Annotated in this window: 29 protein-coding genes and 2 tRNA genes (1 of these 31 running past the window's edge); 7 read left to right on the top strand and 24 right to left on the bottom strand. The window is 61.3% G+C overall.

Features of this window, described 5'->3' with window-relative positions; all coding sequences use genetic code 11:
• The 7 genes from ABEA58_RS06460 to ABEA58_RS06430 all read left to right on the top strand — a co-directional run.
• Positions 1-2381, top strand: partial view of an ATP-binding protein gene (locus tag ABEA58_RS06460; protein ID WP_345549904.1) — the 3' portion only. The gene continues 583 nt to the left of window position 1, outside the view; only the last 2381 of its 2964 coding nucleotides appear in the window; the start codon falls outside the window, past its left edge; it ends in the stop codon at positions 2379-2381.
• 135 nt (positions 2382-2516) lie between these two features.
• Positions 2517-3905 (top strand): sigma-54-dependent transcriptional regulator, encoded by a 1389-nt coding sequence (locus tag ABEA58_RS06455; RefSeq protein WP_345549902.1) that lies wholly within the window; start codon positions 2517-2519, stop codon positions 3903-3905.
• Positions 3906-4831: 926 nt separating this feature from the next.
• Entirely contained in the window at positions 4832-6178 is a 1347-nt protein-coding gene (gene pcnB, locus ABEA58_RS06450; RefSeq protein ID WP_345549900.1) for a polynucleotide adenylyltransferase PcnB, read from the top strand.
• A 5-nt stretch (positions 6179-6183) separates the two neighbouring features.
• Entirely contained in the window at positions 6184-6666 is a 483-nt protein-coding gene (folK, locus tag ABEA58_RS06445; protein ID WP_345549898.1) for a 2-amino-4-hydroxy-6-hydroxymethyldihydropteridine diphosphokinase, read from the top strand.
• A 112-nt stretch (positions 6667-6778) separates the two neighbouring features.
• Positions 6779-7465, top strand: coding sequence for a deoxynucleoside kinase (locus ABEA58_RS06440; RefSeq protein WP_345549896.1), 687 nt, complete (start codon positions 6779-6781; stop codon positions 7463-7465).
• Between the two features lie 5 nt (positions 7466-7470).
• On the top strand, positions 7471-8286 hold the full coding sequence (panB, locus tag ABEA58_RS06435) for a 3-methyl-2-oxobutanoate hydroxymethyltransferase (RefSeq protein WP_345549895.1): 816 nt from the start codon (positions 7471-7473) through the stop codon (positions 8284-8286).
• A gap of 76 nt (positions 8287-8362) precedes the next feature.
• Positions 8363-9157, top strand: a complete 795-nt coding sequence (locus tag ABEA58_RS06430) for an acyl-CoA thioesterase (RefSeq protein ID WP_345549894.1) — start codon at positions 8363-8365, stop codon at positions 9155-9157.
• Positions 9158-9533: 376 nt separating this feature from the next.
• Here the strand turns inward: ABEA58_RS06430 and ABEA58_RS06425 are convergent, their stop codons facing one another.
• The 24 genes from ABEA58_RS06425 to ABEA58_RS06310 all read right to left on the bottom strand — a co-directional run bounded on the left by ABEA58_RS06425 (position 9534) and on the right by ABEA58_RS06310 (position 56179).
• Positions 9534-10415 (bottom strand): D-hexose-6-phosphate mutarotase, encoded by an 882-nt coding sequence (locus ABEA58_RS06425; RefSeq protein WP_345549892.1) that lies wholly within the window; start codon positions 10413-10415, stop codon positions 9534-9536.
• Positions 10402-10824 (bottom strand): GFA family protein, encoded by a 423-nt coding sequence (locus ABEA58_RS06420; protein ID WP_345549890.1) that lies wholly within the window; start codon positions 10822-10824, stop codon positions 10402-10404. The genes ABEA58_RS06425 and ABEA58_RS06420 overlap by 14 nt, the downstream gene beginning before the upstream one ends.
• A complete protein-coding gene (locus tag ABEA58_RS06415) occupies positions 10811-11551 on the bottom strand; it encodes a hypothetical protein (RefSeq protein ID WP_345549889.1) in 741 nt (246 codons plus the stop codon). The genes ABEA58_RS06420 and ABEA58_RS06415 overlap by 14 nt, the downstream gene beginning before the upstream one ends.
• Before the next feature lie 219 nt (positions 11552-11770).
• Positions 11771-14758, bottom strand: a complete 2988-nt coding sequence (locus tag ABEA58_RS06410) for an outer membrane beta-barrel protein (protein WP_345549888.1) — start codon at positions 14756-14758, stop codon at positions 11771-11773.
• A gap of 1043 nt (positions 14759-15801) precedes the next feature.
• A complete protein-coding gene (pnp, locus tag ABEA58_RS06405) occupies positions 15802-17922 on the bottom strand; it encodes a polyribonucleotide nucleotidyltransferase (protein ID WP_345549886.1) in 2121 nt (706 codons plus the stop codon).
• A 263-nt stretch (positions 17923-18185) separates the two neighbouring features.
• Positions 18186-18455, bottom strand: a complete 270-nt coding sequence (rpsO, locus tag ABEA58_RS06400) for a 30S ribosomal protein S15 (RefSeq protein WP_345549884.1) — start codon at positions 18453-18455, stop codon at positions 18186-18188.
• A gap of 156 nt (positions 18456-18611) precedes the next feature.
• Positions 18612-19553 (bottom strand): tRNA pseudouridine(55) synthase TruB, encoded by a 942-nt coding sequence (gene truB, locus ABEA58_RS06395; protein WP_345549883.1) that lies wholly within the window; start codon positions 19551-19553, stop codon positions 18612-18614.
• Between the two features lie 2 nt (positions 19554-19555).
• Complete coding sequence (gene rbfA, locus ABEA58_RS06390; protein WP_345549881.1) at positions 19556-19981, bottom strand: 30S ribosome-binding factor RbfA; 426 nt, start codon at positions 19979-19981, stop codon at positions 19556-19558.
• A gap of 75 nt (positions 19982-20056) precedes the next feature.
• Positions 20057-22813 (bottom strand): translation initiation factor IF-2, encoded by a 2757-nt coding sequence (infB, locus tag ABEA58_RS06385; protein WP_345549879.1) that lies wholly within the window; start codon positions 22811-22813, stop codon positions 20057-20059.
• Positions 22814-22876: 63 nt separating this feature from the next.
• On the bottom strand, positions 22877-24379 hold the full coding sequence (gene nusA / locus ABEA58_RS06380) for a transcription termination factor NusA (protein WP_345549877.1): 1503 nt from the start codon (positions 24377-24379) through the stop codon (positions 22877-22879).
• A 59-nt stretch (positions 24380-24438) separates the two neighbouring features.
• Positions 24439-24900, bottom strand: a complete 462-nt coding sequence (gene rimP / locus ABEA58_RS06375; protein ID WP_345549876.1) for a ribosome maturation factor RimP — start codon at positions 24898-24900, stop codon at positions 24439-24441.
• 167 nt (positions 24901-25067) lie between these two features.
• Positions 25068-25144: transfer RNA gene (locus ABEA58_RS06370), tRNA-Met, on the bottom strand.
• A gap of 1242 nt (positions 25145-26386) precedes the next feature.
• Positions 26387-26463, bottom strand: a tRNA-Met gene (locus ABEA58_RS06365).
• Positions 26464-26808: 345 nt separating this feature from the next.
• A complete protein-coding gene (locus tag ABEA58_RS06360) occupies positions 26809-31965 on the bottom strand; it encodes a flagellar motor protein MotB (protein ID WP_345549874.1) in 5157 nt (1718 codons plus the stop codon).
• Between the two features lie 164 nt (positions 31966-32129).
• On the bottom strand, positions 32130-45368 hold the full coding sequence (locus ABEA58_RS06355) for a hypothetical protein (protein ID WP_345549873.1): 13239 nt from the start codon (positions 45366-45368) through the stop codon (positions 32130-32132).
• Between the two features lie 347 nt (positions 45369-45715).
• Positions 45716-47095, bottom strand: a complete 1380-nt coding sequence (locus tag ABEA58_RS06350; RefSeq protein WP_345549872.1) for an AgmX/PglI C-terminal domain-containing protein — start codon at positions 47093-47095, stop codon at positions 45716-45718.
• Positions 47096-47104: 9 nt separating this feature from the next.
• Positions 47105-47638 carry an ExbD/TolR family protein gene (locus tag ABEA58_RS06345; protein WP_345549871.1) on the bottom strand — a complete coding sequence of 178 codons (534 nt, stop codon included), beginning with the start codon at positions 47636-47638 and terminating at the stop codon, positions 47105-47107.
• Positions 47635-48234: an ExbD/TolR family protein gene (locus ABEA58_RS06340; protein ID WP_345550031.1), complete on the bottom strand. Its 600-nt coding sequence runs from the start codon at positions 48232-48234 to the stop codon at positions 47635-47637. Before ABEA58_RS06340 ends, ABEA58_RS06345 begins: the two co-directional genes overlap by 4 nt.
• Positions 48234-49022 carry a MotA/TolQ/ExbB proton channel family protein gene (locus ABEA58_RS06335; protein WP_345549870.1) on the bottom strand — a complete coding sequence of 263 codons (789 nt, stop codon included), beginning with the start codon at positions 49020-49022 and terminating at the stop codon, positions 48234-48236. The genes ABEA58_RS06340 and ABEA58_RS06335 overlap by 1 nt, the downstream gene beginning before the upstream one ends.
• Positions 49023-49128: 106 nt before the next feature.
• On the bottom strand, positions 49129-49467 hold the full coding sequence (locus ABEA58_RS06330) for a hypothetical protein (RefSeq protein WP_345549868.1): 339 nt from the start codon (positions 49465-49467) through the stop codon (positions 49129-49131).
• The gene (locus ABEA58_RS06325; protein ID WP_345549867.1) at positions 49464-50060 is read right to left on the bottom strand and encodes a tetratricopeptide repeat protein; all 597 of its coding nucleotides are present in this window, start codon (positions 50058-50060) and stop codon (positions 49464-49466) included. Before ABEA58_RS06325 ends, ABEA58_RS06330 begins: the two co-directional genes overlap by 4 nt.
• Positions 50061-50136: 76 nt before the next feature.
• Positions 50137-53397: a tetratricopeptide repeat protein gene (locus tag ABEA58_RS06320; RefSeq protein WP_345549866.1), complete on the bottom strand. Its 3261-nt coding sequence runs from the start codon at positions 53395-53397 to the stop codon at positions 50137-50139.
• 8 nt (positions 53398-53405) lie between these two features.
• Complete coding sequence (locus ABEA58_RS06315; RefSeq protein ID WP_345549865.1) at positions 53406-55667, bottom strand: tetratricopeptide repeat protein; 2262 nt, start codon at positions 55665-55667, stop codon at positions 53406-53408.
• Between the two features lie 2 nt (positions 55668-55669).
• Positions 55670-56179: a hypothetical protein gene (locus ABEA58_RS06310; protein ID WP_345549864.1), complete on the bottom strand. Its 510-nt coding sequence runs from the start codon at positions 56177-56179 to the stop codon at positions 55670-55672.
• Positions 56180-57671: the final 1492 nt, after the last annotated feature.

Genomic DNA, 57671 nt, shown 5'->3' with positions numbered 1-57671 from the left:
TGGCCCTGGAATCGGTGGTTAAGCTGGTGGCTCTGCTGGCGGTGGGCGGCTATGCGATTTACGGGGTGTTTGGCGGCTTCGACGGTCTCGACCAGTGGCTGGGCGAAAACCCCGAGATGCAGCAGCTGCTGTACGCTCCGATCCAGCAGGGCTCTTCACACACGCTGCTGCTGGTATTTATCGCCACCGCGGTGGCGATGCCGCATATTTTCTACCTGAGCATCGCCGACCAGCCCGCGTCCAGCAATCTGCGGGTCGCCAGCTGGGGGTTTCCCCTGTTCCTGCTGCTGATGGCGCTACCCATCTTCCCGATCATGTGGGCCGGCTTTGCGCTGGATGTGGCCGAGCCGGTGCAGTATTTTGCCCTGGCCGTGCCCCGCGCCAGCGGTTCCGCGCTGCTCACCACCATCGCCTTTGTCGGCGGCCTGTCCGCCGCTACCGGCGCACTGGTGATGATCACCCTGGCGCTGTCCACCATGGTGATGAACCACTGGCTGCTGCCCGGCACCCGCTTTCACTCGGAAGACAATATGTACCGGCAGCTGGTGTGGCTGCGCCGCGCATTGGTTGCGGCCCTGTTTATTGCCGGCTTCGCTTTTTACCTGCTGCTCAACAACCGTCTTTCCCTGTCCGACCTGGCGCTGCTGACGTTTATCGCCTCCCTGCAGTTCCTGCCCGGCATCTTCGCCGTTATCCACTGGCCGCAGGGCAACCAGCGCGGATTTATTGCCGGGCTGGTGGCCGGCATGCTGGTCTGGGCGGCCGGCCTGCTGCTGCCATCCATTTTTGGCTGGAGCGGAGTCAGCCTGCCCGGTACCAGCCTGCAGATACCGCTGGGAATGACCATCTGGACCCAGGTCACCACCCTGTCGCTCGCGGTCAATATCCTGCTATTCGTCGCCATATCCCTCTCCAGCAAGGCCAGCAGTCTCGAACAGTACGCGGCCGACCTCTGCAGCGACGACAGCCTCAGCCAGGCTTTGCGCCTGCAACTGGATGTCACCTCGGCGGCGGACTTCCGCCTGCGCCTGGCGGAAAGCCTCGGTGCGACCACCGCCAATCAGGAAGTGAGCCGGGCTCTGCGCCAGCTGAATCTGCCCGCGGACGAGCGGCGCCCGCTGGCCCTGCGGCGGCTGCGGGACAAGCTGGAGGCCAACCTGTCGGGGCTGCTCGGGCGCGTGCTGGCAGGCCAGATCATCGACCGCCACTTCCCCTTCAAGGACAGCGGCCAGCCGGCGCACAAGGATATCCACCTGATCGAGTCGCGCCTCAGCCGCTATAAGAACCAGCTCACCGGTCTGGCGGCGGAACTGAACAACCTGCGCCTCTACCACCGGCAGATGCTCGAAGAGCTGCCGATGGCCGCCTGCTCCCTCGGCCGCGACGGGGAAATCCTGCTGTGGAACTACGCCATGCAGGACCTCACCGACATCGCCGCCAGCGAGGTGATCGGCTCCAAGCTCGACTACCTGTCGGAACCCTGGCGCGGACTGCTGACGGAATTTGCCAACACCGAGGAAGACAGCCTGTTCAAACGTCAGGTGAACCTGGAAGGCGACAGCCACTGGCTGAACCTGCACAAGACGCGCATGAAGAGCACCCGCAGCGGTCTTGACCGGGGGCAGCGCGGCGATGGGCAGATGCTGCTGATCGAGGACATCACCGAGACCCAGATTCTCGAACAGGAGCTGATTCACAGCGAGCGCCTCGCTTCCGTCGGGCGGCTGGCAGCGGGGGTCGCACACGAGGTGGGCAACCCGGTCACCGGCATCGCCTGCCTGGCGCAGAACCTGCATTTTGAGTCCGACTCCGCCGAGGTGCATGAAACCGCAGACCAGATACTCAGCCAGACCCAGCGCATCAGTCGCATCGTGCACTCGCTGGTGAACTTCTCCCACAGCGGCAGCCAGGACAGCGAAAAAGCCCCGGTGGACCTGCACTCCTGTGTCGAGGAGGCGGTACAGCTGCTGTCCCTGCAGCGGGACAAGACCCAGGTCACCTTCACCAACGCCGTCCCGGCAGAGCTGATCGCCCCGGGAGACAGCCAGCGCCTGATCCAGGTGTTCATCAATCTGCTCAGCAACGCCCGCGATGCCAGCCCCGACGGCGGCGACATCCGCATCGAAGGCTACCGGCACGCCGGCTGTGCCTGTGTCGCGGTGACCGACGACGGCCCGGGCATACCGCCTAAAGACCGCGAGCGCATCCTCGAACCCTTTTTCACCACCAAGGAGCCCGGCGAGGGCACCGGCCTGGGTCTCGCCATGGTGTACAGCATTGTGGAAGAGCATGACGGCCAGTTGGAGCTGGTGAGCCCGGCCAACCCCGCGACCGGCCGCGGTGCCAGGTTCGTGGTGCAACTGCCACTGGGATTGGATTAGACAGCCGCCAAATGCGGACTTGCGAGAGTTTCGGTGACACTGGGCAGGCTTTGCCGCCAGCCTGACGGGTTGCATCGAAACGCCCAGCAGGTAAAACTAGGCGCTCGTTGAGCGTTTTGTAACCAGGCGTAACACATGAGCCACATCCTGATCGTCGAAGATGAAGCCATTATCCGCACAGCGCTGCGCAAGCTGCTCGAGCGGCACCGCTACCGGGTCAGCGAGGCTGGCTCTGTGCGCGAGGCGACCAGTAAATATCGCCTCAGCGAAGTCGACCTGATCATCTCCGACCTGCGCCTCCCCGGCGCGCCGGGCACCGACCTGCTGAAGCTGGCGGGAGACGTACCGGTATTGATCATGACCAGTTATGCCAGTCTGCGCTCGGCGGTGGACTCCATGCGCATGGGCGCCGCCGACTATATCGCCAAGCCGTTCGATCACGACGAGATGATCGCCACGGTGCGCCGTGTGATCGGCAAAGCCGAACAGAGCCGCGCGCAGGCACCCAGCCCGCGCAACCGCGGCAAGGCCATTACCGGCATGATAGGCAACAGCCCGGTCATGCAGGACCTGTTCGCCCGTATCAACAAAGTCGCCCCCACCGATGCCACAGTGCTGGTCCATGGCGAGACCGGCACCGGGAAAGAGCTGGTGGCCCGCGCCATACACGAGCAGAGCCGCCGCAACGGCAAACCGCTGATCTCGGTCAACTGCGCCGCCATTCCCGAAACCCTGATTGAAGCCGAACTGTTCGGACACGAAAAAGGCGCCTTCACCGGCGCCCAGACCGCCCGCGAAGGACTGGTCGCCGCCGCCGATGGCGGCACCTTGTTTCTCGATGAAATCGGCGAGCTGCCACTGGAAGCGCAGGCGCGCCTTCTCCGGGTACTGCAGGAAGGCGAAGTGCGCCCTATTGGGGCGGTGGAATCACGCAAGGTGGATGTGCGCCTGGTGGCGGCGACCCACCGCAACCTGCGCCAACTGGCCAGCGAGCACAAGTTTCGCGAGGACCTCTACTACCGCATCAATGTGGTGCAGATGACGCTGCCACCGCTGCGCGAACGCGGCAAGGACGTGCTGTCCATCGCCGAAAACCTGCTGGAAAAATTCTGTGCCCGCGTGGAGCGCCCGACCCTGAAGCTGTCGCCGGAAGCCATCCAGGCGGTGACCACCTATACCTGGCCCGGCAACGTGCGCGAACTGGAAAATGCCATCCAACGGGCGGTCATTCTCACCGAAGATGACTGCACCGAGATCGACCACGACACCCTGGATATCGATCTGGACCTGGTACCCATAGACGACAGCGAACCCCAGCGGCGCCCGCGCAGCCTGCACACCGACCCCGGTGAAGACCTCTCGCTGGAAGACTATTTCGCCCGCTTCGTGCTGGAGCACCAGGAAACCATGAGCGAGACCGAGCTGGCCAAGAAACTCGGTGTCAGCCGCAAATGCCTGTGGGAGCGCCGGCAGAAACTGGGCATTCCACGCAAGAAGAAGGGCCGCTCCGCAGCCGAGGCCTGACCTTGCGGCCATCAGCAATCACTGCTGGCGGCCGCCTCTCCTGGCAACACTCTTATTTTTCCCTGCCCACCTTGCTGCCGGCTGCCAGCAGCTGCCTCTTGCCCCCGAAAAGGGGTCCGCTCCAAGGCAGGGGCCTACTTAAGCAGAACAAGAACTTATAGAGAGTGAGCGCCCATAGCAGATGGCAAAAGAGAGCCTCGTTCAGCGAAAGCACGCCAACTTGCCCACATTGCCCGCCTTAACTGCCTTAACTGCCCAGACCTATCCACCCCTATGCACTCTCTGTTTGCGCCTGTTACCGCTTGTTACCTCCTGTCACCTGCCGAAGAGCAGCCAAAGTGTTACCCGAGGCTCTCCGCGAGTAACAACTAGCGCGCTATCCGTAACGCACAGGCCCCGCCGTTTGACGCCTTACAATTCTTGACTTTTATAACCGCTTGTTTTTAAAGGATTTTTAAAAGTTGGCACGCTAAGTGCTTTATCTCTAGTGCAAACAAGAAGAACAGCCAAGAATAAAAATAAATGGCAACCTAAGCCCTAATAACATTTAACAATAAGCGGGCGAATCACAATAAAAATAAAAATGACGGCGTGATCGAGAATAAAAGCAAACAGGGATCACGCCGAGAAAACCAATAACAATAAAAAATAACAATAAGAGCAAGAAGACAACAAGAACAACAAGCGCGTTACAAACTGACTGTTTTATACCTGGGAGAGGGTGTTTGCTCGAAGCAAATTGAGAGCGCAAGGAAGCCGCTGACTTCGTACAAATAACAATAATTCCCTCCCTTTCCTCTTTCTTTTCCTCTCGCCCCCCCTGATCGCTGTCTAAATCTGACTCCTTTCACAGCTGTGGTAGAATCCGCCCCTTACTGGGAACTCTACAATACCTCCCGCTGGCAGCAGCCAACACAGACAGCCGTATGCTTAACTCCCTGATCAGTACCATCAAACGCTGGCGCAAGCCGGCAGAAACCAACGGCCCAACCATTGTGCCGCGCGGTGACCACAACATATCCCGCAAGGAAATCAGCCGCGCCGCCCTCACGGTGATGAAGCGGCTGCAGGATGCGGGCTTCCAGGCCTATATCGTCGGCGGCGGTGTCCGCGACCTGATGCTCGGTGGGCACCCGAAAGACTTCGATGTCGCCACGGATGCCACCCCAGAAGAGGCCAAACAGCTCTTCCGCGGCGCCCGCATCGTCGGCCGCCGCTTCCGCATCCTCCACGCCCGCATCGGCCGGGAGATCATCGAAGTCACCACTTTTCGCGGACACCACAGTGATGGCGAAGAGCACGAGGCGCAGCAGTCCGAGCATGGCATGCTGCTGCGGGACAACGTCTATGGCGACCTGGCCAGTGACGCCGCCAGACGCGACTTCACTGTCAATGCCCTCTACTACACCACCAAAGGCTTCGAGGTTCACGACTACACCGGCGGGGTGCGGGATATCCGCGAGCGCCTGATCCGCATGATCGGCGACCCGGCCACCCGCTACAAAGAAGACCCGGTGCGCATGCTCAGGGCCGTGCGGTTTGCCGCCAAACTGGACTTCCAGATTGAAAAGAACACCGCCCAGCCGCTGCGGGAACTGGCCCCGCTGCTTCGCAACATCGCCCCGGCGCGGCTGTTCGACGAGATACTCAAACTGCTGATGTCCGGGTATGGCGAGCGCACCTTCGAGCTGCTCCGCCAGTACCACCTGTGGGAGCACCTGTTTCCAGACAATGCCGCAACCCTTGAGGCCCCGGCATCTGTTGAACTGACGCGGCTCGCCTTGCGTAATACCGATCTGCGTATCCGCGAAGACAAGCGCGTCACCCCCGCCTTCCTGTACGGAGCACTGCTGTGGCCCGCAGTGCGCGCAGAGCAGCAGGCACTGCAGGACAAGGGCATGCCGCCGGTACCCGCGCTGGCCCAGGCCGCCCAGAAGGTGGTGGGCGCGCAGCTTGCGCATACGGCCATTCCCAAGCGCTTCTCCATCCCCATGAGAGAAATCTGGGATCTGCAACTGCGGCTCCCGCAGCGCAGCGGCAACCGCGCGCAGCGCCTGAGCGAGCACCCCCGCTTCCGGGCCGCCTACGACTTCCTGCTGCTGCGCGAAGCCAGCGGTGAAGTGGAGCCGGGCCTGGGGCAGTGGTGGACCGATTTCCAGGAGGCCGACGAAGATGGCCGCGCGGAAATGGCGCGCAAGGTGCAGCGCAGTGGCGGCGGAAGACGCGGTCGCAGCTCGCGCGGGCGCCGGCGCCGTGGCCCCAAGCCGGAGTAACACGCTTGACCGGGGGAGTCTTTATCGGCCTGGGCAGCAATCTGCAACAACCGGAGCAGCAACTCCGCAGTGCCCTTGCCGAGATGGCAGCAATTCCGCAGACCCAACTGTTGCGATGCTCCGGTTTCTACCGCAGCGCACCGGTCGGCCCCGGCGAGCAGCCGGATTACATCAACGCAGTGGCCGAACTTGAGTCCGCACTGTCGGCAACGGCCCTGCTGGAAGCCCTGCAGGGGATTGAAGACCGGCACGGCAGGAAGCGCCTGATGCGCTGGGGGGCCCGTACTCTGGATCTGGACATTCTGCTGTTCGGCCGCGAAACCGTCGACTCTGACAGCTTACAGATCCCACACCCGCGTATCGGCGAGCGCAATTTTGTGCTGGTACCACTGGCCGAGCTGGCGCCGGATCTCAAGCTGCCCGGTGGCGAGCCGATCCGGGAACTGTTGCGGCGCTGTCCGCAAAGCCGCCTCGAGCGACTGAACTAAACCACGCGCATCGCCCGCGGGTATCATCAGTAATAAATACATATCTAGGCCCCAGCCATCTCAAACCGCCGGGGTCCACAGGGGTCACGATTACATCAAGGAGTAGTTGCCAGTGTCATCGGAACACCACGAAACACTGCTACAGGAACTGAATCTCAACGGCCGGGAACTGCCGCGTTTTATTGCCGTTGAAGGCAATATCGGCGTCGGCAAAACCACCCTGGCGAAAAAGCTTGCGGCCACGTTCAACTACGACACCCTACTGGAATTGCCGGAAGACAACCCTTTCCTGGAGCGGTTCTACCGCGACCCCAGAAGCGCCGCGCTGCCGACGCAGCTGCACTTTCTTCTGCAACGCTCCCAGCAGATCCAGGCATTGCGCCAGGATGACCTATTCAAACCGGTTCGGGTCTCAGACTTCCTGATCGAAAAAGATCAGCTGTTTGCCCAGGTCACACTGGATGCCGATGAACTGGCCCTCTACAAGCAGGTTTATCATCACCTGACCCTGCAGGCTCCCAAACCGGACCTGGTTATCTACCTGCAGGCACCGCTCAATGTCCTGCAGGAACGCATCCGCAACCGCGGCATTGCCGCCGAAAAAACCATCAGCAGCGAATACCTGGCATTGCTGAACGAAGCCTATACCAACTTCTTTCACTACTACGATCAGGCGCCCTTGCTGATCGTTAATAGCGAGGACATCGATATAGTCGAGCGTCCCGAGGATTACCGGCAGCTGGTGGAGTATATGCTCACCATCAACAGCGGCCGCCACTATTACAACCCCGGAAACTGATCGCCATGCCGTACACCCCAAGCGCACTCAGCAAGCCCATCACCGTGCAGACACTGCGCAAAATGAAAACCGATGGTGAGAAGTTCATTACCGTCGCACTCTATGACGCACCCATGGCCGCCATGGCGCAGCGCACCGGTGTAGAAGTGGTACTGGTGGGCGACTCCCTCGGCATGACCGTACTCGGCTACGACAGCACCATCCCGGTCACCATGGAGCAGATGATTTATCACGTGGAAGCGGTGGCCCGCGGTAACAAAAAGTCGCTGATTATGGGTGACATGCCGTTCATGACCTACGCCACGCCGGAGCAGGCGCTCACCAACGCCACTCGCATCATGCAGGCGGGCGCGCATATGGTGAAAATCGAGGGCGGCGCCTGGCTGGCGGAAACCGTCAAGATCCTCACCGACCGCGGCATCCCCGTCTGTGCCCACCTGGGCCTGACACCGCAGTCCGTGCACAAGCTGGGCGGCTTCCGTGTACAGGGGCGCGATGAGGACAGCGCAGGTCAGATCCTGAATGACGCAGCGGAACTGGACGAGGCCGGTGCCGATCTGCTGGTGCTGGAGTGTGTGCCGGCGGCGCTGGCCAAACGCATCACCGATACCGTCTCCATGCCCACCATCGGCATCGGCGCCGGGCGCGACACCGATGCCCAGGTGCTGGTAATCAACGACATTCTCGGCCTGACCGAAAAGCCGCCGAAGTTTTCCAAGAACTTCCTCGTGGAAGCGGGTGATATACCCGGCGCGCTGCACAAATACGCCGCCGATGTGAAAAACGGTGTGTTTCCGGAAGACAGCCACACTTTTTCCTGAGCCAGCGCTGCCGCATCCAAGCCTGATAGCAGAGCAGAAAGCGTGGCGGATAACGAGACCGAGACCGAGATAGCCCATGGAATTCGATCGACTCATAGCGGACTGGCGCACCGATGGCGTCCGCCATATCCCGCAAGGCTGGGCCCAGGGCCGCGCCACCTTCGGTGGACTGGTGGCGGCAATGCTGCACGAACCCATGGCTGGCCGTGTCGACAGTGAAGCGAGCCTGCGCTCCATCACCTTTTCGTTTATCGCCCCGGCGGAACCCGGCGACCTGGAAGCCCAAACCGCAGTGTTGCGCGCGGGGCGCTCGGTCACCCAGGTCGAGGGTCGCGCGCTGCAAAACGGCCAGCCCGTCCTCGCGGCCCTGGCCAGCTTTGGCAGAAGTCGTGAATCCTCCCTTCACCTGAGCACGGCAAAGGCCCCCACCTTTCCAGCGCCGAACCAGTGCGGCTGCATGCCGGAGGTTCCGGGGCTTGCTCCTGAATTTACCAGCCACTTTGACTATCGGATCGCCCGCGGCGCCATGCTGTTTAGCGGCAGCCAAAAGCGCGAGCTGGGCGGCTGGGTACGCTTCCGGCATCAAGAGGCCAGTCAAGCACCCGCGTGCGTGGGACACCTGCTGGCCCTCATCGATGCCTGGCCGCCGGCGCTGCTGCCCATGCTGACAAAGCCGGCACCGGCCAGCTCACTCACCTGGACTGTGGAATTGATCGAACCCCTGCCGGCAAAACCGGCCACCGACTGGTGGCAGTATCTGGCAGAGGTGGAGCAGACCGCAGACGGTTACGGCGTGATCGCCGCCAGACTGTGGGACAGTGACGGGCGCCTGTGCGCCTTTACCCGGCAGACGGTGACCGTATTCGGCTAATTGGCCTCTTCCAGCCACCACTGCGCAGACCCGCTTTTTTGCCTCCCGGCTGGTGCGATAAGCCATTTACGCCACCGCAACCACCCACCCGCAAGGTAAGCGCCTGTCAAGCCCACATCCCAGTCCCACATCCCAGTCCCACATCCCAGTCCCACATCCCAGTCCCACATCCCAGTCCCACATCCCTGGCCATCATTCGCCGGCGTCACAGCACCCACCATCCTGTAGGGTGCATTGCTCTTGAATGCTTTGCCGACGTGGTGGTGTGGGGCTAAGTGGCTATAGATGCGGATGTGGATGAGGATGAGGATGAGGATGTGGTGACGGATTTGGATGTGAGCTCAGCAGAGATCAACCCAGTCATTACCCACTCTTATCATTCGCGGCGCAATGTCAGGGTCGCCGAGCGAACCTCACCGGGAGCGAGCTGCCAGCGGTTGGCGAATGCCGCACCATGCTCGACACAGACAAACTCGCGATAGTGGGGGCCGATATCCGCTATGGTCGCAGCCAGTTCCGCCCCCGGGTTCCAGGTAATCACCGTGTCGCAACCTGCACTGCTGGCGCTGGTAATCAGACCCGGCACTTGGATTGACTGCCGGCTGGGCGCGCATTCAAAGGCGCGATCCACTTCACCCGCAAAGGTCAGGGTGCCCTCCTGGCTTGCCCGAGCCAGACTGCGGGTATTATCCAGATATTCGACCTGTTCCAGGCCACGCACCGCGACCGATGCCACGTCTTCGACGGCAAAATAGCTATGCCAGGCCCAACTGAAAGCCGTGGCAGAGGCGTCGAGATTCTCCAGCTCCAGCGCCAGCTTCAGCTCGCGGCCAAGGGTGATCTTGTAGCGGCAGGAAAAGTCCGCTCCGAAAAGGTTGTCCGCCTGGTGGCGGTAAACAAAGACCAGCTGCACCTGCCCCTGTGAAGACACCTGCGTGCCGGCAAGCTGCCAGGGCCTGTTGCGCACAAACCCATGCTTGGGCTTGCTCGCGTCGGGAGGAATACCGAACCACGGCAGGCACAGAGGAATACCGCCGCGAATGGCCTTGCCAGCGGTAAATTCGGCAAGGGGGCTGAGCCAGAGCAACGGGGCATCGCCACGGGCCTGAAACTCCAGCAACTGCGCGCCCTGCACCGCGATGACCGCGCGGCACAGTGGTGTTTCCACCAGATACAGCGGCAACCCGGGCTTGCCATAGAGTGCGCCACTGTCGAGGCGACGAATCGTATCTGCACTCACCGTTTCAGTCATCGCCATTCCCCACCTGGCTCAAGTGCGTCAAGCCACTCGCATGGGCCTCCCAGTGCTGGCCATCAAACGGCTCGATACGCGTGCCTTCAGGCACCTCGTCCAGACAGCGCAGATTGAGACTGTAACCATCGGGGTTGGAGCGGGGCACATAAAAGGACTTCACCCCGCAGTGGCGACAAAAAAGGTGCTTCGCCACACCGGTGTTAAAGGCATAGCGGCTCAAAGCATCGGCGCCTTTAACCAGCTCAAAATTTTGCGCCGCCACAATCAAATGCTGGAACCCCAGCATCCGGCAGATGGAGCAATTACATTCGTGAGCCACCGGCCCGTCGCCGGCACCGGTCACTATGCTGGCCTGAAAGCGCACTGCGCCGCAGTGGCACCCACCACTAACCGCCCACTTAGTCTGCCCCATGCTGCCGCTCCTGTGTTCCCGAACCGTCGTTTCCGGTACTGGGCTTTGCTTTGCTGGGCTTTCTTTTACTGGGTTTCCCTTTACAGGGCTTTGCTGTACTGAACAGAGGCCGCCCCCAGAGCAATGTCAACGCGCCCAGCGCCAGCAGCAGGTGAAACCAGTTCATGCGCGCAAGCCCGAGCAGCTTTGCCGGGCCGGTGCCAATCACCATGGAAGCGTTCACTATCAGTAGCGGCCCAAGCGCCAGCACCAAGGCTTCTGAGCGGCTGAGCCGGTGCCGGCGCACAAGCTCCACCAACGCCACCAACAGCCAGGCGGCAAGCCCGACACTGGACCATATCGTCCTCACCGCAGCCGCCGGCAATAACCCCGATGCCAATGCCGCCAGCGCGGAGCCTGTCAGCAGCACCAGTGCCACATAGGCCGGAGCACGACTCCCACCGCTGATACCGGGGAAAAAATACGACCACAACAGCGCCAGTCCGAAACACGCAAAAGTGAGGAAACCGGAAAGCTGCGATAGCGCCCGGTGCAAAACGGTGATGTGCGGATCAATCCCGTAGCGGTAAGCACCCACCAAAGCCGCCAGCGCCAGGCACAGGCAACCGGCCACGATCAACAGAGCCTGTGATTGAAAGCGCTCACGAGACACTCGCCAGTATTGATTGGCAACCAGCAGCGCCGCCAGTGCCAGCAACACCTCTGCCAGCCAGTAACTGCTGCCCAAACCAACCTCCCAGCGGCACTAATGATTATTTGAAGGGAGTTGATAATAACTGAAGTGGTGGTTAGGTCACAGCTGCGGGTTAGTGCTGAAAAGACTAAAGCGCACATAGCTAAACAGAGGAAAAAGAAATGCCCCGGGTGTGCCGGGGCATTTTTGTTGAAAGACAGATTCAACATCTGCCAGTCAAGAGGTGCCCCCCGGGTCGGGGGGCGCAGGACATCAGAAGTCCATACCAACAGACAACTGGATACGGCGCGGCTCGTAGTAGCTGCGCGGCTCACCGTATTCAGCATCGTCCTTGTACGGATTGATGTTATAGCCTGTCTGGTTGTCAAACAGGTTGAACAGGTCCGCACGGAACTTCAGATTGTAGTCCTGGTGTACGTTCCAGTTCTGAGAGTAGCTCAGGTCCAGCTGCCAGTGGGCATCGGAGCGACGGCTGCCCGCTTTCTCAGCATAACGGTTAGTAGAGGAAGAGTAACCGTAGATGGAACCATCCCAGGTTTCCCAAGGCTGACCAGACTGGTAAACCAGATAAGCACCTACGTTGGCGTTCCAGTCAAGGGTGTACTGGCCGAACACCTTGAGCAGATGCGGCTTATCACCGGCGAGGGTACCTTCCTTCATATCCCAGATCTGGCGCCCCTTACCATCGGCGATCAAAGAGGAGCCAATGAAGCTGTTGGCGTCGTTAGTGTAAGTAGTGTTGTCCTGGTCGAAGTTGCCGGTGTAACGGCTGCGGGTGTAGGACGCGTTCAGGTAGGTGCGCTCACCAGTCCAGGAGGCCTCCAGGCTGAACTCTAGATACTTGGTGTAGGCATCATCCAACTCAGCGATTACGTAGCTTGAGCCACTGCCAATCTGGTCGAGCTTCTCATCCAGATCTGGGATATAAAGCCCTTTTTCCGCGATGTCGCCGGGTACACAGTAATCACCTTCCCCATCTTCATTTGCGTCGATCCCGTAACAGCCATAAGTCCGGGAACCATTCCAGGTATCCTCCCAGAAGTGGGAGCCCTCACGGTAACGAATATGCGAGCGCAGGCTGATGCCATTGTCGAAGTCTTTTGTGGTGCCCACGGTCAGCTCATCGACACGACGCGGGTCCAGGTCATCCGCAAACAGCTTACCGGATGAGCCTTCCTTAGGGGAGGAACTGATAAAGTTACCGTTCTCATCCCAGAAAACTTCCAAAGTCGCCTGAGTATTCCGGTCCCAAGATGCGGCACGGGCCAAAGAGCTTGCTGCCGGATTGTACTGGGCAAAGTTGACGAAGACCGTATCCTGCCCGTTGTAAGCCCAAGAAACACCAAGGCGTGGCTGGATCATATCTTTCCAGTCCACCTTGTACATCTCGTACTTATTACCCGGTGCTTCTACATAGCCTGAGAGGGTATCGGCTTCGCGCAGGCCCTGACCGTATAACGTGTCCTGACTGATCAGGAAACCGACGTCAAAAATGAAGTCGCCCCAACTGATAGAGTCGTTGAACTCAAAGTTCTGCGTCTCAGTGTACGAGTTGATCGGCGGAACCTTAGTACCATCTGCCTGTAACAAGCTCATCTGCTCTGTGAAAGCAACAAAGTGGGCATTGTCTGGCGCATCTTCATCGGCTGCACCATCAATGGCGCTGATAGAGCCCCATCCATTAGAGAGGCGAGCCAACTCCTCCCTACCTTCAGACCACTGGTAGCCAATATGCAACTCATGAGTAGTTGAGCCCCACTCCAGCGTGTGGTCCAGCGCCATCTCTAAGCTTTTGCGATAGAAGTTCTGCAGGTTGGTCTGGAAGTATCCACCCACCGCGCCACTACCTACGCGCTCACCGGAGTCATTCACATAACCATACTTATCAATGTATGGCTGCACGAACCCATTCCAAGCTGCGTCACCGTCTTTCAGGTCCGGAACCTGGAAGTAACCCATCTGATCCAGGTTATCCAGATCCAGAGACTGGCCGTAGGCTGGTTGCACACCCAATTGGTTATCGGGGGTGCCCGCCGTCTCCAGTGCGTAATCGCTGTACTGGAAGGTGAAGGTGGTGTCATCGTTGATCAGCCAGGAACCGTCGATAGTCAGTATGTCCTGACCGGATTCTTCACCTACGGAAACAGAGTCCGCTTCAGTAAATGCGACTGACGCGCCCTCAGCAACGCGTTCAGAGGTACGGTAACCGAGATTCAACAGCACCTCATCGATGGGCGCCCAAGTCAGCTTGCCATAATATTCGTCGCGCTCACTCAGATAGTCCTTGGTAGCGCCATAAGCGGTTTCTTTGCTCTCCTGCTCTGCTCTTGGGCCATAATAGGAGCCATAGAAGAACAACTGATCTTCGATGATAGGGCCACCCACGTTGGCAGTCATCCAGCTCCGGTCCAGTTCGGAACGAACTCCCTCATCGGTTTCAGCACGCATCCCTTTATTCTGGAACTTGTACTCGACACTTCCGGTATATTCGTTGGTGCCAGATTTACTCTTGGAGTTAACCGTAATACCACCAGAGCGATTAAAACCAACCGCGCGGGAACCGCCACGCTCTACAGAAAACTGCTCAACATCCTGGCTGGAGGGTTCCGCAGACAGAGTACCGAACATCGGCAGGGTGACGTTTACCCCATCAAACTTATAAACATTATCCTGACCACTACCACCGGCACTGGGGCCACGCACGGAGTTCTGACTGTACTGAACACCGGGGGCCAGCTTGATCAAATCACGATAGTCTTGACCAATCGGCAAAGCTTTTATGATATCTGCACCAATGGCATCGGAGAGCGAGGAGTTACCGCCTACGGTGACCATTTGGCCGGTGACCACCACCTGCTCAAGCTCACCCTGAACCGCTGGAGACAGGTTGACGTCGACCATCGTCATCTGGTCTAGCAGCACTTCAGCTTTAACAGTGCGAGTAGTGCCATCTTCTGCGGTAAAGGTCAGCTCGTAGACACCGGGAATCAGTGCCGGAAGCTTAAACTCACCGTCTTCATCGGTAGTGGCAGTACGGGACCGCGGCATCACCTTACTGGTGGCCTTTACGGTAACGCCTGTTGCTTCAACACCTTCAGCCAGATATACCTGACCCTCAATGGTGCCGACCTGCTGTGCCATCACAGTGGCGGAGAAAAGTGTACCTGCGGCAACAACGGCAGCGCGGGTGAGTGAGCCCACTCCGGCAACCGATTTGCTCAGTTTCTTTTGTTGGAACATGAGAAAGTCTCCCAGACAGTTCTTGTATTTATGCTGCTGGAGCGAATACCTCTCGCTCCTTACCCTCGGTCCAGCTATGGTCTATGACTGTAGTCACCCGCACTGCCCTGAGCCCCTGAGGCTCCATTGCCAAAACCGGCCCCCTGTGCCAGTTTGTGGCAGCGCAAGCGAAATACTTTATCCGCTGGTTTATTTTGCCAAGGAATATCTTATTCCTCCCGTGCATTTTGCGAAAAAAATTCGCGCTCGACGAGGGGGAAATCATAAAAAATTGAATATAAATATCCCTCAATGTCACGATAGACATTTAAGACTGCGCGCAAATCAACCGAAAGGTTAATTTCGGACACTTTGAATGGCAGTTTATTGCTTCTTCCCTACAGAATTTTGCAGAAAATTTCCTATTACGGATAAGAGTAAGAATAATTTTCAGTATGAAACACGCCCATACAGGCTATTATTTAGCCCATCCGCACAGAGATTGACCGCCCCACTGCGAAACACTGCACTTTTCATGACGGTGCAAGCGCACCAGAGCGGTGCAACCCAGGATTGACCCCGTCTCCCCGCAGGCCAAGCTGCCCGAGCGCCAAATACACTTAAGACACCAGCGGCATCAAAACCTCCAATGGAGCTAAAAGCACCAAAGGCACTAAGCGCACCAAGCGCACTAAGCGCACTAAAGAGTGAAAAGGCATTTCGGTCGGCAACAAGACCAGGCCTGAGGGCTGGATGACAAAAAGCCAATCATGATGGTGTGATATTCGATGTGGCGCAGGCACCCAGTAAGGTGTGAAGGCTGCGAGAAAGATCCAACGGCAGCGAGGAAAAAAGGAAGGTAGGAAAAAAGAAAGGAAAGAAGGAATAGTGCACGGCTGAAAGGTAGCAAGGCAGGCAGGGACAGGCAGGAAGAAAACTATCCTCAAGGGAGGTACGGCTTCCCACGACCCGCAGGACACAGCAGCCAGCCACAAAAAAACCCGGCAATTGCCGGGTTTTTTATCGCGCGGCCAGGGCCGCGCATCAGGGCTTACAGGCGCCGATCACTCCTCGCCGGAGGACTGCTCTTCTGCCTGCTCGGCCTGATCCGCCTTGGCTTCCTTGATGGAGAGCTTGATGCGGCCGCGCTGGTCTACGTCCAGCACCTTGACGAACACCTTCTGGCCTTCGCTCAGGTAGTCGGTCACCGCGTTCACACGCTCTTCGGCGATCTGGGAGATATGCACCAGACCGTCCTTGCCCGGCAGGAAGTTCACAAAGGCGCCGAAGTCGACGATGCGCACCACGGTACCTTCGTAGATAGCACCGATCTCGGCTTCCGCGGTGATTTCCTCGATGCGGGTAACCGCCGCTTCCAGGCTCTCGCCGTCTTCACCGAAGACTTTGACGGTACCGTCGTCCTCGATATCGATAGAGGCACCAGTTTCTTCGGTGATGGAACGGATGGTCGCACCGCCCTTGCCGATCACGTCGCGGATCTTGTCCGGGTGGATCTTGAGGGTCGCGTAGCGCGGGGCATTCTCGTTCACTGTGGAACGGGATACGCCAATCACCTTGTTCATCTCCGCCAGGATGTGCAGACGCGCATGCAGCGCCTGCTCCAGGGCGGTTTCCATGATCTCTTCGGTGATACCTTCGATCTTGATATCCATCTGCAGCGCGGTGACACCGGAAGCGGTACCGGCCACTTTGAAGTCCATATCGCCGAGGTGGTCCTCGTCACCGAGGATATCGGTCAGGACTGCATAGCCTTCGTCTTCCTTCACCAGGCCCATGGCGATACCGGCCACCGGCGCCTTCAGGGGCACACCGGCATCCATCAGTGCCAGGCTGGAACCACATACGGAAGCCATGGAGCTGGAACCGTTGGACTCGGTAATTTCAGATACCACACGCAGGGTGTACGGGAAGCTCTCGGGGTCCGGCAGCACGGCGGCGATACCGCGACGCGCCAGGCGGCCATGGCCGATTTCGCGGCGACCAGTTGCGCCTACACGACCGGCCTCACCTACGGAGTAGGGGGGGAAGTTGTAGTGCAGCATAAAGTAGTCTTTACGCTCGCCTTCCAGGGCGTCAATGATCTGCGCATCGCGGGTCGCGCCGAGTGTGGCAACAACCAGCGCCTGAGTTTCACCGCGGGTGAACAGCGCGGAACCATGGCCTTTCGGCAGCACGCCGACTTCCACGCTGATGGGGCGCACGGTCTTGTTGTCGCGACCGTCGATACGCGGCTCGCCACGCACCACGGCGCCGCGCACGATTTTCTTCTCCAGTTTGCCGAAGTAGCTCTTAACGGTGCTATCGTCGACTTCCTCGGAGGCCAGGGCTGCCGCGGCTTCGCTGCGCAGCTCCGCCAGGCGGGTGGTACGGGCCTGCTTGTCGGTGATCTTGTAGGCCTCGGCCACTTTGTCACCAAACTGGCTTTCCAGCGCGCCTTTGAGAGCCTCGTTGACCGCTTCAGGCTGCCAGTCCCAGGTGGGCTTGCCCGCTTCGGCTTTCAGCTCTTCGCAGACTTTAACCACGGCCTGCATTTCCTGGTGGGCGAAGAGTACCGCACCCAGCATGATGTCTTCCGGCAGTTCTTTCGCCTCGGACTCCACCATCAGCACGGCGTCTTTGGTGCCGGCTACAACCATGTCCAGCTCGGAGCTTTTCAGCGCGCTGTAAGTCGGGTTCAGCAGGTAGCCGTCCTGTTCGGTGTAGCCAACGCGCGCGGCGCCGATCGGGCCACCGAAGGGGATACCGGAGACGGACAGGGCCGCGGAGGTGCCGATCATGCCGGCGATATCCGGATCGACATCCTTCTCAGCGGACAGAACGGTGATCATCACCTGCACTTCGTTCATAAAGCCCTTGGGGAACAGCGGGCGGATCGGGCGATCGATCAGACGGGAAGTCAGGGTTTCTTTTTCAGAAGGGCGGCCTTCACGCTTGAAGAAGCCACCGGGAATTTTGCCGGCCGCGTAGGCCTTTTCCTGATAGTGCACGGATAGCGGGAAGAAGCCCTGATCTGGCTTGGCTTCCTTGGCGCCGACAACGGTACACAGCACCACGGTTTCGCCCATGGTTACCAGCGCCGCACCGGTGGCCTGGCGCGCGATACGGCCAGTCTCGATGGTGACCTGCTGATTTCCGTACTGGAAAGTTTTGCTTACTGGATTCACTAGTATTTTCCTATTTCCTCACGGTTACTGGCCCATTCCAGTAACCCCTACAGTATTCCCCCGGGCGTGCAGGTACATCTTTGGATCACTGACCGGAGGGCGGCGCCGAAACGCCTTTACCGGCCGAAGCCGGTGATGCGGTTGGAAAGGTTCGATGACTGCGGCTGCCTGCCGGCTCTGTTGCCAGAGTCCTTGGCAGCGGACCCATCACTTTCCACACTGCAATTAGAAGAATGCCCGCCAGAGGCGGGCATTCAGGGGTCTTAGCGACGCAGGCCGAGCTTGGCGATCAGCTGTGCGTAACGGTTCAGATCCTTTTTCTTCAGGTAGTCCAGCAGCTTGCGGCGCTGGTTTACCATGCGGATCAGGCCACGACGGGAGTGGTGATCCTGTTTGTGCGCAGAGAAGTGACCCTGCAGCTTGTTGATGTTGGCAGTCAGCAGGGCTACCTGGACTTCCGGAGAACCGGTATCGCCTTCAGACTGGCCGTGCTCTTTCAGGATGGCTGCTTTTTCAGTTGCAGTCAGTGCCATAACGAATTACCTCGTCGTAATATGCTTTGAAGATTCGGCTGGCCCGTGCATATTTACAGACCAGCTAGTCGTTGTGCGGGAAGCCCGCTTGCGGCAACCGATAAGTTAAAGCCATCTCCATGTATTTCTGGCCCAAACCAGCATGCAGAGGCGCTATCAGCCGCCGCTTACCAGACGCCGGGGGGCAACCCGCCCGTCGTCAGTAATCTCTCCTACGCCCAGAAATTCACCGCTGTCCAGGAAGAGGCGCACCATATCACCTTCTTCGCCGATACGGTAGACCTGCAGGTCCATCACCGGCTGGCCCTGGCGCACATAGTAGCCGGAGTCGTCCGGCAGGATCAGTTTCGGCAGCGCGGACGCGGGCGCATCCGCCGGCAGCAGGTAATGATCGAGCAGTTCCGCCCTGCCCTCACCGCGCTCTTCGGCAAGCTGATCCAGGGTCACGGCATCCTCTTCCACAAACGGGCCCGCGGCGCTGCGATGCAGTTTCTCCACATAGGCTCCCACGCCAAGAGCGGCGCCGAGATCCTCGGCCAGGCTGCGCACATAGGTTCCCTTGCTGCAGTGGATCTCCACTTCGGCCCGCGGCTGGCGACCGGGGGTGAAGCTCAGCAACTCGTACTCGAAGATTTCCACCTCGCGTGCTTCGCGCTCCACCTCAAGACCCTGGCGCGCCAGCTTATACAGCGGCTGCCCCTTGTGCTTGAGCGCGGAGTACATCGACGGCACCTGACGGATTTTGCCGCGGAACTGCGCCATGGCCTCCAGCACCGCCTGCTCGGTCAGCAGCGAGGCATCGCTGGTGGCGATCACGTTGCCGTCGGCATCGCCACTGTCTGTGGCCATGCCGAAACAGAACGTGCTGCGGTAACGCTTGTCCGCATCCAGCAGGTACTGGGAAAACTTGGTCGCCTCACCAAAACAGATTGGCAGCACCCCGGTGGCCAGGGGGTCCAGCGCTCCGGTATGCCCGGCGCGATTGGCAAAGAACAGTCGCTTGGCTTTCTGCAGGGCGTCATTGGCGGTGATCCCGGTGGGTTTGTTCAACAACAGCACCCCGTTCACCGGCCGACCCCATTTTGGTCTGCGGCCCATGGTTACTCTTTGTCTTCGCGGTCGTCTTGGCTGGCGTCTTGGCTATCGACATCGCTGCCGTGGTGGGAACGGTCGGACTCCACCGCCTTGTCGATCAGCGCGGAAAGCTGCTGGCCGCGCACGGAAGTCTCGTCGTAGCGGAACTGCAGGCGGGGGATGCTGCGCATCTGGATTGCCTTGGCCATGTGGCTGCGCAGGAAACCGGCGGCGCGGCTGAGCACATCCATCGAGGCCTTGATCTTGGCCGGGTCATCTTCGCCGACAAAAGTCACAAACACCTTGGCGGAAGTGAGATCGCGGCTGACTTCCACGTCGTTGACATTGACCATGCAGAGACGCGGGTCGCGGATTTCTTTCTGGATTACCTGTGCCAGTTCCCGGCGCAGGGCATCTGCCACACGGTCGGCACGGTAGAATTCTCTTGCCATTTCTTACCTATTTCCAATGGCGATGGGCTGTCGCACAGCGGCCTTGGCCACTGTGCGACGCTTGCGGTATCGCGCTTAGAGCTCGCGGGCAACCTTGACGATATCGTAGACCTCGATCTGGTCGCCCGGCTTGACGTCGTTGTAGTCCTTAACGCCAATACCACACTCCATACCGTTGCGGACTTCCTGTACGTCATCTTTGAAGCGACGCAGGGACTCCAGCTCACCCTGATAAATCACCACGTTGTCACGCAGCACGCGGATCGGCTTGTTGCGGTAGACGGTACCCTCGATCACCATACAGCCGGCGATGGCGCCGAACTTGGGCGAGCGGAATACGTCGCGCACCTGAGCGATACCGACGATATCTTCGCGCACTTCCGGCTCCAGCATGCCCGACAGGGCCTGCTTCACTTCGTCGAGCAGGTTGTAGATCACGCTGTAGTAGCGGATTTCCACACTTTCGGTTTCCGCCAGCTTGCGCGCCGCCACATCGGCACGGGTGTTAAATCCGATAACGATCGCGCCGGAGGTCAGCGCCAGGTTGATGTCGTTTTCGGCAATACCACCGACACCACTGGACACCACGTTAACAGACACTTCCTCGTTACCGATTTCCGCCAGCGCGGACAGGATCGCCTCGAGGGAACCGCGCACGTCGGCCTTGATGACAACCGGCAGCACCTTGCGCTCGCCCGCTTCCATATCGGCAAACATGTTCTCCAGCTTGGCGGCCTGCTGGCGCTGCATACGCTCACGGCGCTCTTTGTCGGCGCGCTGCTCGGCCACTTCACGGGCCTTGCGTTCGTCGGCGACCACCATGAAGTCGTCACCGGCATCGGGGGTGGCATCCAGACCCAGCAATTCGACCGGGGTGGATGGACCGGCTTCCTTGACGCTCTGGCCAAGCTCGTTGGTCATGGCGCGCACGCGGCCATAGCTCTGACCCGCCAGCACGATATCGCCGCGCTTCAGTTCGCCGCTCTGCACCAGCAGGGTGGCAACCACACCGCGGCCCTTTTCCAGGCGGGATTCGATCACCACGCCCCGCGCAGGCACGCCCACTTCTGCATTCAGCTCGAGCATTTCGGCCTGCAGGGAGATCCCCTCCAGCAGTTCATCGATGCCCTGGCCGGTATGCGCAGACACTTCGATAAACTGGGTATCGCCGCCCCACGCTTCCGGGATCACGTCCTTCGCCGCCAGCTCGTTTTTCACCCGCTCCGGGTCGGCGCCTTCTTTGTCGCACTTGTTGATGGCGACAACCAGCGGCACTCCGGCCGCCTTGGCGTGCTGGATCGCCTCTTCAGTCTGCGGCATCACGCCATCGTCGGCCGCCACCACCAGGATTACCACGTCGGTGGCCTGGGCGCCGCGGGCGCGCATGGCGGTAAAGGCCGCGTGTCCGGGAGTGTCGAGGAAGGCGATTTCGCCCTGGCTGGTTTTCACCCGGTAGGCACCGATGTGCTGGGTGATACCGCCGGCCTCTCCCGAAGCCACTTTGGTCTTGCGGATGTAATCGAGCAGGGAGGTCTTACCGTGGTCAACATGACCCATCACAGTGACCACCGGCGCGCGCGGAACCTGCGTGCCTTCGACTTTGGACGCCTCGGCGACCAGCTCGTCTTCCAGCGCGGTTTCAGAACGCATGACCACTTTGTGGCCCAGTTCCTCAACGATCAGGGTGGCGGTATCACGATCCAGACTCTGATTGATGGTGACCATTTCACCCATCTTCATCAGGCGCTTGATCAGCTCACCAGCTTTGATATTCAGCTGCTTGGCCAGATCGCCAACGGTGATGGTTTCGCCAATCTGTACTTCGTACACCTGCTTTCCTGTCGGCTTCTTGAAACCGTGTGTGTTCTTGATTTTGAGCGTAGGACGAGACAGCGAACGAGTGCTGCGCTTTTCTGCCTCATCGCTCTCGAAGACCTCCAGGGCCTGCTCGTAGAGCGCGGTCTTGCTGGACTTCTTCGGGCCGCCCTTGGGACCGCGACGGCCGCGACGCTTGCGGGGCTCGTCGTCATCATCCTTGGGCGCCACCTCGGTGACGGACTCCATCTTGCGACGCAGGGACGGCTTCTCGGCAGCGGCTTTCTTGGCCTTGGCTTCACGCTCCTCTTCGACGCGCTTGCGCTCCTCCTCCACACGCGCCTTTTTCTCTTCCAGCTCCTTGGCTTCGACTTCGGCCTCCTTCTTGCGACGCTCCATGGCGGCGATGCGCATTGCCTCGATATCGTCGACGTAAGTGGAACGCACCGGAGCGGCAGGTTCCGCCGCCACCGCAGGCTCTGCCGGCTTCTCCTCGGCGGGAGCTGTCTGGGCTTCTGCAACAGTTGCCTCGGCGGCCTGCCTGGCGGCCTCGGCAGCGGCGGCTTCCGCCTCCTGCTGGGCCTTGGCTTCCGCTTCGGCGCGGGCACGCTCTGCCTCGGCCTGCTCGGCGCGGGCTTTTTCCAGCTCGGCCTGCTCGGCAAGGGCGCGATCCAGCTCGGCCTGAGTCGCCTGCGGCGCTTCAGCCTCCGCCTCGGAGTCCGGACGCTTCACGTAAGTACGCTTCTTGCGCACCTCCACGTTCACTGTCTTGCGACCGGTGCCAGAGCCGGTTTTCAGTGTGGTGGTGGTCTTGCGCTTCAGGGTGATCTTACGCGGCGCGGCGCTCTGCTCCCCGTGACTGCTTTTCAGGAAGTTGAGCAGGACCTGTTTCTCTTCATCCGACACCACCGCATCTGCGGAGGTATGAGGTAAACCCGCTTCTTTCATCTGCTTGAGCAGACGGTCTTCGGTGGCACCAACCGATTTGGCGAGTTCACTTACTGTTACTTCGGCCATTCTCTCTCCTAAAAGTCACTTGGTCGGAGGGTATTTGTCTATTTCATTCGCGCATCTCTGCGCTTACGCCTGTTCGCCGGCGTCGTCGGCAAACCAGGGCTCGCGCGCTTTCATAATCAGCGCTGCGGCTCTCTCCTGGTCCACACCCTCAATCTCCAGCAGGTCGTCCACCGCCTGTTCGGCGAGGTCTTCCATGGAGGCAATTCCACGACTGGCCAGCTGGTAGGCCAGCTGACGGTCCATGCCGTCCATGTTCAACAGGTCTTCCTGCGGTTCGGAAGCATCGAGCTGCTCCTCAGACGCCAGCGCCTGGGTCAGCAGTGCATCTTTAGCACGGGCGCGAAGCTCTTCGGCGATTTCCTCGTCGAAGCCTTCGATCCCCAGCATCTCTTCCAGCGGCACGTAGGCCACTTCTTCGAGGGTGGTAAAGCCCTCATCTACCAGTACGCCGGCAACGTCCTCGTCAATGTCGAGCCGCGCCATGAAAGTTTCCATGATGGTGCTGGACTCGGCTTCCTGCTTGGACTGCCATTCGTCAATGCTCATCACATTGATCTGCCACTGGGTCAGTTCGGACGCCAGACGGACGTTCTGCCCGCTGCGGCCGATGGCCATGGCGAGATTTTCCTCGGCCACGGCCACATCCATGGAGCCGGCATCTTCGTCCACGACGATAGATTCGATTTCGGCCGGCGCCATGGCATTAATCACAAACTGGGCCGGATTGTCGTCCCACAGCACGATATCGACGCGCTCACCGGAGAGCTCGTTGGATACCGCCTGTACGCGCGCACCGCGCATGCCGACACAGGCGCCAACCGGATCGATACGGCCGTCATTGGTGGTCACGGCGATCTTGGCGCGCAGACCTGGATCGCGGGCGGCGCCCCTGATCTCAATCACTTCTTCCGCGATTTCCGGCACTTCGATGCGGAACAGTTCAATCAGCATCTCCGGGCAGGAGCGGCTCAGCATCAGCTGCGGGCCGCGGGCTTCCGGCTGAATCTCCAGCAGAATGGCGCGAACCCGGTCACCCAGGCGGAAAATCTCGCGGCCAACCAGCTGGTCGCGGGGCAGGCGCGCCTCGGCGTTGTTGCCCAGGTCCACGGCGATAAAGTCGCGGGTCACCTTCTTGACGGTGCCGCTGAGCAGGTCACCGACACGGTCGCGGTACTCATCGACCACTTTGGCGCGCTCGGCTTCACGCACCTTCTGCACGATCACCTGCTTGGCGGTCTGTGCGGCGATACGGCCGAATTCGACGTTTTCCACCTGCTCACGGTACACATCACCGGCTTTCAGTTCCGGATCCTTCTCGTGCGCCTCCTCGAGGGTGAACTGGGTACCCAGCTCGGCAAGGGTGTCGTCATCGACGACTTCCCAGCTGCGGTAGGTCTCGTAGTCACCGGTGCGGCGATCGATGATCACCTCGATTGTGGAGTCCTCGTCGTAGCGCTTCTTGGTGGCTGTTGCCAAAGCCGCCTCGATTGCCTGGAAAATAATTTCCTGGTCAACGCCCTTCTCGTTGGAAACCGCCTCGGCTACCAGCAAGATCTCTTTGTTCATGCAGCTGCCTCTTTCAAAAACGCTACTAAAAGCTTGTTCAACCGCGCTTACGCCGGCTGTTACTTGAACTGGGGAATAATGTTGGCCCGCTCGATGCTGTCGATGGGCAACAGGTATTCGTTTTCGTCGTCAATCCGCAGGACCACTTCCTCGCCTTCCACGCCGGCGAGCAGGCCGCGCCACTTGCGCTGCCCTTCAAGCGGCATGCGCAGGCGCACTTCGACCTGATGACCGATATAGCGCTGGTACTGGTCCAGCCGGTAAAGGGGACGGTCCATACCCGGAGAGGAAACCTCCAGGGTGTACTTGCCGCTGATCGGGTCCTCAACGTCCAGCACCGCGCTGGACTGGCGACTGACCTTCTCGCAATCGTCAACCGTCACGCCCTCTTCGGCGTCGATATAGATGCGCAGCAACGCATTGCGGCCATGGGTCTGATACTCGATACCCCAAAGCTCACAGCCCAGCGAGGCCACTACCGGCGCCAGGAGTTCTTCCAGCTGTTCGCGCTTGCTCGTCATTTCCGTCACCACAAACAAAAAATGGGCTGGGAAGCCCGCACCACGGTCCGAATGACTAACCGCGGTGCCTACTTCCGGCCCATTCGGAAACCGTATCCTGCAGATACGAAAAAGCCCCTAACAGGGGCCTCTAACGCGCACCCGCGCCTGTACGCAGATGCAGAATTTGGTAGCGGGGGCAGGATTTGAACCTACGACCTTCGGGTTATGAGCCCGACGAGCTACCAGGCTGCTCCACCCCGCATCAACTCTCTGAAAAGCGAAGCCTGGTTGCCTTCGCTTCCCTGCAGCCAGTTGCCTAACCGCTCAAGAGGCTGCGCATTCTAGGGGGCCGCCCTGCCTGAGTCAAGCCATGTTTGGCATCTCATTACACACAGCCCCTGCAAGCCGTCCCCTATTATAGAAACAAACATCACAACCGGCCTGCCTCGCGCATCCCACACCCCGAATCCGGCAACAGCGAGCCCGAGCTGTCGGCCCCGCCGCGAGGACACAGGCCTTGAATTTTGCAGGGAAAACCGGAGCAGAAACGATGACTTCGAGCGGCTGCGCCGAACCGGGGAATAGCGAGCCCGACTTGTCGGGCCCCGCCTGCGAGAACACAGGCCTTGAATCTGGCAGCGACAGCTGGAGCAGAAACGATGCCTTCGAGCGGCTGCGCCGAACCGGGGAATAGCGAGCCCGAGCTATCGGGCCCCGCCTGCGAGGACGCAGGTCTTGAATTTGGTAGCGACAGCTGGAGTAGAAACGATGACTTCGAGCGGCTGCGCCGAACCGGGGAATAGCGAGCCCGACTTGCCGGGCCCCGCCTGCGAGAACACAGGTTTTGAATCTGGTAGCGACAGCTGGAGCTGAAACGATGACTTCGAGCGGCTGCGCCGAACCGGGGAATAGCGAGCCCGAGCTGCCGGCCCCCGCCTGCGAGCACACAGACCCTGAATTTGGCAGCGACAGCTGGAGTAGAAACGATGACTTCGAGCGGCTGCGCCGAACCGGGGAATAGCGAGCCCGACTTGCCGGGCCCCGCCTGCGAGGACGCAGCCCTGAATTTGGCAGCGACAGCCGGAGCAGAAACGATGCCTTCGAGCGGCTGCGCCGAACCTGGGAATAGCGAGCCCGACTTGTCGGCCCCCGCCTGCGAGCACACAGGCCCTGAATTTGGCAGCGACAGCTGGAGTAGAAACGATGACTTCGAGCGGCTGCGCCGAACCGGGGAATAGCGAGCCCGACTTGTCGGCCCCCGCCTGCGAGCACACAGACCCTGAATTTGGCAGCGACAGCTGGAGTAGAAACGATGACTTCGAGCGGCTGCACCTAACCGGGGAATAGCGAGCCCGACTTGTCGGGCCCCGCCTGCGAGAACACAGGCCTTGAATCTGGCAGCGACAGCTGGAGCAGAAACGATGCCTTCGAGCGGCTGCGCCGAACCGGGGAATAGCGAGCCCGATTTGTCGGACCCCGCCTGCGAGAACACAGGTCTTGAATTTGGTAGCGGGGGCCGGATTTGAACCGACGACCTTCGGGTTATGAGCCCGACGAGCTACCAGGCTGCTCCACCCCGCATCAACTCTGCCAACGAGCCCTGGTCAAGCTTCGCTGGTTGGCGCTGCATGTCTGAGCACCGAAGAGGCTGCGCATTCTAGTGACGCAATGGCGCCAAGTCCAGACAACATTACACTTTTTTCTGACTGGCTGTTTCCACCACCATTAACACTGCGCTCGCGTTTCTTTTCACGGCTTTTTCCTGCGCCTCTTTTCTTCTCGCACCTTCTCACAGATCACCGCCCAATTTATAGATCACTGCCCAATAGATCACCGCCCGACTAGCCCGGCTGGAACCGGAAACCGGGCTCAGGCGTCAGCCGCGGGTGGCCGCAACCCAGCGAGCCCGCACGCCCACAGCGGCCGCTACAGCTTGCCGATCACGTTCAGGAACACGCCCTGGCTGTCGTAATTCAGCTGGGTCAGGTCATCGGAGAAATCGGTGAAGTTATACCCCACGCCCACTTTCAGGTGCCGGCCCAGCTGGCGGTAGAGACCCAGCAGTGCGCCACTGCGCTGGTCCTGGGCATCGGGCAGGTCCAGCATGCGCCCCTCGATCAGCAAGTCCCACTGATTCACGATGTGCCAGTCGGCGCGCAGCACGTACAGGTTGGCGCGGCTGTCGAAAAATTGCGGGTCCTGTCGATCCTGGCTCAGCTGACCGAGACGGTAGGCGTACTTGGCGCCCAGGGTCCAGCGGCGGCTGATGTCGTAACTGCTGTCCACCGAGAAGATATGGCTCTTCTGGATAAACTCCGCCGCCGTATTTTCCACCGTCACCTGCCCCTGGGTCGGCACGTTGTAGAAATACGTGTATTTGAGCAGCGTGTTCCAGCGATCGTTGTCCACCGGCCGATAGGCATAGCCCAGTACCGATTCGGTAAACTTGCCGTCGTAGAACTGTCCCTGGGAGCTCTCACTGTCGGAATAGTTGAGCTTGCCCACCAGGCGCCAGTCGGGGTTGAGGTGGTAACTGAAGGTGTTTTTCAGCAGCCAGGTCTTGCGCTCGTTCTCCAGTACGCTGTCCTGGCCCTGCTGCGGGTTTTCCACGGTGTCGCTGCGGTACTCAATGGCGGAGGCGAGACGGAGATCGCCGTCGCTGAAACCCATGCTGAGGCCGATGGCGCTGCGCTCGGTCTTGGCGCCGGTGCGCGGATCCTCCAAGGTGCCGGCCTCGACGGAAGTGCCGTAATTCCAGCTTTCGCTCGGCGCCAGGTCCATGCCCAGGGCGTGCGTGAGGCCGGTGGCAACATCGCCGTGGCTGTAGCGCTCCTCGCCATAAATGCTCAGGCTGTCGGAATAACGGCTGCGGAAACCGCTGGCCAGGTTGCCCTTGCGCGCGCGCACACCGGTGTCGGTGCGCTCGTTGTCGAGGGTGTAATTTAAGTAGATATTGGTACGGTCCGAGATCAGGTAGTCAGTACCCACTCGCGCCGCGGTGCCGATATCTCCGCCGGACAGTTCACTGTCCAGGGTCAGGCGCTCGCTCACGCGATAGGCGCCACCAAAGCCGATGCGGTTGTTGTCGTCGCGGTTGCCGTCCACCTGCAGGGTGCGCTGCAGAAAACCGAACGCCCGCCAGTCGGCGCCGGAGTCATAGACCGCCTCCAGCGCCAGATCGGTGCGCTCGCCCTGGGTCTGAGTCGCGGGCACGACCACTGAGCGATCTGCACGGCTATCCATGCGCAGACCGCTGTTGATGCGCCAGAGATCATCCAGCTGATAGGCCACCGCCATATCCAGCGCGGAGGTTTGCAGGCCCTGCTGTTGCTCTTTGCTGTCGGTCTTGAGGCTGATCTCGGTGCGGTTATTGACCGGCACCGTCACGCTGGCACCAGTCTGGGTGGTATCGCCGGTGACCAGCTGCCCGGGTGCGGAGAAGCCGGCTTCGCGGGTTTGATGGTAGAAGGTAGCCGAGCCGCGGACGCCCTCGAAAAAGTCGCCGAACTGCACGCTGGCTTCCACTCGCGACGCGCCGGCACTGGCCTGGGGGTCGATCGGCTGCTCGGAATTAAAACTGAAGCCGCCATCCAAAGACGAGAGGCTGTCGAGGTTGCCGCCCTCGCTGGTGGCCGATTCCAGCTTCAGCCAGCTGCCGGCGCTTTTGCGCCACGTCAGGTCGAGGCCCTGCAGCGCGCTCTCGTTGCCCTCTTCGTCCTGCTGTGTTGCGCTCGCACCCAGCTTGATGTGATCACCAAACCAGTAGTGGACCCGCCCGCCGAGCGCCAGGGTATCCATATCCTCGAAGCCCGGGGTGTACTCATAGCGCGCCACCAGGAACTGTGGATTGCCGTTGTAGGCACCATCCTGCACCAGCAGGTTGTCATTGGCGATGGCGGACAGCGGCCGGTTCAGCAGAATGCGCCCCTGGATGTAGTCCACGTCGTAGTCGATCACCGGGGTCAGGTTCTTCACCCCGAGCACCAGGCCCGAGTCCTTATCCCGCACCTCCACCCGCAGCCGCTCGGAGCCGGCGAGAATATCCTGATGGCGCATGAAATACAGGGAGCCGCCGGTGCCGCGGAACTCGTCGCGGCCGGCGATAGTGCCCGGCTCGGCAGCGAAGCCATCAATGGCAAAGCGCTTTTCGCCGAAGCTCGTTAGCGTGTCGGCTTCATAGTGGCCGCTGGCGCCGTAGAGGGCGCGGTCGATATGCGCCAGCTCGTTATCGGTGTAGCTGGCCTTGAAGTTGCCCCACAGGCCGTAATCGTCGTAGCGGGACAGTTTGACGTAGAACTTGCCGGAGGTGGGCGCATCCTCCACCACCGTGGAATCGTCGCCAAACGTGGGGTAGTAGAGGTCACTGTCGAGACGGCGGAACAGCGCATCCGGTGTTTTCTCCAGGAAGTTGGAGAACAGCTCATCCACCGGGCCCTCCTGGGTATCCGCGCTGGCGGCCAGCCGCCAGCCCTCGCCGAAACCACCACTGGTATAGAAGGCGAGGCGACCGTCGTAACTGATGGCGTTGTCGTAGTGGCTGTCATCACCGGTGACCAGGGCGGCGGGGCCGTTGGTGTCGTTCACACCGATGGTGAGATCGGCAATACCGACGGTAAACCATTCATCACTGGCAAAGCGCAGGTCGCGCAGGAACAGCTCGCCATTGCCCTCCGCATCCAGCACCGCCACCTCGACGGTGTGCAGGCCGCGGCTGAATATCTGCTCGGCGATAAACTCCCCGCTTGCACTCACAGGCACCGGCTGGCCGGCGAGCCACACGCTGTGATCCGCGGGAATCTGCGCGCCGTTGACGCGCACGGTATTGCCGTCGAGGGGAATATTCTGGCTGGCGAGGCGGTTTTCACCATAACCCACCAGCAGTTCCCGCTCCGCCACCGCCTCGTCCACCGGCGCATCGAGACGGTCCACCAGCCACAGTGTCTGCGGGCGGGTCTCATCGTAGCGGCCGCTGGCGTCATACACCCGCAGCAGGTACTGCAGTTTTTTCAAAGGCGCCTGGAAATCCTCAAAATCCGCACTCCAGCTGCCGCTGCCGTTTTCATCCAGCGGCACCACCGCCACGGGGGTATCGCGCAGGGACTGGTTTTCCTCAAACAGGCGCACTTCTGCGCGCTGGATAAAACCCGGGTAATTGGCGTAGCTGCGAAAGCGCACCCGGCTGTCATCGACTTCCGTTTGCGGGTCGTCCTGATAGCGCAATGTGGTGGGCCAGGCACTGACATTGAGGCGCGGCGCCATGGTTTTATTATCAAAGCGGAACTGGATATTGGCCTGCTCCAGCGCCACGTCGGTACAGCGCTGCAGGTCGGCGGAGTTCCTGTAGGGATCGTATTCCGGGCTGCCATCCACGGTGATGCGCATCAGGTTCAGCGCATAGGGGTTGTTGGCCAGGGCCTCGCGGTCGATGCGCTCGATTTCCAGCCGATCCCGCTCGGTCAACACGGCCAGTTCGTCGTAGAGCACCTGCACTTCGACACGGGCGCCATCCAGCTGGACAAACCCGCTCGCCACCACATCGTCCGAGTGGACAAAGCCGCGCCCCTCGAATTCCACCTGCTCCTCGCTCAAGTCCAGCGCCTGCCGCACCTGCTGCATGGCGCGGCGCGCGCGCGCGCGGGAAAGCCCCACGTCATCGCCGTAAACCATGGCCTCACGGCGCTCCATGCGCGTGTTTTCGCTGTAACCGATAAAGGCCAGGCGCACGTTGGCCTTGCCCGCCACCTCATCCATGATGCTGCGCATACGGGCAAGCTCGGACGGTGCGATCACCGGGTCGCCCTCTGCAAAGCGGATCGGGGCCAGGGCACCCATGGGGGACTCGTGCACCACGGTGATCGTCTCCGCGCCGGCGGCCTCGGGGCAGGCCTGCACGCCATCGTGTGTGGTTTCGAGGGGATCGTCGTACCAGAACTCCACTTCCACGCGACGGTTCAGGGCGCGCCCCTTGGCGGTGTCATTGGCCACCATCGGCGCCGAGCTGCCCTTGCCGCTGTAGGTCACCATGGACTCCGGCAGGCCGAGGCTGTCGCGCACTGCCAGCGCCACGCGCCGGGCCTCGCCCAGGGACTGCTGCATATGATCGCTGTAGCGCGCCGCAGAATCCTGCGCCAGCGGCAGGCTGTCGGTGTGACCGACAAAGTGCACCACCAGGTTGCGCTTGTCCGCAAGCTGCGCGCGCACTTCGCGGATGCGGCGAATAAACGCCTGCGGCAGGTCCTGCTGGCCGGGCTGCCAGCGCAGCGGTGTCACCAGGTTTTTCAGCCGGGCGCGCGCTTCAGTACCGGCGACATAACGCAGGCGGCAGACGGTTTCCTGCCGGCACACTTTCACCCGGTTCAACTGCCGCGCCTGGGCGCGGGCCAACTCCGCCTGCGCCTCGCGGTCCAGCTCTTCGTAACTGACCCGCACCTGCACACGGCGATTCATGGCGCGGCCCTGGCCGGTGATATTCTCCACCAGCGGTTCTTTATCGCCGCGCCCCTCGAAAGCGACCGCCGCTTCCGGCAGGTCCAGCGCCTGGCGGAAAAACCCGGCCACATAGCGGGCGCGGGCCTCGGTAAACGCCTGCTTGTCGAAGTACTCCTGCAACAGCTCCGGCGTCATCGCTGCCGCATCGGTATGGCCGATAAAGGTCAGCTGCAGGTTGTGCTTGTCGGCAAGCTGCGCCAATTTTTCCCGCAGCAGCTCAACCCACGACTCGTCAATCTGGTCATCGACCGCGACGAAGGGCAGCGGGTCGATGAAATTTTCCTCCACCACCGGCGGCGCGCCCTCGGCAAACAGGGTGGCGTCCTGCAGCCATTGATTGCGCGGCTGGCCGAGCAGCATGGATTCGGTGTTGCTGCCGAGGGGCTGTTCCGCGTACTGCGGCGGCGGGGCGTCCACAGGCGCAGCAGCTTCGGGCGCTTCGCCCCACACCGCCGTCCAGACACCATTGCCAACACCACTCAACAGTTCCTTGCCGGCTTGCCACCAGCTGGTGGCGCCGGTCTGCGATTCCTGCTCCTGTGCAGCCGCCGAACCCTGTGCGACCGCCGATACTGGTGCGCAAAAGGCCAGCAACCCGATCGCCACGCAGAGGATTTGAAGCTGGGCATTAAGCTGCGTTTTGAGCTGCGTTTTGAGCCGAGTCCCTAACTGGTTGCTGCACGGGGTGCTGAACTGGGCACAGGGGCGCAAAGCGGGTCCCGCGCTGGCGCTGTGGCGCGCTCTCCGAGTCATTAACATCACTTCCACACCCCCCGCTCCGGTGGCGCGCCGCGCCGCCAGAACACTTCGGTCTCGATCTTCAGTTCATAGTCGCCGTAATCGCGCAGCCACTGTTGCGCGATCCGCGCCTTCATGGCCTGCAGCCGGCGTTCCACCAGCTCGGGATCTTCGATTTCCGCCAGGTAGGACAGCCGCAGCACCGAGGGTGCTTCCTGCAGTTTTTGCAGCAACAGCTCCGTGCGCGAGTTCCACTGCGGCCGCATGGCGGTGCTTTGCGGTTCGAACACGCCTTCGGCCATATCCAGGCGCACCACGCGGTGCAGGCTGGAACCGAAGTTCACTTTGATCATCTTGCCGCGGGTGGCGCGCACTACCCGCGGGTTTTCGCTGGTAAGGCGATAGCCGCTGGGCAGGCTGCGGTCGTCCAGTTTCAGTACGAAATTGGAGCCGCGATCCTGATTCGGCACCAGCGCACAGGTGATATGGAAACGGCCATGGGCGTCGGTGGTGGCGTTGAGGCCCGTCGCCGTCACCACCCGCGCGCCCGGCACGCCGCCTTCACCGGCATCCGGGTAGCCATTCATATTCTTATCGTCGTAGACCTTGCCGATCACATCGGTGCAGTCGAAGGTGGGGTCGGGGATGACACGCACGGTGGCTAAGGCCTGCCCGGAAACCACCTGCCCCGACAGGCTGTTGAACAGCTGCGCGCGGTTGACGTACTCGCCCTCGCCCACACCGGAGCCCACCACCAGCAGCAGTTTCACGCTGCGGGTCTGCTCAGGATCGACGCGCAATCCGGACCAGCGCAGCTGCAGGCCGTCGACCTCGGGCTCCATCGCCACGCCATCGACGCGGGCCGAGCCAGCCACGTATTTGAAGCCGGCGGGGAAGAAGTCCACCAGCTGCAGGTCCGTCAGCGGTGCCGACAAGGTGTTGCTGAAGGTGATGGTGTAGGGCACCAGCTGGGCGCGGGTGACATTCAGCATCGCCGCGGTTTTGGTGATCGACAGGGCGCCGTCCAGCTGCGGGTCCACGGCGATATGGTTGTTGAACAGCTGGCTTTCGCCCGGCAGGCGGTTGTCATCCAGGCGCAGGCGCAGGTAGTAGTCGGTGGCGGGGCTGCGCGCGGCGATATCGATCGAGGGTGCCGCCGGCGATGCCTGGGCCTCGCAGTGCTCGGCGGTGGCCGGCACCGCGTCGGCGCCACTGCCAAGGCAGGCCGCCACATCAAAGCCGGCTGTGTCGGCATGGGTCTGCGGCGGGATAATGGCCGACTCGCCGGCAACGTAGTCATCCGCTGGCAGCGTCACCTGCAGCAGGTAATCGCTGCCGGCGGGACAGCCGCCGCTGGTGAAATTCAGATCGAACTTGTAGAAGCCGCTGGCCTGGGTGACCTGCCCCTGCTGCTTCGGATCGTCGAAGCAGCTGTCCGGCAGCGCCACGCCGCTGGAGGCCCGCAGCATGGTGACGGTTGCCCCGGACACCGGCGCCCGCAATACCGAGTCATAGACGACGCCGTTGGGGGTCAGCGGCAGGTTGAGGTTTTGCGGGTTCATGCCGGAACCCAGGTAGATATCGCTGATCCGCTGCGGGCCGTTGGTAAAGTCGGAATCCGCCCTGCCCAGGGCGGCGGTGTTCGCCCCCGCGCCCGGGGCCACATATCTCAGCTCGTAGCTGGGACCGCCACTGGTTTGGCTGAGATTGGTGAGCAGGCCGGCGAACTGGAAGTAGCCGTTGTCATCACTCTGGGTGGTGTCGATCAGGTTGCCGTTGAAGTAGAGCTCTACGGTCCAGTTCTGCAGCAGCGGTTCATCGCTGTCTGCGGCGCTGTTGAAGTTCGCATCCTGCCAGAGGTAGCCGGCCAGGTTGGCGATTCCCGGGGTGCCGCCCACATCGATGGCGACGCTGGCCTGCGCGCTGGCGGGCGGGGTGTTCCATTCCACCATGGCGGTGTTCAGCACCGGGGTGCCAATCGCCAGCTCGGCGCCCAGCCGCGCCTGGAAGCGCAGGGTGGCGGCGTCCTGGGGTTGCAGGTCGCCGTAGGCGGCGGCGTAGTTGGCGGAGATCACGGAGCCGCTCACCGCCACGCCGGCGCTCAGGCCGTCGAGCCTGGCCGAGTCGCTGATATAGCTGAGGACGCCGTCGCCGGCGAGCAGCAGGTCGTCGGTGATGACCACGTCACTGGCGGGCACGGCACCGATATTGGTGACGGTAATCAGGTATTCGAGGATCGCCCCCGGCTCTGCGGCACCGCCGCCCACCACCGCCACCGCTTTGGTGATGGCGAGCTGCTGGACATCCCCCACCACCACATCGGTGGGCTGGGCGCCGTTGGCGGGATTGTCGTCGGCGTCGGTCAGCAGCGGCAGCAGTTCGGTGCTGGCAATGGAACCCTGGTTGCTGATCACGGTGCCGCTCGGTGTGCCCGCATCCACCGTCACCGCAAACTCCACGGTGGCACTGCGGCCGGGGCTGATCACACCCTGCAGGGCGCCCGGTAGCGGCGGGGTCAGGTCTTCGGAGCTGATCGGCAGGCCGCTGGCGAGCGGGCTTCCTCCGGCACTGTCGCTGAGTGGGAAATTGTTGAGGGTGGTGGAGCCGGCCACGTAGCTGGTGTTGGCCGGGATCAGGTCGGTCAGTTCCACTTCCGTCGCATCCACCGCACCGAGGTTTTCCACCACGATGGTGTAACGCAGGGTGTCGCCCGGATCGACGATGCCCGCGCTCAGGTTATCCACCTCGATGGCAACGCTCTTGCGCGCCAGCAGCAGCGGCATATCGCCGACGATATCCATGGTCGGGTCGTTGACGGTGTCAGTGGCCGGGTCGTCGGAGGGGGTTTCCGCAAAGGCGCCGCTGCCGGCGCCGGCGCCATTGAGGAAGCCCTGGTTGGAGATCAGGGTGCCGTCGCTGACGGCATTCACCGTCACCTCGAAGGTGATGACCGCCTCGCCGTTACCCGCGGAGGCGGTGGGATCTGCCAGCAGCACACCGCTGCCTGCGCCCGGGGAGCTGATGGCGAGGCCGCTGGACAGCGGGCTGGTGCCGTTCGCGTCGGCAACTGCTTGCCCATTCAAGGTTGTGGAGCCGGCAACGTAGCTGGTGTTGGCCGGTATCTGGTCGCGCAGCACGGCTTCGGCGGTGTTTTCATTGCCGCTGTTTTGCACCCGCAGCGTGTAGCGCAGGGTGTCGCCGGCCAGCAGCAGGTCGGGGGCACCGCTGAGATCCTGCGAGACTTTTTCCATCGACAGCAGCGGCGCCGAGGTGATCAATACCTGCGTGGGGTCTTCATCGCCGGGCACATCGGGATCGTCAGTGCCGTTGATCGTCGGGTCGTCACTCAATAGCGGTTGCTGGCCCGGCAGCTGCGCCTCGGCCTGATTCAGTACCGCGTAGCCGCTGTCGATCACCGGCGCCAGGGTTACCTGATAGACCACCTGCACCGTGTCGCCACTGGAGCCCTGAGGGGCCAGCTGAATGTCCTGCACATTCAACAGGCCGCTGCCATGGGCGCCGCCGGCCGCATCTGTCGCTGTCGCATCGGCGCCGGCGGGCAGGCTGATCAGCTGCAGGGTGCCGGACTGGTAAACCGGCGCGCTGTTCAGGCGCCCCAGTTCATCGGTGATACCAATGCCGCTGACATTGAGGTCGCTGAGGTTGGTCAGCGTCAGGGTGTACTGCAGCACATCGCCGGGACTGGCGGGACTGGCCCCGGTAGTGATATTGGCGACCTCTTTGTGGAAGCTGACGCTTGCCACCGCGGCCAGGGTCTCGAAGGCAGCCTCGTGATCGAGCACCGCGGGCGTGCCGTCGGTGGGCGCGGGCCGGTTGTATGCGCGCGCATCGGCAGCGCCGCTGTCCCAGCTGTGCCAGCGCTCAATGCCGGCGATATTGGTCAGCGCCGCGTCATTGCGGGTATCGGCATCCAGGGTGGCGTCATAATTAATTTGCAGGTGGTGATCCGCCGGCAGCATGGCGGCCGCACCCGTGGAGGTAAACGTCAGTGTGCAGCTGGCGGCGTCATAGGCGACGCTGAAGTCACTGCCGGCATTGAGAGTCGCCTGCGGGTTGCCACCACCATCGACAATCTGCGCGCTGAAGTTGTCCGGCGCTGTCTCACACATACCGCCCTCGGCGGTGTCCGGCAGCCTGTCGGTGAGGGTGATATCCCAGGCCGGGCCGCTGCCGGTATTGTGCGCGTCGAGCACAAAGGTGCCCGGCAGGCCCGCCTGCACACGGGCGGGGCCGGACTTGCTCAGGGTCAGCTGGGTCGGTTCCACCACGGTCATGTCCGCGGTGGTATTGCCGCCCCCAGCGCCCTGCCCGGAAGCGGCGTCGTCATTGATAAAGCCATAGCGGTAGCTGGCGCTGTTGTTGAACGCCAGGCCATCTACATTGGGCGGATTGGCATCCCGCAGGCGCACCATCACATCGATAACGACCTGCTCACCGGCGGGCACATCGATACCGCCGGCGCTGTCTTCAATCACCAGATTGGTCGCGGAACCGCTATTTACCGGCGTAAACGCCGCGCTGCCGGCAACCTTCACCGCTTCGACAAAAACCAGCTCCGCGGCGGAGCTGTCCAGATTCAGCAGCAGCTGCACGTCATTCAGCGCCGCGCTCTGCCCCCCGACCTGGGCTGTGCCCGGAATCGTCACCCGGTAGGCGAAGGGCTCGCCAATCGATGCCGTGGGCCGGGTATTTTCTATGCGCAGATCGGCCGCGCTCGGGGTGCTGAACTGCACCCCCACCGGCGCGGTGGGGCCGTAATCCTCGCGCATATCCGCACTCACCGAGCCGCCAGCCAGCGTTGGCAGGGCATCGTCATCCAGGGAGTAATAGACCTCGGCGAAGGCGGCGTTTTGCAGTGCCATGCCGGCGCCGATGCTGGCATCCGCCAGCACACGATAGGTCATCACCAGAGCCTGGCCCGGCTCGATGGCATAGGCGCTACCGGCGCCAAAGTTCCAGATGACCTCGCCGCTCGCCGGGTCATAGGCGGGCGCCAGGTTGGCAACAGCGGCGCCGTTCACGCTGGTGGCCTGCACACTGACCCCGCCCTGGCGCAGGCCGGCGGGAATAAGATCGCGGAATACCAGATCGTAGGCCGGTGCCGAGCCGCTGTTGCTGATGGTCGCGGTGAAATCCACCGTGTCGCCGGGCGTGAGCTGGGAGCCGCCGGCGGGGTTGGAGGTGGTGGCGGCGATGGCCACCGCCAGATTCGGCTGCAGCAGCTCCACAGACGCAAGGCCGCTCAGGCTCTCGATTCCGCTGGCGGTCTCGCGGGTGAATTTGGCACTGTTCTCCAGCGGGATACTGTTGGCCGGCCAGGGGTGCGCGTCCCGATTCAGAACCCGCGCCAGATAGCGGATAACAAACTCGTCGTTGGCTGCAGTGTTAGCGCTGAGGACGTTATCACCGGGGTTGACCAGGTCGGCGACCGCCCAGGCAATGGTTGTGGCTCCCGCCTGCGGGTCGCCGGACGCGACCGGCTCGGCGATATCCCCGTGGCTGAAGGGGGCCACGGCGGCAAAAGGCGCACTGGTGTCGCCGTTCACGGACAGCGTACGCTCAAACACCATGCCCTGGGGCAGGGTATCGGTCAGCACCGCGCTGGGATGGCGGCCCTCCGGCAGCGCGACGCGCAGCTCGTACTCCACCAGGTCGCCCACGCGGAGCTGGTTGTCGGCGCTGTTAAAGCTGTCGGTGAGGCGGTTTTTATTCAGGTTGGCGTCATTGGCCACCGCCAGCGGTGGTGTGGCGCCGACCACGAAGTAGTCATTGAGTGGCGGGCTTTCGCTGCCGCTGCGCTCAAGGGCTGCGCTGTTGTCGTCATTGAGGCTGGTCCACTGCACCCGGCTGTTGGCCCCCAGGCTGGCGGCCGCCAACACGGTATCCAATACCCGCACGTCATAGCTCAGCTGCGCGCTGGTGCCCCGGGGGATATCCAGGTCGCTGTTGCTCCGGTCCCACCTCAGGGTCTGGCCGGCGGCAATACCATCGCCGCTCTGCACCGGGTCGGCCAGCGGGCTGCCGGCAAAGGTCGCGCTGCCGGGCACAAATGCGAGCCCCAGTGACAGCTCTTCACGTACCAGCAGGTCGAGGGCATCGGCACTGTTGGCCGCGCCGGCCTCGCTCAGCTGCAGCGTCAGGCGCAGGGTATCGCCGGCATCGGGATCGTCGCCGGGGCTGGTCTGGTTATCGATGGTCTTGGTGAGCGCCACTGCGGGCTCGGCAATGGTCAGCGCCGCGGCCGTGCCGCTACCGCCATCCACTGCGGGGCCATTATCCGTGGCCGCGTAGGTATAGCTGGCGCTGTTCGCGAAGCTGTGCCCGGCCTGTGCGGTGGCGTTATTGGCGACACGGGCGCGAATCTCGATCAGCGCCTGGCCGCCCGCCGGCAACCTGTCGAGAGACAGACTGACGGCGTTGCCGCTGCTGTTGTCGGCAAGCGCCAGGCCATTGAGTTCGCGGATGCCGGTGACTTGCAGGGACGGGTCCAGCGTATCGGTGATCACCAGATCGTAAATCGCCACCGCGGTTTCGCTGCTGGGCACCCGCAGCTGGTAAACCACTTCCTCCCCCACCACGGCAGTACCAGACACCGGCTGCAGGAGCAGCTTCTGCAGCGGGTCGACAGTGGTGGGTAGCGTCGACATCAGATAAGGCGCCGGCACAACCGTGGGGCCATAGCGCTGGGCATCCGCCGGCGGCTGCGACCAGTATTCGTCGATGGCAAAGGTGTTTTGCCAATTCTGGCCGCCGTCGATGTCGGTATAAAAGCCGATGTCGTATGCGATGGACACTTCTTCTGAAGGGTCTACCGCCTCGCTTAACGCGAACACCATCTGGCCGCCGCGCAGCGCCGGTGGCGTGTAGGTGTATTCCCCGGCAGCCAGAAGAGTGCCGCCGACGCTGACCTCGATATTGCTGATAGTGCCTTCATTCAGCTCAGCGGGCAGGTCGTCCGTAATCACCACACCGTAGGCGGGCGCATCGCCGGAGTTGGTCGCTTGCAGGCGGAAGTTCATGATCTCGCCGGCCAGGTCCACGGGCGTATAGGGGCTGGTGCGGCCGCTGATATCTGTCTTCACGAGGCCATCGAACAGGGGCTGCACCACCGTCACCCGCTGGCTGCTTGTGAGGCGCGCCAGCACCGCCGGGTCTGAGGGCGGGTTGCCGGCGGCATCCGTATAGGCGAGCCTGGCGGTATTGGTCAGATCGACGGAAGCGCTGTGCGGAATGCCCGCGCCTTCCGTCGCCCGCGCCACATACACGATCCGCAGGGGGTTGCTGCTGCCGAGCTGGCGGGTAACGTCGCCGAAATCCCACACCAGGGTGCCGCTATCGCCGGCTGCGGGCTCGCTGAGGGCGCTAAAGGCGTAGTCCCCTGCCCCGCCGTCTACGGTGAATGACTGCAGGGTAAAGCCGGTGGGCAGCACGTCGGTAACCGTCACCGCCCTGGTTGTGCCGGGCTGCAGTTCCAGCGCCAGCGCGAAGGTGACCGTATCGCCGATGCGCAGGGTGGCATCATCCGCGGGCAGGTAGCTGTCCTCGACAATGGTTTTCACCAGCGCGGAGGTATCCACCGTGGACAGGCTGAGCGTCACCGGGGCGCTGCAGTAATCATTGGGCTGGGTGACACTCGGGCAGCCCTGGCCGTGACGCTCGTAGCGAGTATCGTCCAGCTCCGTATCATCGAGGGAGGTCCAGTCCACCCGGGCCGAGTTGGTTACATCCCCGCCGAATACCGACAGCAGGTCTGCCTGATAGGTAATTTCCAGGGTGCTGCTCAGCGGCAGGTCGAGGCTGTTGTCGCCGAGATTGCCGCGCCCCCACACCAGCGGCCCGGAGGGCGCCCCGGCGGGCGCGGCGGTGAAACCGCTCACCGGCACACCATCGATGCTGGCGGTGGGGGTAAAGCCACTGTCCAGCCGCAGCTCCGGCGGCAGCGTATCGACGATATTCAGGTCGAAGGCGTCGGCGCTGGAAGCGCCACTGTGTGTAATGGTGAGGGTGTAGCGCAGCTTGTCACCGCCCTGGGCGCTGGTGACCGGGTTACCAGAGGCATCCGTCACCGCCTTGGAGATGGTGAGCTGCGGCTCCACTGCCGTGGTCGTCGCGGTATTGTCCGTCAATACTGGGGTGGAGGTATTGCCGTTCAGGTCCGCGCCACTGGTGTAAGAGAGGTCGGCGCTGTTGCGCAGCCGATCGCCGGCGGCGGTGCCGGTGATGGCGTTGTCGACGCGGGCGAAATAGGTGATCAGCAGTTGCGGCTCGAATGTGTCAGCGCTGAAATCGTCCTCACTGCCGGTCTCCACCGTGCCGATATTCCAGGTCGCCACATTGGCGTCGCCGTCCTGCGGCAGCGCAATGAAGTTGGAACAGTCAGCGGCCAATGCAGCCCCATTCACCCGCAGCGATGGGTCGCTGCTTGTGCATGTAAAGGCGTAATTGCTGTCCCGGCTCACCACAAAGCTGGTGCCGCCGGCCGCCAGGTTATCGGCGATGCTCAGATCGCGGGTCAGTCCCTCCGGCAGGTCCACCGTCAGGGTGAAAGTCTTGTGGGCACCGATGGTGGACACCACCGCCTGGCTGGCCGCGCTTTCCTGCTTGGCAAAGGCAACGGGGGCAACCTGCGTGGTTGCCACGGCGCGGGTTTCGTAATCATTCACCGGGTCGGCGGGACTGCTGTTCGGCAGTATGCCGATGCGCATGCCATCGGCGGCACCGGGCCGCCCCAGGCCGGCGCTCAGATGAATATCCTCTCCCGGCAGGGATTGCCAGCGCGCCTGCAGGGTATTCTGCAGGACTTCCAATGGCTCGACGCTCTGCGCATCGCCGGCGCCGACCACCCGCACCTGAAAACTGAAATCGATAGAGCCGCCGGCGGCAATGGCATAGGGCGGCGCATCATTCACTGGGTCCACACGATTCCAGCGGAATATGGGCGCATTGGCATCCCCATCGAGGAACTCGACCACATCTGGCCCATCGTTGCCGCCCGCACTGCCCGCCACATAGCGGAACTTGGTGCCGCGCAGGTCGTCCAGCACACGCAGGTCATAGGCGGTGGCCGTGCCGGTGTTGCTGGCGGTGACGTTGACCGTCAGCACGTCATCGCCATCCACTTGCGGCTCGGAGAGTGTCAGGGACAACTGCACATCCGGCTCGAGGATTTCCACCTCGTGGGCGCCGAAGTCTTTGACTACCGTGTTGCCGGCCTCGTCCACGTAGCGCAGCTGCGCCAGGCTGCCGCTGCCGCCATTGACCAGCACATCGCCGTTATTGGTCTGGGGGCTGTTGTCGACCCGGGCGATAAACTCCAGCGGGAAATCGAACAGGCTGCCGGTCACCGTGGTCACTTCGCGGTCGCCAAAGTCCCACTCCACATAATCGCCACTGCCGCTGCTGGTGCAGGTGGGCGTCACGGTGCCGGCGGGGATAATGCCGGCCTGCGCGTAGGGGGCGGCATTCAGGTCGACAACCGGCGCCTCGATACAGCGCATACCCGCCGGCAGCTCGTCGCGGATGACAAAATCCCGCAGCTTGGCGGCGGGAATCCGGGCAACCAGCTGGTAACGGATTTCCTCACCAATCACCATCTGGTCGCGATTGGCGCCATTGAGGGGATCGCTTTGCACCGCCCCGTTGGAGAGCGCCAGCGCCTGTTTGGGCAGGGTCTCCACATCGATAATGCGCATCTGCGCGCTGTCGCTCGGCTTCTCCTCGTGGATGCGGGCGCCGCCGAGGCGCGGGGTATCGCGGGAGTCGCTGCGGGGGCTGCCGCTCTGGGGGTCGTGGCTCAAGGCGTTGCCGACGATCGGCGTGGTCTGGCTGCCGGATACGCCGGGCAGGCTGTCGTAGGCGGTCACTTCAACCCGGTTGGTAAAGCGCTGCAGCGGCGCCACCGACTCATGCGGCTGCACCCGGTACACGGCGGTCACCGACTGCCCCGGGTCGAGCCGTTTGAGGGCATCCGAATGCTCGTAGGAAAGGGTGATGACCGCGGGGACGCCGCCCTCGCGGCAGTGGACCGCCGCAGCGTAGTTATTCAGGCCCGCGGCCGTGCCCACCAGGCCTTCCAGGCCTGCCAGACTGGCGGCACTCTCATCGAGGGCGCCATCGGCGTCATTGTCGAGGCCATCGGCGTCGAGGGGGCGCACACACATCTGCCCCGAGGCGTCCAGGGTGTCGGTGACCACCACATCGTAGGCGGGCGCGCGGGTAACACCGCTGTCCGCCGCGCGGTTGCTGACGATCAGGCGGAACAGGTAGGTCTGGTCCCGGTGCCCCTCATCGCTGAGAGCACTCCAGCCATCGGTCCCCTCGGCCGCGCTCAGAGCGCACCCGTAGAGGTTCTCATTACAGACTTCCTTGACGATTTCCAGCTTCGGCTCGGTGATCCGCAGATCCACCTGCCAGTCCGCAACCGGCGGAAAGCCGGGGATATTGGCCGGCACGCCGCCGGAGTTGTCCACATCGATCGGCACGCGGGAGCCGTCTTCCAGCTGGAAGATGGCGGTAAAGAAAGTGCGGCCAAAATCCGTGCTGATCTGTCCGTGTCGGTTGGGCCCGGCCACCACATCCTCGCTGTCGTTGAGGATGCGGGTGCTGAGGTCGGTCAGAAACCAGTTGTCGCGCACATTAATGGGGTCGTTGACCGTCCACTCGGGGTCAGTCTCGCTGAGCGCTGTGCCGATGCCGCCGCCGCGGGTGACGCCGGTGATCGCCGTACAGCGCGAGGACGCATCCGGCAGGGTGACATCGGTACAGCCCAGCGCACGATCAGCGAGGTAGCCCTGACCATCCGGCAGCTCATCGCGGAAGGAGATATTCTCCACCTGGATCAGGGTGTAGCCGGGGGTCTGGAAGCCGAACCAGCCGCCGGCCTGAATCTCGACGGTGCACTCCTCGCCTATCAGCACATCGGTATTGGCGAAACCGGCCTCGTTCAACTCGCTGCACTGGCCGCGCAACTTTTTCTTCAGGTTGAAGCCCAGCGCCTTGGCCCGAAAGGCGTCGAGGGTGTAATTGTTGGCACGCTGCTGTGATGGGGTGGTCCCGCCTGCTGGATCGTCCAGCAGCGCAGGGGTCGGGAATGTGAGCGGTGAGCCGTCTCTCAGGGTGATTTCACCCACCACGTCGGCGCGAAACGTCAGGTCGTCGTTGGCGGCGGTGTGATTTTTCCGCACCTGGAAGACAACGCGCTCGGTCGCACCGGGGGCGATGGTGCCCAACTGGGCGGTGGTGCCCAACTCGGCGGGGGTGCAACGGTAAACGCTGGCGGTGGCCGGCAGGTAAGCGGGGTCATTCCACAGCGGATGCAGATCCGCCCGGTCGGCCACAAGGGAACAGCCGCGGTTGTTGCTCACCACCTGCATGCCCTCGCCAAAGGTGGCGTAGACGGTGTAGTCGCTGGCGTCGTGACCGCCGTTATTGGTGACATCGATGGTCAGCGGCGACTCGCCGTCATCGCGGATAATGTACAGCGGATAAACGGTGGTGAGGTCCAGATCCTCCGGGTGCGGGGTTACCGCATCGGTCTCCACCTGGGTGGCCCGGGCGCCCGCACAGAAGTCGCTGGATTCCAGCGTGAGGCGGTTGTCTTCCGCCAGGCGGGAATTGCTCGCGGGGTCGGTGCCGTCAGCGGGGTTTTCCACCTCCACGTCCAGATCCGCCGCCGTGTCGAAGAAGGCCGGTTCAACCGTGACGATGCGGAAACGGATACGCACGCGGTCGCCGTGGCGCAGCATATTTTCCTGGTCCGCATAATCGGGATGGGGGGCACTGCTGATCAAGCGGAATTCGGGGGCATTGTTCTGCAGCGGGTCCGGGTGCCACTGGTTCCAGACGCCGCCGATCCGCCACTGCAGGGTATCCACCATGCCGTCGAAAGAGGCGGCGTAATTGGCGTTGTGGCCATTGCCGCGGGTGGTCTCCAGTATTTCCGGTGTGTAGGTGGTATCCACCACATATTGCGGCGGCAGGTCATTGACGAAGCTGATGTCCTTCACCGAGCCGCCGGTGAGGTTGGTGATGGTCACGGTCACATAGCCACGGGCGCCGAGGGGCTGTGCGATATTGATGCCAGTGATCTCGCGCACGATATCCAGATCGCCAGTGGCCACCGTGCTCATTGTCGCGTTGGCAGCACCTGGAGACGCACCAGCCGATGTCGCCGTGACGCCACCGACGCCGGTATCCCGGTCCACTTCACACCCCCACTGGAAGTCATCAGTGGTGATACCGCCGTTGTCGCAGGAGGAGTTGACCTTGCCCACCAGAAAAATGTATTCGTTCGACGGGCCGCCAGCCACATCGATTTCCGCACCGTTGCTGTCGGTGCGGCCATTACTGAAAGGCGAGGTCATCTCCCAGTCATTCATGGTGTTGGATGCACTGACACACTCATTGTTGAGGTCAACCCCGTCGTTATCCGCCACTCGAAAGGCTCTGCCCTGAAAAGCACAGGCGTGACTGATGGTGACATTGGGATCGGCCACCATCTGGTCGAAGCGCACATCCTGCAGGGCGGCTCTACCGGTATTGCGCACGCGCACCCGCCACACCACATCGTCATTGACGTTGCCGTAAATGGTCTGGGTCCAGCGGCCCTGATTGGCATCGCGGTTCCAGCCGCGAATCTGCAGCGAGGGGGTTGGCTCTAGCAGCGGCAACTCGAAAGTCGCGTCCGGAGTATTCTCTCTCACCACACCGTTGTTACAGTTCTGGTAGTCGTAGCTGGCAGAGGCGGTAAGGATTCGGTTGGCGAGACTCAGCAGCTCTTCCTGTTCATCCGCCAAGCCGTCGAGACGGAAGGAAACCGTCACCGACTCACTGGGCTCCAGCGTGACGCCATTGCCGAGGTTCCAGGTCAGGATATCGCCGCCACCGGAAATTGCCGGGTTTACCCGACCAAGGCCCGACACCTGAGCACTGTTATTTTGGTACTCGTATATCTCAGCAATCCGGCCGAGATCCTCCCGCAGGGTGATATTGCTGATCGCCTGGCTGGCATTATTACCGGGGCCATTTGGGGTGGCATTGGTGATGGTCAGCTGTACCTGACCATCACCACAGAATTCACAGTAACTGTCTGCTGATGAGTGGCTGATGCTGAGGCTGGGCGCCGGGCAGTTAGAGGCAGGTTGCGCTGAAGCGAAAAACACGGGCAGCATTGCGCCGAGGCAGCTCAGCGCAAGCCGCACCAGCACACTCCGGAAACCCCCATGTTTTTTCGGTTTCATTATTATTGTCTTCAACCTGCTACCCGCCTTTATTACCTCAAGACCCCGGCATCTGGCACAGTATCACACCCGATGCAAACCCGGCAGCCACTTCTGCTGGCGCGTATTTTAACAATAAGAGAAAAATCGAGCCGCCAATCGGCAAATAAACACCCCGCACCAGAGAGATTTTTCTCCAGATTGCCAAGCAGTTCTCATGCAAACTTCAGGTAACTTCTCAATAGAGCGAGCGGACCCTGAGCCCGGCGCACTTCGGCAAAAAAACTCCCGCCAGCATGACCCCCGATGTTGCGACAACATTGGATTGGCGCGCGTGCTGGCAAGACTCAGGTGCCACTGCCGGCGGCTTAGCCCGCCGGCAGGAAGTCAATGGGATAAAGAATGGTGATGGTCGGCACGCCGGCCTTGGGTCCAAAGTTGAACCGCTTCACGCGGGCGACGATCTTGCTATTAAGGGCGGGAGAATCCATATCGGAGGAGTCCACCTGGGCCAGCGAAACAGACCCATCCGGCTCGATGGTGATTTTCAGCACCATACGCCCCTGCAAAGCCGGGTTGTTGCGCAGCTCGCGGTTGTAGATGCGGTAAAGCGCGGCCTTGTAACGGTCGAAGACGATCTGGATCTCTTCATCGGTTCGGGACGGTCCAACGCCCTCGCTGAGCGGACGATCTTCGCCGGCGAAATCTCCCTCGCTGCCGATGGAGCTCTCAACCCTGGAGAAAGCCACGCCGGACAGCTCGCTACCCGTACCGCCCACATTGCGGCTCAGGCTCGCCGTATTGATACCGCCACTGCCCGCTTTGGCCGCAGCGGTGATGAGTGAGCGCTGACTGCGATTTTCCTTCTTGCCTGCGGTGCTCAGCTGAGTGCGCTGGCCGAGACGGTTATCGAGGTCGTCCTCGATCAGGTCCTGGAAGTTATCCTTGAACGCCAGCACCCCGGAACGCTCGGCTTTCTTACGGGCAGCCTGTTTCTCCGCCTTGGTGGGCGGCGGTTCCCTCTGCGCCACCTGCTCCTTGGGCTGCGACTTTTTCTCCTCCTTTTTCTGCTCCGGCTGCTTCTGTTCCGGCTCCGGCGGCGGCTTGGGCTTAGCTTTCTTTTCCAGCACCAGCTTCGCCAGCCGCTCAGGGATTTCCACCACCTCGGTTTCCGGGGCCGGTATTTTCCACAGCGGCACCAGATAACCGAGCATCACCGCCAGGAACAGCGAAGCCAGCAGGCACAGACGGAAACGACGCTCATCCTCGCCACTCTTGTGCCAGGGCATAACCACCGGGCGCCCGTCGTTCAGCTCCAGCTCGCGGGTAATCTCAAATTCGTAGCGGGACTCTTCCGCCTCGCGGCGCAGCATATCGGCGCGCTCGTCCAGAGCGAGCACCTCATCTTCGCAAACCTCGATCTGCCCATGCACCCGGCGGCGCTGGTTATGCAGCAGTTCGAAACTGGTCTCGCGGGCACTGACCGCGCGATGAATCCGCTCGATGGTGCGCTCGGTCTGCGCGGAGCTATATTCATCGCCCCAGAAGAGTTCGCCACCGTGCAACTCCTCCAGTTGTTCCAGGCGCGTGGAGATTTCGCCGAGCAGGTCGTACTTGGCCCGCTCGGCATTCAGAGTCGCCAGCTTTGCGTCGATCTGCGCCTGTTCTTCCTTAAGCAGGGCGATGCGGCGGCGGACAGTCTCCAGCGCATCCTTAACGGCGTGCTGTTGTTGCTGAAAATTCGTCACAGACTTCTACTAACCCTGGGATGCTTTCTGAATAACCGCCAGCGAAACCTTGGTATAACCGGCATCGGTGCAGCTCGACATGACCTTCTTCAGCAAGCTGAAAGGAATGGTGCGGTCGGCGAGAATATTGACCTCGGGCGGCAGAGCGGAATCTGCGGCTCCGTCGGCGGACTCAGCCTGGTCACCGCTGCGCGCGACCATAATCGCCTTGTCCATTTCCGCCTGCATGGCCTCCTTGATCGCCGCGATCACATTCTCCCCGCTACTCGCCACTTCACTGGTGGCGATCACCGGCTTGGCTTCAACGAGAATCTCGTCAGCGGTCACCATCAGCGTCACCGTTTCACGGGGCTTGGTCTCCACCACCGAATCCGGCAACGTAATCACCTTGGGCGGGTCCAATGCCTCGTTGCTGGACGTATTGGTCAGCAGGAAGAACACCAGGATGGTGAAGACATCCATCAGCGAGGTCAGGTTCATGCCCGGCGTCTTGCGGCGACGGCTGCGGGCCATGCGCTTCATGCGTCGACTTTCTCTTTTCACGGCGCATCTCCCAGGGAAAGATCCGGAAACAACACGACTTTCTCAACGGCCTCTAAATCTGCCGGATCGGCATTTTCCGGGCGCACCTCCGCACTGCGAACGGCATCCATAATGCCAACCAGGTGCGCGTAGGGCACATCCGGCTCCATCAGGATCATGGCGTCGGTCTTGTCCGGGTAGCTGGCTTTCACCTCGAGAAGAAACTGTCTCAACTTCTTCAAGTCGTAGACTTTCTCGGTGGCACGCAGGTCGCTGGGCACTTCTCCATTGGCACCATCTGCACCATCCGCCGCTGCGGTTACTGCCGCCTCTGCAGGCCGTGATTCGTCCGGCTGCGGGTTGGGGAAACGCGCAATCACTTTTTCCCCGTCGCTGATTTCCAGCGTGTCCTTGCGAACCACAACCTCCACCGTCACCTTGGGTTCATCCGGTGCACCGCCTCCGGCGCCGGAGGGCATGTTCAGCTCCAAAATGGTGACCCGCGAAAATACCGCCGAGACCAGCAGGAACGGCACCAGCACCACCATCAGGTTCAGGAAGGCGGTAATGTCGAGCTCCGGAGCCTCTTTACTTTTTGCGTGGCGACGCCTTCTCATCACGCTTTTTCCGGTACTGGCTCGCCGTCGATCTCCTCAGCGGACAGGCTGGCGCCTTGGGCTGGCAAGGCTTCCGGATCGCCATCTGCTGCCGCATCGAAGTCCCCCTCCCCGGCCAGCACAGGCTGCTCTTCCGCCTCAACTTCGTGGCGACGGCGGGAGGACAGGGAAATAATGTTCAGCGCCTTCACAGAAACCATTTCCAGACTGTCGACAATTTCGCCGGTGAGGCTGGTGAGCAGCGCGTGAATAATCAGCAGCGGGATCCCCACCATCAAACCGAATGCGGTGGTGTTCATGGCCACCGAGATACTGGCGGACAGCAGATCGGCCTTTTCCGCCGGGTTGGCGTTCGCCACAGCGGTAAATGCCTCAATCAAACCCATGATGGTACCCAGCAGACCCAGCAGCGTGGAGATGTTGGAGAAAAGGGCAACATAGGGTGTGCGCTTTTCGAGCTGTGGAATAATTTCCATCATGCTCTCTTCCATCGCGATCTCGATATCTTCGCGGCGGCGCACGGCACCCTGGCGGGCCAGCCCCATAGCCAGCAGCTTGCTGACCCCGGAGTTGTCCTGCTTGACCAGATTACGGGCGCGGTCGAAGTCACCGGAGTTCAGGATTGGCTGCAACTTATCCCACATGGCGCGGTTGGTGTTGCGCTCGTATACCAGGCGGATATAACGCTCGATGGCCACCGCGCCCCCCAGGGCGAACACCACGAGAATGGGGTACATGAATGTACCGCCAGTCTGGAAGAAAGCGATAACGCTGTTAAAGAAACCCATTACAAACCCTCTTAGAAAAACTGCAGTAACTGCGCGTCAATTAAAATTCTTTTGTCTTTAGCTTTGTCTTTTACACAGAAAATTTCTTGCCCACTACGGAAACGAATCAGTCTTCAGAAAGACTTAAGCGGTAAAATTCCAGCTCGCGGGAAAACACTTCTTTATCCAGCGGCTGCAACTTGTCATCCATCAAGCTGGAGACCAACTCGCTCTCCACGCCAACCTCGGAACTTTTCCAGGGAACGATATACAGCGACTTCGGGGCTTCCTTGTTGCCGATAATCGAAATTCCGGAGAGGGACTTGACCTCGGTGTCGATTTTTTTCTGTTCCTTTTCTCCATTGCCGCTCTCCTGCGCCAGAACCACCAGCGGCGACACAAGCACAGTGAAGCTGAGCAGCAGAGAGGCCGCCCTGTATCGGTATGATTTGCACAATTTGCTCATTGAACCCTCCGCTTCAATCCCGCCACCCAGATCTCCACATCTTTATCTTCCGGGTCCAGCTGTAAATAACGCTCGAATTGTGCCAGAGCACACTGTGCGTCTTGCAGATAGAGATCACACAATATCCCAAAATTTTTCACCAGCGGTGCGTAATCCGGATGCTGCCGCTGTGCGCTGGCGAACAGCCCCCGGGCTTCCTCAAAGCGCCCCTGCCGGCGCAGTAGTACCGCCAGCTCGTTTGCCGCCACCGGGTGATTCGGAAACACCGCGAGCGCCTTGCGCAGAGATTCCTCGGCCTGCCCATCGTTACCCGACCGATAGTGTGCAATACCGAGATTGATATAGGGTGCCGGCAGGCGCTGTTCGCGCTGCACAACGTCTTCCAGCAACGCGATCGCCTCCGGGTAACGATCACCCCGTAACAGCTGCAGTGCCCGGTCAAAGTCGCGCTCCACCGCGCCGGATACCCGCACACTGGACGGGTCCAGCAGCTGCCCACCGGCGCGCTTGGGTGTGCCGGAACAGGCGGCCATCAGTGTGGCGATCAGGGTGAGCGAGAGCAATCGCAACAAAGGACCGGGAACGGAAGCCATGAAAAACCTTTTTATTAAAAATATTTTTATTGGAAATATTTTTCTTTAAGCACCATGCGCGTTCATTTTATCGCGCTTAACTGTTTTCAGCCGCACTACTTGCGGCCGCCTCGAACGCGCTCCCGGCCTTTTCCGGCTGCATTTCTGCTTCCGAGCCCGCTTTCTCTTCCGCTCCTGCGCCCACTCGTCCAGCCCGCGGCACGATGGAGGGCATATATTCCCCTACCTCTTCAGCCCGGGCGTAGCGCGCCGGAACCAGGCCGGCGAGCTTGCCGATACTATCCTCTACCCAGCGGTTATAAATTCCCATAGCCAGCAATTCGATATTCTTCTCATGCACAGAAATGGCCCGCTCCTCAAACGGGTATATCTGTTCCTCCAGCGCCAGTTCATACTCCTCCAGCTCCAGCGGCGAGAGATCGTCAGGCCGCTCGGAATCCCTTAGCGAACGGCTGAAGTTGAGATAAATCTCGGCCAGGTAGAAGGTTGCTGCCGCAGTGACATCGGCCACCTGATAATCGATCAGGCCGCTATACACATCGATGGCGGCCTTCATGCGCTGGCGCTTGAGGTTGAGATTGCGCTCGATCGGCGCGACCAGCGCAACAGAGGTAAATGACTCAAATTTGGGTTCCGCCAGCACCAGCGCCGCATTACCGGCCAGGTAGCGGGTGCGGTCACTTCTGCTCGCACCGCCCCGCCCTTCGAGGCGAACAATGCGCTCCAGCTGCGCGATGTACTGGGGTTGCGCCCCGGCCTCTTTGTGCAAATCCGCAATGCGCTGACGGGTCTCCAGCGCCGGCTCGAGCGGGGCCGGGAACAGTTTCACATAGCGCTCTAAAACCAGCAGCGCCTTGTCGCCGCGTTCCCCGGCTTTATAGAGATCCGCCGCCTGTATCAGCGCCTCGCGGCGCACAGCGTCGTCATCGGATTCGCGTTCAATGCGCTCGAACTCAGCGGCGGCCAGCAGCAGCTCGCCGCTCTCCTGATAAACAACCGCAAGCTTTTTGGTAACCTCACGGATCAGTTCGTGCTCGGGGAAGTGCTGGCGGAAATCATTCAACACCGACGCCGCGCGGGTCCAGTCTTGCAGCACAATCAGGGCTGCCGCCGCATCGTATTCGGCCGTGGCCAGGATCGAGGCTCCCGGTGCGAGATCGCGTATACGCAGGAAGTGGTCGGCCGCCTGCTGATAATTTTCCGCCTTGCGGGCCAGGTCACCCTGCTGGTAAACCGAAGCGGCCAGGTTTTCCACCAGTGCCGGGCGATCCTTCGCGTCCGGCTGGGTGATTGCCAGAGCCTGCCCGTAGGCCTGCTCGGCCTGTGGATAGGCACTGGTATCGAAGGAGCCGTGGGCAACCAGAATCCAGGCGGAGCGGCGAATCTCACGCTCCGCCTGCGGGAAACGCTGCAGCAACAATCGTCCATTGGCGATGGCCTGCTCGTAATCCCGCAATAAGTAGAGATCCTCAACCGCTCCCACCATCACCTGGGGCGCCTTGTCATGCTGCGGGAAGGTTTCCGCGAAGCGCAGTGAAGAGCGGATAATTTCCCGCTGCAGGGGCGCGCGCTCGGCAGCGGTGGCAACCTTTAGTGTGCTGCCAAGGTGCTCGCGGTAGGCATAGACCGCCGCATAGCCGGCCTCACTGGAGTTTTTGTGCTGGGAGTATTCGTAGGCGGTGCGCTCGTATTCTTTACCCGCCCCCAGATAATCCCGGTTTTCCAGCATCAGACCGGCGAACTGGTAATTGATTTCCGGCGCCCGCAGTTGATCCGAGAAGGACTCCAGGCAGGCCCGGTACCAGCGAATCGCCTCCTGATAATTTTCCGGCTTCTTGTCCTTGAAGCGCTTGTTTTGGTAGGCGGCGTGATAGTGGCTGGCCAGATCGATCAGGTTCGCCTGCAGGAATTCCACCACCTCCCCGTATTCGTTGATATCGAAAACATTCCAGTATTCCGCCTTGAGGGCGTAGGTGGTGGCAAATGCCTTTTTCGCGTCCAGCACCAGACGCGGGAAGCCCCCTTTCTTGTAGATTTCGATAACCCGCATGGAGAAATCCGCAGACTCACGATGCAGGGGGTTGCGCTCCACGAAGGTGTTATAGGCTTTGGCGGCGTCCTGATAGCGGCGCTTGTCCAGGTAGTACTCGCCGAGGTGGCGGTATAGGTGCGACTCATATCCCCGCGAGCCCTTGCGAGTGAAATAGTCGACAACGGCTTCGGCACCACCCAGGTAGGAGAAACTGAGACTGATCACGCGGAAGGTATCGTCCACGTGCTTTTTTTCCACCTTGTTGGTCTGCTGGCTCAGGTCGTAACCGTCGGACAGTTTGAAGTCCAGCATGGCGATATAGTCATCCAGCGCCAGCTCATACATATCCTGCTTGAACAGCGCCCAGCCGCGCTTGTACAGGGCCAGCTCGTGGAAACTGGAGGCCGGCCCCATATCGATCACCTTGCCGTAGGCCTCCTCCGCATCCAGGTATTTTTTACGGGTAAAGTAATACTCACCCAGGCGGAAGAAGGCCTCGTCCAGATGACGGGAAGCGGGATAGCGGGAAACCATCTGGCGCAGCACCGACACCGCTTCGTCCATCTGCCCCGTCTCCTCATAAGCGCGGGACAACTGATACATCACCTGATCGTTGCGATCGTAAAGGGGATATTTGGCCAGCAGGTTCTGATACAGCTGAATCGCCTCGCGGGCATTGGCCGCAAGCAGGGCCTCGGAATCCCCCGGCGCCTGCACCGGGGCCGTGTCCGCTTCTATTTCCACCGCGCTGCTGGCGCGGCGCTCAAAATCGCCATCGGATTCCGCCATAACGGCTGCGGCAACCGCTGCGCCAGCCGCGCTTTGCGTAGAGCGAACAGGCGGAGTGGAGGGGGTAACCGCTGCAGCGGCGCTCACAGGCGCGGCAAGGCGGGCGGACTCGCCCTGCCGGGCCTTTGCAATGGCAACCGGCTCTGGGGTTTCCAGTGGCCGGTCACTGCCGGCGCCCGCCGGCGGCTGTGCAGCCACCGCGCCACCCGCCAGACCCGCTTCGGCACGGTGTGCCTGCTTGATTTTGAGATCGGCGATACGCCGCATGGCCTCGGGAGTCAGGGCGCTTTCCGGGGTTTCCTGCAGATATTGCTGGTAACTGGCCAGCGCCTTTTCCAGGCTGCCGTCGATGAATTCTTCTTCGACTTTAATCTCGACGCGCTGCAGACTGCCGATGGTGCTGTCGCGATCAATAACCGCACACCCCTGCACCAGCAATCCCAGTGCAGCCAATGCCAGAATGCGACTGGAGCCCTGAGCCGTGGCACGGATGGCGGCGGTTAACGGACTGATCACAACCGGCCTCACGGTTCTCTCTCCCCGGCTGGCGCGCTCTCCTCGGCTGGCTCACTCTCCTCGGCTGGCGTACTCTGCTCGACTAATTCACGCTCCGCGGCTGGCGCGCTCTCCTGAACTCGCGCACTCCGCTCGCCCGCCGCATCTTCCTTCGCCGCCGCGCTTTCCCGAGCCTCCACGCGCTCCTGCGCGGGCGAATTCTCCGCTGGCGCATCCAGTTCCGGCGGGTTCTCCAGTGGCAGCGCTTCGCCAGCCTCCCTGGGAAGCGTTTCTACGGATTTCGCCGCACCTTCATCCACCATCTCGGCGGCTCTTTGCAATGACTCCACCTTGCGCTGATCCCGCCGCTGCTCCTGCAGCTCATTGGCGCGGTCATAGCTGTCTGCCAGGGCAAAACGGGCTTTTATCTGGTAATTCTCCAGCTGCGCGCGGCGGCGCTCCAGTTCTTCAATGGCAAGGACTTCCAGCATTTTGCCCTGGCGCGCCATCAGCATCGCAAGCCGGCTCTGGCTCTGCTTAAGGCGTGCACGCAGGTTGCGGATAGTGTCGTCGTAACCGCTGTAACTGTGCGTCGCCGCCTGGCGACTGCGAACATAGGAGTGGTAACCCTTCTGCAGCTTGTCGATCTCACTATTCAGCTGCTGCAGGCGCTTGTAGGCCTCGGTCAAGCGCGCATCGTACTCGGTGGCGAGCCGGAATCGCAGCACGCCCTGCAAACGCTCAAGACGCCGAAGGGACTCCTCCCCCACCACCTGATTGCGGGTGCGCTCGCGCAATTGCCGCAGGCTGGCCAGCATCTGCAGCTCACTGGCACGGCCGAGATATTCTGGCCGACGGGTGATCAGCATCTGTTCGATGCGGGCCGCAAACTTGTCCCGCTCTTCGATGCGCATCTGGATTCTGGCATCGAGCGCACGAAACTTCTGGTCAAGCCCCGGCAGCAGGGGCTCATAGTAATCGCGGCGCAGTGCAATCAGGTTCTCGTAGGCATTCAGGCTATCCAGCCAGCTTTCATTGCGTTCCTGCAGATCATTCAGGTCGCGATAATTGCGCAGGAATTCCTGATAATCGTTAGAAGCCATCAGGTCGAGCAGGTAATGGGTTTCTGGGGCACCGGGAATATCCCGCAGCATCACCACCCAGTTTTTCACCTGCTCCGCCTCTTTACGACGCAAGGCTTCGAGAAACCTGCCCTCGCGAACACTGACGATGGACTTCGTCAGGGTGTCGATCTCACTGCCGAATTTATCCAGGGCAAAGCCGTAATTCACCGCAGCGGTACTGTGCACGTCCAGCTTGCTGTACGCATAGGGCACCGCCAGCAGCGACTCCTGCACCGATTCATTGGTGGGCTGACGAGACTGCAACAGTTTCCAGGGCACCAGCGCCCGGTCATAGCGACCAGCCTGCGCTTCGGCCCAGCCGGCACCGAGGAGTGCGCGATTGGAGAACGGGCCCTCTAGGTGCACCCGGTCAAAATAGGGCCGCGCCCGCTCTGGCTCTCCGGCATCCATCAGGTAGGAACCGAGCAGCAGGTTGGCCTTGTCGTACAGCGCCTTCTGCGCGGGGTCGGAGCTGCGCTCACGGCCAAGCGCGGTCAGCTCGATCACACCACCCTGGACATCCCCCGACTTCAGTAGCGCGATACCCAGGTTGTACTCGACAAAGCCCTGCAGGCGAGACTCGCCTTTCAGATCCCGCAGCAGTGCCACCGCCTCCTCAAAACGCCCAAGCTCCATCAATACCCGCGCACGCAGGAAGCGCTCTTCCGAGGCCACCCGCTCAGGGACCCGGCCCTCGATCATCTCCAGGGCATGCAGGGCATTGCGTGGCTGCTGCTTGTGGTAGTGGATTCTGGCGAGACGGTAGGCCGCTTCATTTTTTACCGTTTGCGACACATCCCCCTTCAGTACCGCCGCAATGGCCCGGCCAGCCTCCCGGTGCATTCTGTACGAGAGTTCCAGGTCGCCAACGGAAAACTGCGCCTGCCCCAAATGGGTAGTGAAAGGGTCGAGCGCCGGCTCATCGAGCTGCCGGTACTGGTCCAGCTCGGTATCCAGACTGACGATGGCATCGAAGTAGCGCTCCTGATGCGCTTCAAACAGGGCGGCACCAAAAAAAAGATCCTCCAACGCCTCTGCGCCGGAGTCCTTGGCCACAGCGGCAGAACCCAGCATCAGTGCGGGCAGGATAAGTGCCGCTAAAGGCCTTGCGAGGAGTCCGGCGGTGCTTTTCCGCAGCGTCGGGGCGGGGGCGGGTCTGGCAGCCATGGTTACCAGTCCTTGAAACTGATGGCTGACTGCTCTCCCGCAATAGTGATCTCGACAAACTTGGGACCCACCCGCTTTTCTACGGTATGGCTGGCAGTGGCGCTAAGCGCCTGGCCGCCTGCTGACTTACCGAGGAAGCTGACCTGCAGCGGGTGACTTCCAGACTGCACGTTGGCCACGTATATTTTTTGTACGCCACCCTTGCGCAGGGCCTCGATCTCACGGTAGGTGTACAAATGATGCGCAACAACCTCGTTGTTGAGCTTCAGCTCCACCGACTCCAGATCAAAGTTGCTGGCTTTGGGGATGGAAACAAAGAACGCGGCCTGCGTATTCGAGGGGAAAAGCAGTTTTTCCTCAAGCCGGGCGAGCTCCGCGGTCAGCTCGATGACATCCTCCTTGGCGTCCTGAATCTGATCATCCAGGCCCCGGATTTCATCGCGACTAACCGACTGCGCAAAGGCGAACGACGTCCACAGCATTAAAAGCGCGAACTTGAGAACTCGTAACATTTTTATACCTCTGACCCTACTTCTTGCATGCAAGCTATGGCCTCAATGGATACCACTGCAGGGGAACAAGCTCTTACAAAGGGATTCTTCGTAAGCAGATTGTATTTCAATCCTTTTCGCGCCAGTTGTGAGGCAGGTCATATCTCAAGGATTCAAGCGTCACATTACCTGATAGATGAATGGTGAGCCACCCCAGCGGCTGAAGATGGTCACAAAGGCTGGAGAGAGAGGGATGGAGCCTAAGAGCTGCCAAACAGAGGCCGGCAGGGGCTCGATCGCAATGCCAGGCCTATCGGGGCAGAGCCGGCTAAACGCGCCGCACACAAACGCGAAAGCCCCGCAGTGCGGGGCTTTCCGGGTTGCTTCAGGCATGTGCAGCTTTGTTGCGGTACAAGCCCGCGCGGGCTGAGAGAGACTGAGAGGGACCCACAGGGCCTCTCAGAGCATCCCAGGTGCTCGCCCCCTCTTCCGGATGTCTTCAGATACCCCCAGAGTGTCAGCCCGCAGTGGCAGCTTCACTGTTGTGAGGCTCAGAGTAAGACTCAGAGTAAGGCTAAGATCCTGCCCCAGAGTCAGACCTGCAGCCAGCCTCCCGGAGCTGACCCCAAGGGCTTGCCGCCAATCTCTTGAGATCCAGGCTGTTTGAATTTTGACCACGCGGGTCATTAGGAGAGTGAAAACTCAAGGCAACCAGCCGTGATCTACTGGATGCTCCTGTTTACGCCTTCTTTCCTGCATATCGGACTCATCATAACCGCGTACACGCTGCACGTTCGGGGTATTCGGCGGCCGCCTCCCGGGTGAACTCACTTTCCAGCCCTTGCACAAGTTCCGCCCCCCATGCACAGGCAATGCCATCACCCCATGCAAATGCGGGCTCCACCCTACATTTTCCTGATATTGCCAGCGTCCCTAGCGATATCCCTTTGCACCCTTCAGATTTTGAATAACCCAATACAACAAAACGCGATAAGCGAATCCCTGAGTACACTCGGACCGCCTTTACAACCCGATCACTCACCAGCCCCCAATGCGCGATAGTTCCGCTCTCGAAATGTGCGGAAAACGCGCCCTGACAGCAAGCGGACAGATTTAGGTTGAGCTGGCGGGGCACGAATTCGCACGGACGCAGGATAAGATCATGAGCCGCAAAGATGTGCTGTCTTGCTGAGGGATTGCGCCAGCGAGACAGCTTAGGAGAAGGAATTACCGATTCCCTATTCACTGCCGGAAACCAGGCCTCCTAAGCGCGAGCCACACGGCTACTGAGCAGCGGGTATATTTGCAGGCCCTAAGCTTTTGGGAGCTTGCCGGCTTAACTTCAGGCGACACGGGCAAAGCTTAAAAACAAACTAAAAATGGGCTGCAGATTAAACAGCATCCCATTCCCATCAAACCATACTCTTTTAAGGGTATGGGTGTGGGTATGGGTGTGGGTGTGGGTGTGGGTGTGGGTGTGGGTGTGGGTGTGGGTGTGGGTGTGGGTGTGGGT

It is taken from the genome of Microbulbifer aestuariivivens (assembly GCF_039545115.1).
In the GTDB taxonomy this organism is placed as follows: domain Bacteria; phylum Pseudomonadota; class Gammaproteobacteria; order Pseudomonadales; family Cellvibrionaceae; genus Microbulbifer; species Microbulbifer aestuariivivens.
The sequence above is the reverse complement of the archived record's forward strand: the minus strand, read 5'-3'. Positions and strand labels throughout refer to the sequence as shown.

Coding starts and splice junctions, on each gene's coding strand:
- ABEA58_RS06420 (WP_345549890.1), bottom strand. CDS start 10,824: ATGGGGCAGACTAAGTGGGCGGTTAGTGGTGGGTGCCACTGCGGCGCA.
- ABEA58_RS06315 (WP_345549865.1), bottom strand. CDS start 55,667: ATGGCTGCCAGACCCGCCCCCGCCCCGACGCTGCGGAAAAGCACCGCC.
- ABEA58_RS06340 (WP_345550031.1), bottom strand. CDS start 48,234: ATGAGAAGGCGTCGCCACGCAAAAAGTAAAGAGGCTCCGGAGCTCGAC.
- ABEA58_RS06355 (WP_345549873.1), bottom strand. CDS start 45,368: ATGAAACCGAAAAAACATGGGGGTTTCCGGAGTGTGCTGGTGCGGCTT.
- truB (WP_345549883.1), bottom strand. CDS start 19,553: ATGGGCCGCAGACCAAAATGGGGTCGGCCGGTGAACGGGGTGCTGTTG.
- nusA (WP_345549877.1), bottom strand. CDS start 24,379: ATGAACAAAGAGATCTTGCTGGTAGCCGAGGCGGTTTCCAACGAGAAG.
- ABEA58_RS06455 (WP_345549902.1), top strand. CDS start 2,517: ATGAGCCACATCCTGATCGTCGAAGATGAAGCCATTATCCGCACAGCG.
- ABEA58_RS06425 (WP_345549892.1), bottom strand. CDS start 10,415: ATGGCGATGACTGAAACGGTGAGTGCAGATACGATTCGTCGCCTCGAC.
- rbfA (WP_345549881.1), bottom strand. CDS start 19,981: ATGGCAAGAGAATTCTACCGTGCCGACCGTGTGGCAGATGCCCTGCGC.
- rimP (WP_345549876.1), bottom strand. CDS start 24,900: ATGACGAGCAAGCGCGAACAGCTGGAAGAACTCCTGGCGCCGGTAGTG.
- ABEA58_RS06430 (WP_345549894.1), top strand. CDS start 8,363: ATGGAATTCGATCGACTCATAGCGGACTGGCGCACCGATGGCGTCCGC.
- ABEA58_RS06310 (WP_345549864.1), bottom strand. CDS start 56,179: ATGTTACGAGTTCTCAAGTTCGCGCTTTTAATGCTGTGGACGTCGTTC.
- rpsO (WP_345549884.1), bottom strand. CDS start 18,455: ATGGCACTGACTGCAACTGAAAAAGCAGCCATCCTGAAAGAGCACGGC.
- panB (WP_345549895.1), top strand. CDS start 7,471: ATGCCGTACACCCCAAGCGCACTCAGCAAGCCCATCACCGTGCAGACA.
- ABEA58_RS06325 (WP_345549867.1), bottom strand. CDS start 50,060: ATGGCTTCCGTTCCCGGTCCTTTGTTGCGATTGCTCTCGCTCACCCTG.
- pcnB (WP_345549900.1), top strand. CDS start 4,832: ATGCTTAACTCCCTGATCAGTACCATCAAACGCTGGCGCAAGCCGGCA.
- infB (WP_345549879.1), bottom strand. CDS start 22,813: ATGGCCGAAGTAACAGTAAGTGAACTCGCCAAATCGGTTGGTGCCACC.
- ABEA58_RS06330 (WP_345549868.1), bottom strand. CDS start 49,467: ATGAGCAAATTGTGCAAATCATACCGATACAGGGCGGCCTCTCTGCTG.
- ABEA58_RS06335 (WP_345549870.1), bottom strand. CDS start 49,022: ATGGGTTTCTTTAACAGCGTTATCGCTTTCTTCCAGACTGGCGGTACA.
- ABEA58_RS06410 (WP_345549888.1), bottom strand. CDS start 14,758: ATGTTCCAACAAAAGAAACTGAGCAAATCGGTTGCCGGAGTGGGCTCA.